The sequence below is a fragment of the Cryobacterium sp. TMB3-10 genome (assembly GCF_004402305.1).
In the GTDB taxonomy this organism is placed as follows: Bacteria; Actinomycetota; Actinomycetes; order Actinomycetales; family Microbacteriaceae; genus Cryobacterium; species Cryobacterium zongtaii.
Genome location: NZ_SOGH01000024.1, coordinates 55,275 through 111,501, shown reverse-complemented (window position 1 = coordinate 111,501; position 56,227 = coordinate 55,275). Strand labels below are relative to the sequence as shown.

Here is a 56,227-nt window from a genome sequence, read left to right as displayed (position 1 = left end):
ACCGTCGGCGACGTCGTCGAGACCGGCTACTACCTCGGGTCCTCGCTGTTGCGGGTGGCCAAGGTCGTCGTGCAGGTACCGAGCGATGGCTAGCCAGGACTGGTTCGACAAGGACTTCTACAAGGTTCTCGGGGTGTCGAAGGACGTCTCCGCGGCCGACCTGAAGAAGGCATATCGCAAGCTGGCCCGCAAGTACCACCCCGACTCCAACCCGGGTAACCCCGCGGCGGAGGCGAAGTTCAAGGAGATCAGCGAGGCCCACTCGGTCATCGGTGACCCCGAACAGCGCAAGGAGTACGACGCCGTGCGCGCGATGGGCGGTGGAGCTCGCTTCACCGCCCCCGGGCAGGGCGGCCAGCAGGGCGGCTTCGACGACGTCTTCGGCGGCATGTTCGGTGGAGGAGCCCGTCAACAGCAGGGCTACTCCTACGAGCAGGCCGGCTTCGACGACATCCTCGGCGGAATGTTCGGCCGTGGCGCCCAGGGTGGTGGTGGCCGGTTCGGCACCCCCACCGGAGGTTTCCGAGGTGCGGGCGGGCCGACCAGGGGGCGTGACGTGGTCGCGTCGACCACGGTGGACTTCATCACGGCCACCCACGGCGACCAGATCACCCTGCAGACGCAGGAGGGTCGGTCGATCAAGGTCAAGATTCCCGCCGGCGTGGCCGACGGGCAGAAGATCAAGCTGCGCGGGCAGGGGCAACCCAGCCCGGACGGCGGCGAGAACGGTGACATCGTGCTCACCGTCACCGTGCGCAAGCACCCGGTCTTCGAACGCGACGGACTCAACCTGCGTGTGAACGTGCCGGTGACCTTCGCTGAAGCCGCCCTCGGTGCCACCATCGAGGTGCCCACCCTGGGCGGGCCGCCGGTGAAGCTGCGCGTGGCGCCCGGCACCCCCAGTGGGCGGGTGCTGCGGGTCAAGGGTCGCGGTGTGGTCACCCCGAAGGGCACCGGCGACCTGCTCGCCGAGGTTCAGGTGGCCGTGCCGTCGCACCTGTCGAAGGACGCCGAGGAGAAGCTGCTCGCGTTCAACGAGGCGCTGCCCAAGGAGAACCCGCGCGACGAACTGCTCGCCAGGGCCAAGGGCTGACACCGGTCATGGATGAGAACACCCGGGTCTTCGTGATCAGCACTGCCGCAGAGTTGGCGGGTATGCACCCGCAGACCCTGCGGCAGTACGACCGGATGGGGCTCGTCAGCCCCGGCCGCACGCCGGGCCGCTCGCGCCGCTACTCAATGCGCGATGTGGCCCGGCTGCGGGAGATCGCGGATCTGGGTGCCGAGGGTGTGAGCCTGGAGGGGATCCGGCGCATCCTCGCGCTGGAAGACACCGTGCGGGCCCTGGAAAGCCGGGTGGGGGACCTGGAAGCGGCCCTGGCCGACGAATTGCTCAACCGTCCGGGCCGCCGCGTCTTCGCGGCCGGCTCGGCCGGTGACGTCATCTCGATGCGCGCCGGCACCCGCACCCGCCGCTCGAACCAAGTGGTGATCTGGCGCCCCCTCGACAAGTAGCGAGACGTCGAGGCTCTGGGTGCTGCCGCACTGAGTTGTAGGGTTGCTGAATGGAACTGCGTCAGCTTGAACACTTCGTGACGGTCGCCGACGAACGTCACTTCACCCGGGCAGCCGAGCTGCTGCACATCTCCCAGTCGGGGCTGTCCGCGTCGATCCGGGCCCTGGAGATCGAGCTGGGCACCTCGTTGTTCATCCGCAGCACCCGCCGGGTCGAGCTCACGGCCGCCGGTCAGGCTTTGCTGGCGGATGCGCTTCGCACCCTGGCCAGCGCCGCAGCGGCCCAGAACGCCGTTGCCGCGGTACGCGGCCTCATGCGCGGACGCCTTACCGTGGGCGCCGAACCGTGCCTGGGCTCTGTGGACCTGCCCGCCGAGCTCGCCCGTTTCCGCACCGCGAACCAGGGGGTGGAGGTGCGCCTGCGCCAGCTGGGTTCCGTGGAGCTGATCGAGGGGGTGGCCAGTGGCACCACCGATGTGGCGCTGGTCGTGGTGACCGGGGACACCCCGCCCGGAGTGCGGCTGCACCGGTTGAGCAGCCAGAAGATGGTGGTGCTCTGCCACCCGGACCACCCCGTCGCGGCTCTGGCCGAGGCCGACCTGGAGACCCTGCGCACCGAACCGCTGATCGGCTTCCAGGCCGGCTGGGGCGCGCACATGCTCGCCCGGCGGGCGTTCGCCGCCGCCGGCTTCGAGTACCGGGCGGCGATGGAGGTCAACGACGTGCATCCGCTGCTCGAACTGGTGGGCTACAACCTGGGCGTGGCCATCGTGCCCACCAGCTTCGCGCTGAAGCGGCCCGACGACCTCGTTGCGGTGCCGCTGCCGGCGACCGTGCCCGAGTGGGCGGTGGCCGTGGCGGTCGCCGACGAGCCCAGCCCGGCCGCGTCGGCGTTCCTTGAGCAGCTGCTCGAAGACGTCGCCGCCGCGGCCGCCGCCCTCGAGCCCGTCGACGCTGTCGGCTCGGCGGCCTGACCGGCCGGCTGACCGGCTAGAGGGCCAGCGGGATCCGGCCGGAGAAGACCGTCTTCACCGGCGGAGCAGCGAGAACCTCACCCAGACGACTGACACCCTCCGGCGTGGTGCGCCAGGCGGCGTAGGCGTCGTGGTCGGCGGCGGTGGCCCAGTGCTCGACGACGATCACGTGGGCGGGGTCGGCGTCGTCGACGATGACCTCGAGTCCCTCGTTTCCCGGCCAGGCGCGGGTCGCGGTGAGGACTTCGTTCAGCAGGGCCGGGACGGTCTCGAGCGCGGCCGGGTCGAGGCGCAGGTCGAGGTGCACGATGGCGGTCATGCCGTCACCGCGGCGTCGTTCAGAGCGGCCGACAGGGTGGCGAGTTCCTCGTCTGACAGGGTCAGGTCGGCTGCGCGGACCGAGTCACGGATGCTCTCGGGTCGGCTCGCACCGGGGATGGGAATCACCCGGGGCGACGCGGCCAGGTGCCAGGCCAGCGTGACGACCTGCGGGCTCACGCCGTGGGCATCCGCCACCCGCTGGAACGGCGCGAAGGCTGTGCCCAGGTCGGCGGCGGACTTGATGCCGCCCAGTGGGCTCCAGGACAGGAACGCGACGCCGAGCTCGGTGCAGAGGTCGAGCTCGGGCCGGCTGCTGAGGAACGCGGGCGAGTACTGGTTCTGCACGCTGGCGAGCCGGCCGCCGAGGATGTCGTGGGCCTCGCGGATCTGCGCCGGGTTGGCGTTGGAGATACCGGCCAGGCGGATGGTGCCGGCGTCGAGCAGGTCCCGGATGGCGCCGATCGAGTCGGCGTACGGCACCGCGGGGTCGGGCCGGTGGTGGTGGTACAGGTCGATCGCGTCGCCGCCGAGGCGCTTGAGCGAGGCTTCGGCGGCCTGCTTGAGGTACTCGGGTCGGCCGTCGACGTACCAGGTGCCGTCGCCGGGCCGCAGGTGCCCGCCCTTGGTGGCCACGATCACCCGCGACGAGTCGCCGCCCCACAAGGCGATGGCCTTTGCGATGAGCGACTCGTTGTGGCCCACCTCGTCGGCGTGCAGGTGGTACGCATCCGCGGTGTCGAACAGGGTCACGCCCTCCTCGAGGGCGGCGTGGATGGTGGCGATGGAGCGGGCTTCGTCGGGTCGGCCCTCGATCGACATGGGCATGCCGCCCAGGCCGATGGAGCTGACGGGACGGTCGCCGATGAGTCGGGTCTTCATAGGGTGTCCAATCGAGTGCTGCGGATGATCAGGAAAGAGTGGAGTGCGCGGTGACGAGCCCGTCGAGGGTGGCGTTCAGCGCCGCATCCACCACCTGCTGGTCGGGATGCGCGTCGTACCAGGCGATCGCCTCGCGGAAGCCGAGCGCGACCGGGGTGGTGCACACGAAATCGGGCACGAGTGCGGTGACCTTGCTGTTGTCGAAGATCACCGAGTGAGACCGGTCGCCCAGCAGCGGACCACTCCACTCGGGGTTGGCCGCCGCCATGGTGTCACTCGCCACGTGCACGATCTGCGGCGCCGGGGCGCCGGCGGCGCGGGCATACTCGGCGTAGATGGCGTCCCAGGGGAGGTACTCGTTCGAGGTGATGGTGAAGCTGTCGCCCACGGCCTGCGACCGGCCGAACAGGCCCACGAGCGCCTTGGCGAAGTCGGTGCTGTGGGTGAGGGTCCAGAGCGACGTGCCGTCGCCGTGCACCACCACCGGCTGACCGGTGCGCATCCGGTGGATGTCGGTCCACCCGCCGAGCAGCGCGATCTGGGTTCGGTCGTAGGTGTGCGACGGGCGGATGATGGTGACCGGGAAGCCCTGCTCCCGGTGCGCCGCCATGAGCACATCTTCGCAGGCGGCCTTGTCGCGGGAGTACGCCCAGAACGGGTTGTGCAGGGGAGTGGACTCCCGCACCGGCAGGGCGGCCGGCGGCTTCTGGTACGCCGAGGCCGAACTGATGAAGATGTACTGCCCGCAGCGGCCGGCGAACTGGGCGATGTCGGCGCGCACGTGCTCCGGGGTGAACGCCACGAAGTCCACCACCACGTCGAAACGACGCTCACCGAGCGCCGCCGCAACCGCGGCCGCGTCCCGCACGTCCACGGTGAGCACCTCAGCCGCGTCGGGAACGCTGCGCAGGGCGGACTGGCCGCGATTGAGCACGGTCAGCCGGTGGCCACGAGCCACGGCCAGCTCGGCCGCGGCCGTGCTGATCACCCCGGTGCCGCCGATGAAGAGAACACTGAGTCCGGCGCTCACCAGGCGTAGTCTTCCGGCGCGGTGCGGTAGCCGGGAAAGATCTCGTCTAGGCGATGGAGCGCGGCCTGGTCGAGCTTCAGGTCAACGGCGCGCAGGCCGGCCTCGAGCTGCTCCATGGTGCGCGGACCGATGATCGGTGCGGTCACCGCGCTCTGGTGCATCAGCCAGGCCAGGCCCAGGTCGCCGGGCTCGGTGCCGAGTTCGGCGGCGAAGTCCTCGTAGGCACCGATGGCCGCGCGGTTCTTCTCGAGCTTGTCGGCGTTGGCCCCGGAGACCCGGCGGCTGCCGTCGCGCTCCTTGCGCAGCACACCGCCGAGCAGGCCGCCGTCCAGCGGCGACCAGGGCAGGATTCCCATCCCGTTGGCCTGGGCGGCGGGGATGACCTCTCGTTCGATGTCGCGCTTGAGCAGGTTGTACAGCGACTGCTCGCTCACCAGCCCGCTGAAGTTGCGCTTGCGGGCCTCGGCCTGCGCGGTGGCGATGTGCCAACCGGCGAAGTTGCTGCTGCCGGCGTAGAGGACCTTGCCCTGCGCGACGGCGGTTTCCATGGCCTGCCAGATCTCATCCCACGGGGTGTCACGGTCCACGTGGTGAAACTGGAACAGGTCGATGTGGTCGGTCTGCAGGCGCTTCAGGCTCTCATCGAGTGAGCGGCGGATGTTGAGCGCCGACAGCTTGCCGTCATTGGGCCGGTCGGACATGGTGCCGTAGACCTTGGTGGCCAGCACGGTGTCCTCGCGCCGCTCGCCGCCCTGCGCGAACCAGCGGCCCAGGATGCTCTCGGTGGCGCCCCGGCCCTGCTTGGAGCCGTAGACGTTGGCGGTGTCGAAGAAGTTGATGCCCGCCGCCCTGGCAGCGTCCATGATGCCGAACGAGGTGGGCTCGTCGGTCTCGGGCCCGAAGTTCATGGTGCCGAGGCACAGGCGCGAAACGGACAGGCCGGAACGACCGAGGTGTGTGTATTCCATACCCTCAGGCTGCTCCGCTCGGAGCCCACTGTCCAACAGGAGAACCGGATGCGATCCAGCACTCCGCCTTCTCAATCCTGGTGAGACCGGTGCTCAGTCGGTGTCGAGGGCCCCGGGGCGGCCGGAATCACTCGGTTGCCGGCTGGCCGTGACGGCGAGCAGGTCGAGCGAGAGCCGCGGGTCCAGGCGCAGGGGCAGGTCGACGACGGCCCGGATTTCCCAGCGCACGTGCAGGTTACCGATGGACAACGACGGTGCCGGCAGGCCCGCGGGTGTTTCGACCGTGAACGGCAGATCGACCACCGTGCCGGGGGTGAGCATCCCGGCGGGGCCCACCACGACGGCGGCCGTCACGGCTTCGGCGTGCCGGTAGCCCTCGGACTCGCTGGCGTCGGGGTCGGCGACCTGGCCGGGTCCGCCCCAGACCTCCTCGCAGCGCACCAGCTGCACGCGCACGCCCCGGGTCGAGATCTCGTCGCGGGGACGCACCCGCAGGACGCCCGTGAGCGGGGTGCCGGGTTCCAGCACCCGGGAGGACAACGCGATGAACTCCAGGGCGACCTGTCCGAGGTGTTCGCCGACCGGCGGATGGCCGATGTCGGTGGCGCTGGTCTGGCCCCAAGACTGCACGTCGATCAGTCGTTCCCGCTTGATGATCTGACCACCGGCGGCATGCAGGACGCAACGCACAGACCAGCCCACGTCGATCAGGTCGCCCCGCACCGAGGCCGGGCCGTCGGTGGGAATGCTCAGGCTGCCCGACAACACCCGGGTCTGGCCGGCCGGGATTGCACCCGGCGCTTGCACCGTGACCGTGGTGAGCAGCTCGGTGGTGCGTTCGCGGGCGGGGAACACGCCGCCGTAGATGTTGCCGCGGCCGTAGGTGTAGTTGACCTTGCGGATCAGCGTCAGCTCGGCGTGCTCGATCAACGCCGGCCGGAGCGCGGTGATGCGTATGGTGACCCCCAGCGAATTACCCTCGATCACCACTCCATCCGTGGGAGTGAGTTCTACCGAGACTTGCACTGCCGTATCGGTTGTTGTGACCGCCATGTCGCACCAAACTTCCTGTTACCCGTTGCCAGAGACCCACTCAATGGGGACAACGTAGGCACAGTAAAGCCAGGGTCGCTGCAGCGTTCAAGGGGATTGACTTGCCCCACGCTGTCTGCATCGGTGCGGTGGAAGGGGCGGGTCAGCGCGCGAACAGCTCCGCCACCGTGGGCGGGTTGGCGCCCGCACGCGACACCGTGATCGCCGCGCTCGCCAGGGCGGTCTGGCCCAGGCGACCGAGGTCGGCGGCGCCGAGGGTGTTCTGCAGGATGGCCTCGGTGGCATCGTTCACGAGGATCGCGTAGAGCAGCCCCGACATGAACGAGTCACCGGCGCCGATGGTGTCGACCACGGTCACCGGATGCGCGGCCAGCTCGGCCGTGGCCCCGCCGGCCCGCAGCAGGGCGCCGTCGCCGCCTCGGGTGATGGCGAACAGGGCCACCCCGGCCGCCACGTATTCCCGGGCAATCTGGTCCAGGCTCCGCCCCGGATAGAGCCACGCGGCATCCTCGTCGCTCATTTTCACCACGTGCGCGGCCCGGGAGAGCTCTTCGACGGCTCGCACCACGTCGTCACGGCTGCCCATGATGCCGGGCCGCACATTGGGGTCGTAGCTGAGCAGGGTGCCGGCCGGGGCGCCGGTGAACGCGGTCAACACGGCCCGGCCGCCGGGCTGCAGGATCGCGGCGATCGAGCCCGTGTGGATCAAGGCGCACGGGGCGGGCAGCGCCACCGATGGCAGCTCCCAGCGCAGGTCGAAGTCATAGGTGGCGGCGCCGGCCGCATCCAGGATGGCGGTGGCGCTCGAGGTGGCGCCGGTCGTGACCGACCCCGGCAGCAGGTCGACGCCGGCCGCGCGCAGGTGCCCCGCGATGATCTCGCCGAACGGGTCTGCCCCGATCTGGGTGACCAGGGTGGTCGGCACACCGAGCCGGCCGAGTCCGTACGCCACGTTCATCGGGCTGCCGCCCGCGTGACTCACCGGCTCGGCGCCCGGGCGCCGCACGATGTCGATGAGGGCCTCGCCGATGACGAGGGCGCGGGTGGATGCGGCGATCGAACGGTCAGGAGCACGGTCAGGCGTCATCGTCTGGTCCAATCTGGTGGGGCCGGGGGTGCCGGCGCAGCCCCAGATTATCGTGTGCGGTCAGTGCCGTACGCGATAGCCCAGGTACACCACGCCGTTCCGGAACGCGTACTCGTCCGTCAGCTCGAGACCGAGGTGCAGGCCGTCGGGCACGGCCTTCAGGCCGCCGCCCACCACGATGGGGGAGATGAACAGCTGCACCTCGTCGACCAGCCCGGCCGCGAAGGCCTGTGCCGCCAGGTGCGGACCGCCGATCAACAGGTTGGCGGTGGCCGAAGCCTTGAGCGCCCGCACCGCCTCCGGGTCGAAGCTGCGCTCGATGCGGGTACGCCGGCTGAGTGGTTCGGCCAGGGTCCTGGAGTAGACGATCTTCTCTGCCGCCTGCCAGATCGCGGTGTAGTCGCGCATCACGGCCGGCTGGGCGTCGTCGTTCAGGTGCATGGTTTCCCAGGCCACCATCACCTCATACAACCGCCGGCCGTACAGGTAGGTGCCCACCGAACGCTCCAGGTCATTGACGAAGGTGTGCACCTCATCGCTCGGGGTACTCCAGTCGAAGTTGCCCTCGGTGTCGGCCACATAGCCGTCCAGGGAGGTGATGAAGGTGCAGATCAGCTTGGCCATGGTGTGCTCCTCGCGCGGTGAACGGTCCACGGCGAATGCTCACCGCGGTGTGGCGCATCCATTCTGCGCGCCGGACGCCGTCGGGGCCAGACCCGGCGGCGCTCTGCGCGATAACCTCAATCGCGGTGCACCACCACCGTCTCAGTGAAAGGGCGCCCCATGAACACCGTCGAGGTCACGACAACGGCGGGGATCGTCCGCGGCGTCCGGCGCCCCGGGTCGACAGCGTTCCTCGGCATTCCCTACGCCGCCCCGCCGGTCGGGGAGCTGCGCTTCGCGGCCCCGGTGCCGCACCCGGCCTGGTCCGGCGTGCGGGATGCCGGCAGCCCCGGCGCCACCCCGCAACGCATCGACGGTGGCGACAGCACTCTGGTGCCCGAGCCCAGCTTCCCGGGCGAGTCGACGCTGAACCTGAGCGTGTTCACCCCCGACCCCACCCCGGTGCCCGCCGGTGCCGGCCTGCCCGTGCTGGTCTACATCCACGGCGGCGGCTACACCTCCGGGTCGGCAGCGAGCCCGTGGTACGACGGCGCAAACTTCAACCGGCACGGTGTTGTCACCGTGAACGTGTCGTACCGGCTCGGCTTCGACGGCTTCGGGTGGATCGAGGATGCGCCGCTGAACCGCGGCGTGCTCGACTGGCTGCTGGCGCTCGCGTGGGTACGCGACAACATCCAGGTCTTCGGCGGCGACCCGGCCCGGGTAACGATCGCCGGGCAATCCGCGGGCGGCGGCGCCGTGCTCACCCTGTTGACGATGCCGCGGGCGCAACCGCTGTTCGCGCGGGCCATCGTCATCTCCGGGGTGGCCACCTATCTCGTGCCCGACCAAGCGGAGCGGACCGGTCGGCGCCTGGCCGCCCTGGCCGGCGTTGCGCCCACCCGGGCGGGACTCGGGGCGCTCACCGAAAACCAGATCCTCGCCGAGCAGCCGCGGGCGACGGCCTTCGCCGCCGGCACCCCCGCCGGCCCGCTGGGCGAGATCGCGAACGCCCTCGTCGCCGGTCTCCCGTTCGGACCGGTCGTCGACGGCGACCTGGTCCCGTTGGCCACGGTCGACGCCGTGCGGGCGGGCATCGGCACCGCCAAGCCGTTGATGCTGGGCAGCACCGACCACGAGTTCAACTTCGCCATAGCCGACCTCACCGACGAGTTGGCCGGCGAAGATGCCGCGGAAGTGCTCGGCCGTCTCGGCGTCGCCGCGCCGTCGGCGCGGGCGTACGCCGCGGCGCACGACAGGCTCGGTACCGCCGAACTGCTGGGCCAGTTCGCCTCCGACCGCGCCATCCGCGGCGTCATGCTGCGGGTCGCCGAAACGAGGGCAGAGGCCGCCACAACGGATGCGGCGCCCAGCTGGCTCTGGGCGTTCGCGTGGCGCTCGCCCACCTTCGGCGGGGCGCTGCACTGCCTCGATCTGCCGTTCTTCTTCGATGCGCTGGACGCCCCGCGGGTGGCGGCGCTGGCCGGTCCCGCCCCGTCCCAGCGGCTGGCCGACGAGGTGCACGGAGCCGCGGTGTCCTTCATCAACGACGGAGATCCCGGCTGGCCCGCCTGGACCCCGCGCGCCTGGACCACGGAGCCCGGCGACCTGGACGCACAACCGGTGCGCCGCTTCGACGACGCCCTCGTCGACATCAACGCCGACGCCCCTGGCACTGGCACCGGCACCTGCACCACGACGGTCGCCGCCACGTATGCCGACGCCCGCCTGGCGTTCGGTTCCTAGCCGCCCACCTCAACCACTATTGGATGGGGAACAGTCGGTGCTCGCTCACGGAGATCCGAGCCCGGGCTTTCAGGCCTCGCCAGGTGGGTTTAGTCTGGCTCGGTCACGTGCCAGGCACGTCAGGGTGGGCCGCGTGTCCGACCTTCTTGATGGGCCCGCCAGAGTTGGGAAGACACCATGGCCACCACTGCGCACACCCTGCAGGTCAAGTCGCACAGCACGCCTGACGAGCGTCGCGCGCCGGAGAAGACTCTGCTGGAACTGAACCACCTGGACGAGTTCTCGGTCGGCCGTATGACGATGCAGCCGGGCTGGACGTGGGCCGACAACATCAAGCCGACGGTGAACACCGATTCCTGTCGCCTCCTGCACGTGGGCTACTGCCTGTCGGGCACCCTGGAGGTCATGCTCGACGACGGGGCCACGGCCACCATCACCGTCGGCGATTCCTACCTCATTCCGTCCGGGCACAACGCCTGGGTGGTCGGCGACGAACCGTATGTGGCCATCGAGATGCACAGCGCGGCGTCCTACGGGGTGCCGAACTCCGAGAACGGTTAGGCGGCGGGCTTCAGCTCCGCCAGGCCGGACTCGATAGCCGCGATGACCTCGGGGGAGTCGGGCAGGGTGGTCGGGCGGAACCGCTGGACCGCACCGGAGGGCGATATCACGAACTTCTCGAAGTTCCACTTGACCTTGCCGGCCTTGCCCGCGCCATCCGGCGTTTGGGTGAGCTCGGCGTAGAGCGGATGCTGGGAGCCACCGTTCACCTTCGTCTTCTCCATCAGCGGGAAGGTGACGCCGTAGGTGGTGGAGCAGAATTCGGCGATCTTCTCGCTCGATCCGGTCTCGCCGAGGGCGAACTGGTTGCAGGGGAAGCCGAGCACTGTGAAGCCCTGGTCGGCGTACGTGCGCTGCAGCTGTTCGAGGGTCTCGTACTGCGGTGTCAGGCCGCAGCGGGAGGCGACGTTGACCACGAGCACAACCTTGTCGGCGTACTCGGCCAGCGAGGTGGTGGAGCCGTCGGCGGCGGTGAGGGGGATCTCGCGAATGTCCATGCCCACAGAGTACTTCGAAATTGAAGCAGATCGTCGGGCCCTCATCCAACTCTCAGCCTGACTGCGCTGTTCGGCTGTTAGTGCCGCAGGAACGCCGCCCGGGCCACCAGGTACAGTCCGAAAGCGATCAGGCCCGCAGCGACGACGTTGAGCAGGATCGGGCCCGATTGCAGGGTGAGCAGGTAGCGCAGCCCGGCGTCCAGGCCACCCACCCAGCGCACATCGGCGAACACGGCGGCGGCGAGCAGTAGCCCGCCGGTGACCAGGAACGCGATCCCCTTGGTGACGTGGCCGAACACTCCCAGGCCGAGCACGATGACCTTGGTGGGCCCCCAGAGGTAGCGCAGCTCCTCGCGGAAGTTGCGTCGCAGACCACGCCAGACGAGGCCGCCGCCGATGATGGCCACGGTGCTGCCCACCACCAGCAGCAGGAACAGGCCGACGGGGCTCTCCACGATGGCGTCGTCGGCGCGCCGCACCGTCTCGGCGCCGCCGGCCCTGGCGCCGAGCGCGACCGCGAACGTGACGGTGCCCAGCAGCGCGAAGCCGAGGGCCTTGCCGACGTTGAGGCAGCGGCGGAACACGAGGACCCGTCGATTGGGCGCCACGCTGAACGCGGCGTTGGTGCCCTGCCAGAGCGCCAGGCCCCACAACGACACCGTCGACAACCAGAGCACGGCAATGCCGCCGGGGCCGTTGGCGATGGCGCTCAGCGCGCCGAGCTGGTCGGCTTCGCCGGGCTGGCCGTTCGCGATGCGCAGGCCGATTCCTCCGATCAGGGCGTGCACCAGGCCGTTGGCGAGCAGCCCGAGCCGGGCGGAGGCCCGCACCGACCGGCTGCGGTGGGCGCGCCGAGCGGCCTGCTTGAGCCGCTCGCGGGCCTCGACGGCCTGGTCGACGGCGTGATCGACAGCCTGGTCGGCCGCCGGGCCGGCGGGAATATCGGTCACGTCCGGCGCTACTCGAGCAGTTCGCGGATGTCGGAGGCTGTGAGCCCCTGGCCGGTTCCCTGGGCGCCGCCATCGGTCATGACGCTGTCGAAGAGTTTGGCCTTGACGGCCTTGAGCGCCATCACCTTCTCCTCGATCGTGTCGGTGGCCACCAGACGGTAGACCATCACGTTCTTGGTCTGGCCGATGCGATGTGCCCGGTCAACGGCCTGCGCCTCGGCGGCGGGGTTCCACCAGGGGTCGAGCAGGATGCAGTAGTCGGCCTCGGTGAGGTTGAGGCCGAAGCCACCGGCCTTGAGGCTGATCAGGAACACCGAGGTGTCGCCGTTCTTGAACCCGTCGATCGCCGCGGCCCGGTTGCGGGTGCGCCCGTCCAGGTAGGAGTAAGTCACGCCGGCGGCGTCGAGGCGGGTGCGCACCTTGGCGAGATAGCCGGTGAACTGGCTGAAGATCAGAGTGCGGTGCCCCTCGGCGACGACGTCTTCGAGAAGCTCCATGAGCACATCCAGCTTGCTCGAGGGGATGTCGGCGTACTTGTCGTCGTACAGGCTCGCATCCAGGCTGAGCTGGCGCAGCATGGTGATCGACCGGAAGATCTCGAACCGGTTCTGGTTGAGGTCGCCGAGCAGTCCGAGCACCTTCTGACGTTCGCGCTGCAGGTGCATCTGATACACCCGGCGATGGCGCGGGTGCAGTTCGAGTTCGAGCACCTGCTCCTGCTTGGCGGGCAGGTCGCTGGCCACCTGGTCCTTGGTGCGGCGCAGCATGAACGGGCGGATGCGCCGGCGCAGCTGGCCGAGCCTGTCACCGTCGGCTTGCGTCTCGATGGGCCGCTGGTAGTAGTCGGAGAAGCGGGCGGCGCTGGGGAACAGGCCGGGGGCGGTGATCGAGAGCAGCGACCACAGTTCCATCAGGTTGTTCTCCAGCGGCGTGCCGGTGATGGCGAGCTTGAACGGGGCCTGCAGCCGCTTGGCGCATTGGTGCGCCCTGGACTTGTGGTTCTTCACGAACTGGGCCTCGTCGAGCAGCAGGCCCGCCCAGCTGACGGCGTCGTACTCGTCGAAATCGAGCCTGAACAGGGTGTACGAGGTGATCACGACATCCGCCGTGGTCACGGCCTCGGCCAGAGACGCACCGCGCTTGGCGGTGGTCTCGGTGATCGCGGCGACCGAGAGGCCGGGGGCGAACCTGGCGCACTCGGTGGCCCAGTTGTGCACCACGCTGGTGGGCGCGACGACCAGGAACGGGCGGCGTGCGCTCTGTCGTTCGCGGGCGTCGACGATGAGAGCGATGGCCTGCAGGGTCTTGCCCAGGCCCATGTCGTCGGCGAGGACGCCGCCGAGGCCGGTGTCGTAGAGGAAGCCGAGCCAGTCGAACCCGGTCTGCTGGTAGGGCCGGAGCGATGCCTGCACGGCGGCGGGCAGCTCCCGGTGCGCGATCGTGGCGCCGTCGGCGAGGCCGGCGAGGGTGTCACGCCAGGCGGCGGCCTCGGCTTCGGCACTGCCGAGGTCCTGCAGTTCCTCCCAGAGGTCGGACTGGGCCCGGTTGATGCGCAGCGAGTCGTTCGGGGAATCCTGCAGGCCGCGGGCCTCTTCGATGAGGTGGCGCAGCTGTTGCAGTTCGGGCCGGTCCAGGCTGAAGTAGGTGCCGTCCGGCAGGATCATCAGTTCCTGGCCGGTGGCCAGGGCCCTGAAGACCTCGTCGAAGGGCACATCCTCGCCGTCGACGGTGACCCGCACCGAGAGGTCGAACCAGTCCCGGCTCTCGGCCCGCGCCGAGGTGGCGAAGGTGAGGGTGGGCGGCTCGGCGGCCTCGCGGTACTCTGGGGCGTCGCCGACGAACTGCACGAGCAGGTCGTCCGTGGCCTCGAGCACCGGCAGCACGGCCTCGAGGAACTCGATCATGCGGGCGCCGTCGAGGGTGGCGTCGGCGCGCAGGATGCCCGCGGAATCGGCAGCCCCGGCTGAACCGGTCAGCTCCGCGGCGAACAAGGCCGGCTGGTGGGCGGGGAATCCCGCGAATATGCCGCTGACGGCATGCAGGATGCGGGCCTCGTCGGCCGTGTCCCGGTAGCCGGCCGGGGCGTCGTCGGTGGCCGGGCCGTGCAGGGGCGCGATGGCCGGGGCGCCCGAGGCGCCGGCACCGCCGGTGTACTGCCACTCCCAGTGCAAGCCGATGCGGGCATCCGCGTGGGCGATGATCGACAGGGCCAGCACCGGGCGGGCGGTGTCGGGCAGTTCGAACGACTCGTCGGTGCTGATCAGCGAGAGCTGGCCGCGCAGGAACGGGTAGAAGTCGGCGAGGAAGACGTTCTCCTCGTCGGGCGGAATCGTGATGGGGGTGTGCGCCGAGGCGAGAACCCGCAGGTCGCGGCCGAGCTGGCGCGCGAGTGGGGCGATGGTGAGGCGCACGTCGGTGCTGGTGGTCGTCCAGGTGAACAGGCCGTGCGCCGGGTCACCGATGTAACCGAGGGCGCTGCGGTCGAGCAACTGGCCGCCGAGGGAGACGGTGGGGGAGAGGGTGAGGCCGCCGTGGTCGCGGCGGATGTCGAGCGACAGTTCGGCGGGTTCGTCCGAGACCGTCACCGGCTCCTGTCCGGGTGTGGTGCCGATGAAGGGGATGCCGGCCTCGCGGGCCTCGCCGAGCAGACCCCAGAGGGCGCGGTTGGCGAACCCGTCCAGGTGCAGCCACGGGTCGGTGGTCACGTGGTAACGCTGGCCGGAGGAGTAGAGCTCGAAGATGGCGGAGAGCACCCGCAACTGGGCGCGGTTGAGCATGCCGCGGGAGTAGGAGAGGTTGTCCCAGGTGAGGTTGCCGCGGATCCACTTGCCCTTCTTGCCGCGCACCATCGGGCGCACGCCCAGGCGGGCGAGCGACACGCTCGGGGCGGGCAGCCGCGCGGCGCGCGGCGGCGGCAGTAACTCGAACTGCAGGGCGAGGGCGGTGCCCGTCGGTGGCTCGGCCTCCGGCGCCCTGGTGAGCGGTGCCAGGGCACTCTGCCAGGTGGCGGGGGCACTGGTGTGGGGACGCTGGGAATCTGCCGAGCGTGCACGGGCGAGGTCGGCGGCCGTGGACCGGCTGGCCAGCAGCAGTGCGACGACGTGCTTGCAGTTCAGGCCCATCGGGCAGCTGCAGGTGCCGGATGCGCGCACCACGGTGCCGTTGGAATCCTGCTGAAATGTCACGGTGACGTCGTAGGGTCGGGCCTGGGTGCCGCCGACGGTGCCGAGCAGGCGGCTGCCGCCCAGCTGCCAGACCTGGTCTTCAACCCGGCCCTCCTTGGCGTAACGCACCCCACGCGAATATGCCTGTGGCCCGACGAGGCGCGCGATCTGCAGATCGCTGAGGTTGTGGGCCATAAGGTGCGGTGTCCGTGACGGTTGGGTGAAGGGGTCTCTTATTGTCCCACGCCGCACCGGCCTCGCTGAGCCGTTCGAGTCCCTGGCGGCTATTCTGAGCGGATGCCTGACTTTCCTTTCGAGCGCCTGCGCCGCTGGCCCGATGTCGAGGCGACCAATCTTTTCGCCGTCGACGCGAGCGACCGGCTGATCCTGGACGAGGCCGCGGCGGGACTGGCCACGGCCGGTGTCGGCGAGGTCGTGGTGCTCGAGGACCACTACGGTGCCCTGACGCTCGCGGCGGTGGCGCAGCTGACCGCGCGGCTGGGAGCGCAGCCTGAGGTGCGCGTCTACCAGGACGCGCTCTCCGGCGAACACGCCCTCGATCACAACGCGGCCGATCTGGCGAGCAGCGTGCCCGATCTGGCCGGCCTCACCGGGGCGTACCGGCATGTGCAGCTGGGCGCCGAGCTGTTCACCGGGGCCCGCCTGGTGCTGCTGCAGCTGCCGCGCAGCCTGGCCGCCCTCGACGAGCTGGCCGGCACCATCGCCCGCTTCGCCGCCCCCGACGTGACCGTGGTCGCCGGTGGTCGCATCAAGCACATGACTGTGGCCATGAACGAGGTGCTGCGCCGGCACTTCGGCGAGCTGCACGTCACGCCGGCGCGGCAGAAGTCGCGTGTCCTGATCATTACGCAGCCGACGGTCTCGGACAGCACTGACCAGGCCGGCCCGGCGTGGCCGCGTACGGTCGAGCACCCCGACCTGGGTCTCACCGTCTGCGCCCACGGCGCCGCCTTCGCCGGCACCACCATCGACATCGGCACCCGCTATCTGCTCGAATTCCTCGACCGTATGAAGCCGGATGCCGTCACCGCCGTCGACCTGGGCTGCGGTACCGGGGTGCTCGCGGCCGCCCTCGCCCAGCGTCGCCCCGGCCTGCAGCTGGTGGCGAGCGACCAGTCCGCCGCGGCCGTCGCCTCCGCCTTGGCCACCATGTCGGCCAACGGCGTAATGGATCGGGTGCGGGTGCTGCGCGACGACGCGCTGAGCGCGCAACCCGACGCGTCCGCCGAGCTGATCCTGCTGAACCCGCCGTTCCACATCGGGTCGTCGGTGCACGCCGGCATCGCCCTGAAGCTCTTCGAGGATGCGGCCAGAGTCCTGCGCCCCGGCGGCGAATTGTGGACCGTGTGGAACACCCACCTCGGCTATCGCCCCGCCCTCACCCGCATCGTGGGACCGACCCATCAGGTCGGCCGCAACACCAAGTTCACCGTTACGGTGTCCACCCGTCGCTAGCCGGTCAGGCAGCCGCACCTGTTGCCCATGCGGACATGTGCGCCCGGTGTGCCGGGACCATTTGTCCGCAGCGGGAACAGTTAGCCGGCGAGGGCCACGGCGTCGGCCTCGAGCGGCTCGTTGTTGATGACGGATGCGGTCCAGCCGGCCTCGGGGCTGAACTGCACGACCGACATTGCCGCGTTCAGGATCGGCGGGATGTCCCGCTCGAGGGCGGCCATCAGGCTGAGGCGAATCAGGGTGCCGTGGCAGACGACGATGATGCGGGCGCCCGGGTAGTCCTCGGCGAGCTGGCGCAGCGCACCAAGGCCGCGGTTGGACACGCTGAGCGCCGCCTCGGCACCACGGAAGCTGCCGGAGTCGCCGTCGGCCCGCAGGGCGTCGAGCGTGGGTCCGGCGGAGAGCCCCTCCGCCGGTCCGTAGTTGCGCTCGACGAGGCCGGGCAGGTGGCGGGTCACCTCGAGGTCCAGGTCCGCGGCGATGATGTCGGCCGTCTCGGCCGCACGGGACAGCGGCGATGCCACGACGAAGTCCCATTCGTACTGCGAGAGCGGTGCGACCGCCTCCGTGGCCTGGCCCCGGCCCACGTCGTTGAGGGGCACATCGGTGGCCCCCTGGATGCGCCCGATGGCGTTCCAATCGGTCTGGCCGTGGCGGACGAGGGCGAAGGTCGTTGTAGCAGTCACCTCCCTATTCTGCCTCGTGTGGCCGGGTCGCCCCGCAAACTGGTGGCGTCAGCGGGTGGCCAGGCCACGCGCTCCGGCGCGCTGACGCCCGATACGGATGCCGGCGAGCTCGCGAAGGCCGTGCGCCACAGGGCCAGGACCGACCAGCCGAGCAGCACCACGAGCAGAGCGTTGCGCACGGTGAGCAGCAGGATCGCACCGGCATCCCCGTGCACCAGGGGCAGGTAGAAGATCGGGAAGATCAGGGTGGTCAACCCGCCGATCACGATCGTGAGATAGGCCGGCACCCGCCAGACAACCCAGTCGTGGGCCACGCCGACGGCCACGACCGGGGCGATCCACAGCATGTACTGCGGCGAACCCACCTTGTTGAGCACCACGAACGTGGTCACCAGGGCCAATGCGCCCAGAAGCACCAGCTGGGCGTTGTCGCGGCTGCGACGCAGGGCCAGCAGGAGCAGAACGAAGATGCCGGCGATGACCAGGAACATCAGCGGGGTCATGGCGGCCGCCACGAAGCCGGCGCCGGGGCCGCTCACTTCGCGGGTGGCGATGGCGTGGTTCTGGTAGATCGTGGTGCCGTGCTGGCCCATCGCGGCCAGCCACACCCACGGGGTCGTCACCGGCGCCTCGAGCTGCAGGGCCCGGTCGGATTGCATGGTGACGAAGCCGGTCAGAAACCGCAGGCCTCCGGCCGCCCAGACGGCGCCGGCGATACCGGCCGTGATCACTCCGCCGGTGACGACCACGCTCACCCGGCGCCGGCTCGCCGCCACGACGGCGAGCAGCACCGCGGCCGGCCAGACCTTGATCCAGGTCGCCGCGGTGAGCAGGGCGGCGGCCAGCACGGGGCGGCGGGCCACCAGCACCAGGCCCATGATCACCAGTGGGGCGCTGAGCCCCTCGAGGCGCAGCAGTCCGACGGGGCTGAGCAGCAGGCTGAAGGCCAGCCAGAACCAGGCCGCCCGGTAGCCGGCCCGATCGCGGCCCCAGTCGGTGAGGATGCCGATGGCCGCGGCGTTGAGGGCCCCGGTCATCACGAACCAGAGCAGTTGGTACAGCAGTGGGCCGGCCGCATCCGCCAGCACGATCGGCACGATCGCGCCGATGGGATACACCCACTCGACGTCGATGCCCTGCCACACGCCGTTGGCCAGCGCCTGCTCGGCCCAGACCCGATAGAGCGGCAGGTCGCCCAGCACCCGGCCGGTGAGGATGGTCGGCAGCAGCGCGAACAGGAAGAGCAGGTGCAGCCCGAGGAAGCCGAGCAGCAGGGTGCGGGGACTCCGAAGCCAATCCCGCCTGGCGGGGGTGAGCAGCCTGGCCAGGCGGTGATCGACCAGTTCCACAAAATACGACATCGCACACGTCACTTTCCACAGTCAGACCTTGTGAAGCCGATCACTGGGGAGTGTACGAATCGAAGGTGAAAGGGAAACAACCAGAAGCTGTCCGGGAGGGGCGGCCGCCTGAGAGTCTGTTCAGCGAGGTGAGCGGATGGTGCCGGTCGGGCGGCTCAACTGCGCCGCAGCGGACCTCGGCACCTACATCGGAGCATGCTCAGAGAATTCGATGGCCTGCTGCACCGAGTCGATCCCGAGCACCAAGCACAACCAGACAGATGACAGCGCCAGAACCAGGATGACTGTCGCGGTCGTGGTCCGCCGCGCCTCACGTGGTCCGGCACGCGCGGACAAGACCGATGCCGCGGCAGCCAGCGCCGGAATCACCAGCGACACAACCATGACCCCGACAAGGCCGGGAACCCGAGCGGCGTAATAGGAGCTCGGATAATCGTCGGGGTCAAAATTGAACCCGGCGACACCGGCAATGAATGTCGATGCCAGCGACAGGCAGAACAGCACGAGAGCCCAGCCCAGCCAGGTGTCACCGCTCCACTTCCCCATGGCAGACAGTCAACCACGGCCGGAACGGCGCCGATCCCGAGACAAGACTCACGCGTCGCGGGAGGTGCCCTTGGTCAGGGTCTTGCCCTGGAAGAAGGCCGGGTCGACCCTGCGCATGATGAGCATCAGGACGATGCCGGTGAGGAAGAGGACCATCGCGAGGATGAACACCAGGCCGACGCCGCCGATCTCCGAGCCGCTGCCGTAGTCGGGATTGGTGCTGTCGATCAGGGTCGTGGCGAAGATCACGGCCAGGATGATGCCGCCCAGCAGCGGGGCGAGCAGCTTGAGCAGGAACGCCCGGGTGCTGGAGAACACCTCGCGGCGGAAGAACCAGACGCAGGCGAACGCCGTGACGCCGTAGTAGAAGCAGATCATGATGCCCAGGGTGAGGATGGTGTCGGTGAGCACATCGGTGCTCAGCACCCGCATCACCGCGTAGAACCCCCAGGCCACCACACCGGCGATCACGGTCGCGAAGCCCGGCGACTTGAACCGCGGGCTGATCGAGGCGAACCGCTTGGGGAACGCTCGGTAGTGACCCATCGAGAGCATCGTGCGGGCCGGGCCCACGAAGGTGGACTGCAGCGAGGCCGCCGAACTGGACAGCACGGCCAGCGACATCAGGATCGCGAACGGGCCCATCACCGGGCCGGCCAGCGCCGCGAAGACGTTGCCCTGGATGTCTTCGTTGCCCAGACCCAGCTCGCCGGCGCCGACACCGGAGAACATCAGCGCCGACACCGCGACCAGGATGTACAGCACGAAGATGATGCCCACCGTGAGGGTCGCCGCCCGGCCAGGCGTCCGGGCCGGGTCCTTGGTCTCCTCGTTCATGGTGAGCGTGACGTCCCAGCCCCAGTAGATGAAGATCGACAGCGACACCCCGGCGGCGAATGCCGAGAACGACGGGGTGAGGAACGGGTTGAACCAGCTGGCGCTGAAGCCGAGGGCGTCGAACGCGGTGCCGTCGGAGAAGTGGATGAGCGCCGCGACGCTGAACCAGATCAACACGAGCAGCTGGAATGCGACGAGCACGTACTGCACCATCTTGGTGGCCTCCATGCCCCGATAGGAGACGTAACAGGCGCCGACCATGAAGACCAGACAGGTGAAGATGTTGATCCAGACGTTGCCGGCCAGGTCGGCCAGGCCGGGGTTGTCGAACAGCTGCGCGAGCATCAGGTAGAAGAAGTCCACGGCCACCCCGGCGAGGTTGGACAGCACCACCACCGTGGCCACGATCAGACCCCAGCCACCCATCCAGCCCAGCCACGGCCCGAACGCGCGGGTCGCCCAGGTGAACGAGGTGCCGGCATCCGGCATGGCGTTGTTGAGTTCGCGGTAGCCGAGCGCCACGAGCAGCATCGGGATGAAGCCGACCATGAAGATCCCCGGCATCTGGGTGCCCACGGCCGCGACGGTGGGGCCGAGCGAGGCGGTGAGAGTGTACGCGGGGGCGATGCAGGAGATGCCGATCACGGTGGCGCCGAGGAGGCCTACGCTGCCGGCACTCAGGCCCTTGGCGGACAGACCGCCGGCGCTGGATGAGGTGGAGGTGGTGGCCGGCGTGGCGCCGGAGGCGGATGACTGTGCCATGAACCTGTCCTTTGGTCGGATCAGCTACGGGTCGAAATCAGCGAACGGGTTGGATCAGGTGCGGGTGGCCGAGGTCGGGACGACGACGAGCGGCACCGGCAGGGCGTGCAGCATGCGGTGGGCGGTGATGCCGAGGAAGATCGTGCGCGGCGCGGCCAGCCGGCTTGACCCGACGAATGCGAGCTCATCGGGCCGCCAGTCGAGGGCCTCGACCGCGTCTTCGACGCTCTTGCCGGTGCCGACCTCGGTCGTGATGACGCCGTGGCTGGTCGAGTGCCGCTCGTAGTAGGCGAGCACGGCGTCGAGGTGGGCGGTGCTGCCCGCAGCGGCCGGTGACTGCTTCTCGCGGGCCGCGTCGACCTCCACCAGGGTCACGAAGCGCAGGTCCACTCTCAGCCCGTCGGAGAATGCCACCAGCGAGTCGAGCAGGGCTTCCCAGCCCGGCCGGGTGCCGATGGCGCAGGTGATCCGGGTGAGCTGGGCCGGCGCGCGGTACCCGTGTGGGGCGAGGGCAACGGGTACGGGGGAGGCATGCAAGAGGGCGTTGGCGACGCTGCCGATGGTGAACCTGTTGAACAGTCCGCCGCGGGCGGCGCCCACCACGATCCGGTCGGAATCGAGGTCTGCGCTGGCCTGGATCAGGCCCTCAGATGTGGAGTCGGCCCAGAGCAGATGGGTCGTGGCCGTGACATCGGCGGGCACCCAGCCGGCGGCCTGCTCGAGCCACTTCGTGGCCTGGTCGGCCAGGAGAACCTCGAAGTCGCTGCTCGCGGCGTGGATCTTCGCCGGGGCCGTGGTGACGCGCTGCAACACCAGGCAGATGCGCAGTTCGGCCGCGGTGATCCTGGCCATCGCGATGCCCAGCTCGAGGGCCTCGCGGCCTTGGGCGGTGGCCTCGTAGGCCACCACATAGTTCGGTACTCGCGTCACGCTGTTCTCCTTGGTTCCGTGGCCGGCGCATCCGTGCTGTGTTCATCCGTGCTGTGTTCGTCCATGCTGTGTTCGTCCGCGCTGTGTTCATGGCTGCTGTGCTCGTGTGGGTGGTCGGCCATCCCGCCGTGCTCCATGCCCGGGGCGCAGTGCGCGGCGCTCGGTTCCACGTCGAGCGACGGGTTGCGGTCGAAGAAGCCCACCGGCTTCAACCAGAACGAGACGATGTCGGCCGGCATCACCGGCCATTCCTCCGGCCGGGTGATGTGGTGGATGCCGAAGGTGTACCAGAGCACCACATCGGTATCGCGTACGGCGCGGCCGGCCTGGATCCACTCGGGCAGGCCGTGGTCGACGCCGCTCTGGTTCACGAACTCGCCGCAGGGCCAACGCTGAGCGTCGTCGTTGGGAGTGACCCACACCGTGTGGCCGATCACCTGAGCCCGGGTGAGGGCCGGGGCTTCGGGGTGGAAGAACGACGGGATGGCGCCGCCCGGCACGAGCTTGTACGACACCGGGGTGCCGAGCCCGTTCAGGGTCTGCTCGTTGACCACCTTCCAGGCCCTCTGGGTGTTCCAGTCGAAGTCATCGAAGCCCTCGGTCTCGATCGGGGTGTTCTGTTGGGTGAGTGCCAGCCCGAGGGGGTTGGCAGCGTCGATCGGTTCGATGCGGGTCTCGCTGCGGTACACGGTGTTGGCCGGGCCGTCGATGTCGAGGTCCATCCGGGCCACGATGAAGTGCTGGTGGAACGGCGCGTAGGTGCGCTCGTCGACGAGGGTGCCGTTGGGGTGCGGCTGGCCGGGCTCGAGGTGGGTGACCACCATGATGCCGGTGGCGCGCACCTCACACTCGATGTTGCCGTCCTGGTAGAACCGCCAGTAGACGAGGTACTCGTAGTTGGCCACGGTCACGTGGAAGGACACCACCAGCCGGCGCATCCGGCGCACCTCCGCGCCGCCGTCGTGGTCGACGTGCTTCCAGAGCACGGCGTTGTCTTCCTCGTGGATGCAGAAGGCATTGGGGATCGAGTACGGCTCGCCGGCGCTGTTGTGCAGCACGGCATCGAGGTAGCGGATCTCGCCCAGGCAGTCGCAGCCGAGCTCCAGCGACGTGGTCATGAACCCCAGGCCCCACTCGCCGATGTCGAACGCGGTGCGGCGGAAGTGGTCGACGCTCGGGTCGCGGTACGGCACCACCATCTCGGCGAACGAGAGCCGGTTGGCGATCGGGCGCTCGCGGCCGGCATCCGTGTAGGTCACCCTGTGCAGCGTCATGCCCTCGCGATAGTTGAATCCCACTCGAAGCGACCAGTTCTGCCACTGCACCAGGTTGCCGTCCACGCTGAAGCTCGGGCCCTCCGGCTGCACGATGTCCAGCGGCTTCAACGGCGGCCTCGTGCTCGCGGTGCGGATGCGCTCCGGCACCAGGTGCGGCACGTACTCGCCCATCACGCTCGGCGGGTCCACGGCAAAGGTGTCCTCGATTTCGAGCAGGTTCATGGTGTTCACGTCGATCACGAAGTGCAGCCCGCTGACCGGTCCCGCGTAGGGGTTGGCGCCGGCACCGCTGCGCACCCAGACGTCGGCCCAACCCAGGCGCAGGCCGCGGTAGACGTCGGGGATCACGGCGTCGCCGTAGGTCCAGGTGTCGATGAAGACGTTCTCGAGGTCTGTGATGCCGCGTTTGGCCAGTGCGGCCACGACCTCCGGATGCGCCCGCAGCGCCGCGTCGGCCTCTTCCCACTCATCGACGGTGAAGTTGGCCTGCACACCCACCACCTGACCCCACTCGAGCAGGGCGTCGGTGCGCAGCGACACCACCGCCACCCAGGTGTGGTTCTGGGCGCGATGCAGCACCACCAGGCGCGCCCGGCGCTCCGGGGCGACACCGGTGGCCTCGAATTCGGCGATGGCGGCCTTGGCCGGCTCGACAAGTTCGATCGAGGCGAACCGCCAGCCCGCACCCACCCCGTGCTCACGGGCGAGCACGGCCGCCGCCTGGGTGAACTCGGGGCCGGTCAGGGGGTCGAGAGGATGGAAGCTCATTCGAGTGCGCTCATCACGTGCTTGATGCGGGTGTAATCCTCGACGCCGTACATGGACAGGTCCTTGCCGTAGCCGGAGTACTTGAATCCGCCGTGCGGCATCTCGGCGGTCAGCAGGATGTGCGTGTTGATCCAGACAGCGCCGAAGTCGAGGTCGCGGGAGACCCGCAGGGCCCGGGCATGGTCGCGGGTCCAGACGCTCGAGGCCAGCGCGTAGCGCACGTCATTGGCCATGGCGATGGCCTCCTCCTCGGTGCCGAAGCTCTGCACCGTGATCACCGGGCCGAATGTCTCGTCCTGCACGATCGCATCCGTCTGGCGCACCTGGGTCACCACGGTGGGTTCGAAGAAGAAGCCCGCCTCACCCACCCGGTGGCCGCCGGTGCTGATCACCGCGTGCGCCGGCAGGCCCTCCACCTTCTCGACCACGTCGGTGAAGTGCCGCACGTTGTTGAGCGGCCCGAAGTAGTTGTCGGCGTCGTCGGCGGACCCGGTGATGCGCAGCTCGGCCTCGGCCGTGAACGCGCCCACGAATTCGTCGTGGATCGACTCGTGCACGAGCACCCGGGTGATGGCCGTGCAGTCCTGGCCGGCGTTATAGAAGGAGAAGTCGGCGATCGCCGAGGCGACCTTGGCCACGTCGACGTCACCGAACACCACGGCGGGCGCCTTGCCGCCGAGCTCCAGGTGAGCGCGCTTGAGGGTGTGCGCGGCGCCGGCAGCCACGGCCATACCCGCGCGCACGCTGCCGGTGATCGAGACCAGGCCGGGCACCGGATGCTCGACGATGAACGCACCGGTGCTCGCATCGCCGAGCACGATGTTCATCACGCCGTCCGGCAGGATGCCCTGGCTGATCCGGGCGAGTTCGAGGGTGGATTCAGGGGTGGTGTCGCTGGGCTTGAGCACCAGGGTGTTGCCCACGGCCAGGGCCGGACCGATCTTCCAGATGGCCATGAGGAACGGGAAGTTCCACGGGGTGACCTGGCCCACCACCCCGATCGGTTCGCGGCGCACCCAGGAGGTCATGCCATCGAGGTACTCGCCGGCCGACTTGCCCTCGAGCAGTCGGGCGGCGCCGGCGAAGAAACGCAGCTGATCGGCCCCGGCGGCCACCTCGTCGGCGGCGATGGTGGCGCGCGGCTGGCCGGTGTTGCGGTGCTGAGCCTCCACGATCGCGTCGCTGTTGGCCTCCACGGCGTCGGCCAGCCGCAGCAGCGCCAACTGCCGTTCGCCCGGGGTCTTCCGGCTCCAGCCGGGGAAGGCGGCCTTGGCGGCGCGCATGGCGTCGTCGACGTCGCCCGCTGTGGAGATCGGGGCCCGGGCCACGATCGACCCGGTCGTCGGATCGACGATGTCCAGCAGCGCGGAGCCCGTCGGTGTCACAAAGTGGCCATTGATGAAATTGGACAGTAGCGCGGTGCTCACGGGACTCCTCTTCGATGAGTGGTCATGCGGTGCGCGGCCGCCGGTGGCGTTGGCTCGGTCGGGGCGTTGCCGGGCCAGTATGGCACCTGGCCGGGAGAAAAGGCACCCCCATTCATTCGGAGCCGGCCGCCGCGCCGGCCCTCCCGACCGTCCGCGCGGGTGCAGGATCTTGCACTCATGCATCGTCCGCTGAGGGCGGCTCGAAGATACTGCGCCGCATCCCACTGTGACGTCGTGTTTCGTGCAGGGATGTGATCGGGCCGCGAAGAGGTGAGCATTGATCCATGCCCAGACAGATTCGCTTCAATGCCTTCGACATGAACTGCGTCGCCCACCAGTCCTCCGGCCTCTGGCGCCACCCCGACGACAGGTCGCAGAGCTACACCGACCTCGGGTACTGGACCGAGCTCGCCAAGCTGCTCGAGAAGGGACGCTTCGACGGCATCTTCCTCGCCGACGTCCTGGGCACCTACGACGTCTACGGCGGCACCAACGAGGCGGCGATCCGCAACGGAGCACAGATCCCCGTCGCCGACCCGCTCCTGGTCATTCCCGCAATGGCATATGTCACAGAGCACCTCGGATTCGGTGTCACCGCCGGCACCGCATACGAGCACCCGTACCCCTTTGCACGCCGCATGTCCACGCTCGACCACCTCACCAAGGGGCGGGTCGGCTGGAACGTCGTCACCGGCTACCTGCCCTCCGCCGCGCGCAACATGGGCAACGAAGACCAGCTCGAGCACGACGACCGCTACGACTACGCCGACGAGTACCTCGAGGTGTTGTACAAGCTGTGGGAGGGTTCCTGGGAGGACGACGCCGTGGTGCGCGACACCGAGACCGGCGTCTTCACCGACCCGAGCAAGGTGCACTCCATCAATCACTCCGGCAAGCATTTCCAGGTGCCGGGCATCCACCTCTCCGAGCCGTCGCCGCAGCGATCGCCCGTGATCTACCAGGCCGGCGCCTCCAGCCGCGGCATCGCGTTCGCTGCCGGCAACGCCGAAGCGATCTTCGTGGCCGCGTCGACCAAGGCCGTGCTCACGGGCACCGTCACCAAGATCCGCGATGCCCTCGAGGCGGCCGGCCGCGACCGGTACTCGGCCAAGATCTACACGCTGCTCACCATCATCACCGACGAGACCAGTGAGAAGGCTCAAGCCAAGTACCTCGACTACCTCAGCTACGCCAGCGAGGAGGGCGCCCTGGTGTTCATGTCCGGGTGGATGGGGGTCGACCTGTCCGAGTTCGCGCTCGACGAGCCGATCGGCAACGTCAAGAGCAACGCCATCCAGTCGGCCGTGGCCAATTTTCAGGCCGCGAACGGCGACGGCTCCGAGTGGACCGTCGGCGACATCGCCCGGGCCGGCGCCATCGGCGGCCTCGGCCCGTTCATTGTGGGCTCCGGTGTGGAGATCGCCGACCAGCTCGAGGAGTGGGCGGCCGAGACCGACGTGGACGGGTTCAACCTGGCCTACGCCATCACGCCGGGCACCTTCGAAGACGTGGTCACCTGGGTGGTGCCCGAGCTGCAGAAACGGGGCGTCTACCCCACCGAGTACACCGAGGGCACCCTGCGGCAGAAGCTGCACGGCCGCGGCGACCGCCTGCCCGACGAGCACCACGGCGCGAATTTCCGCGTCGGCGTGCCCGTCGCCTGAGCAAGCGCAGCTCGCGAATGCGGCCGTGTGGTCACCTCATCCAAACGAGGCAACCACACGGCCGCTTTCGTGCGTATTAGGATCAGCGCACCGCGCCCCTCCGCTCCACCGAACGAGGAGAATCCCATGCCGATCCGCATCCACGTCACCAGCATCTTCGTCGACGACCAGGCGAAGGCCCTGGCCTTCTACACCGACAAGCTCGGCTTCCTGCCGAAGACGGATGTGCCGGTGGGCGAACACCGCTGGCTCACCGTGGTCGGCCCGGGCGAGCCCGACGGCGTCGAGCTGCTGTTGGAGCCGGACGTGCACCCGGCGGCGCAGGCGTACCAGCGGGCGCTGGTCGGGGACGGCATCCCGGCCACCTCGTTCGCCGTTGACGATGTGGCCGCCACCGTTCGTGAGCTGGAAGCGAAGGGTGTGAGAATCACCCAGCCGGCCACGCCGATGGGCCCAGTGGTCGTGGCCATGCTGGACGACACCTGTGGCAATCTCATCCAGCTGACCAGTCCGGTCTGATCGCCGAGGAACGTGCTGTATGGTTGTAGCTACAAGCATTTCGTAGCGAGACCGGGAGCCAATCATGAGCGACACAGCACGCGAGCAGATCCTCGACGCCGCCACGTCAATGGGCGCGGTAACCCTGCGGGTCGGTGACCTCGAGACCATGTCTGACTACTACTCCCGGGCCTTCGCGATGGAACCCCTCGAGGAGCGCAGTCGCAATCGTGAGGTGCACCGTGTGCTCGGCCGGGGAACGACGCCGCTGGTGCGGCTCATCCACACCCCGGACCTGCCCGGCGTCGACCCGCGCCAGGCCGGCCTGTTCCACACCGCGTTCCTCTTCGAGACCCCCGGCAGCCTCGCGGCGACGGTCTACCGCGCTGCGCAGGACCCGCGCAGCATCTTCATCGGCTCCAGCGACCACCTCGTGAGCGAGGCGTTCTACTTCACCGACCCGGAGGGCAACGGCGTCGAGCTCTACACCGACCGGGACCGCAGCACCTGGATCCACGACGGCGAACAGATCCGGATGGCCACCGAGTACCTCGACCCCAACGCCTACCTGCAGGGTCACCTCGATCAGGCAATCGTCGATGCCGGCTCCGCCCTGCCCGGCGCGGTCGGGCACGTGCACCTGCAGGTCGGCGACATCCAGACGGCGCGGGCGTTCTACGTCGACGCGCTCGGCTTCGAGGCCACCCAGGGCAGCTACCCGGGCGCGCTCTTCGCCTCCGCGGGTGGCTACCACCACCACATCGCCATGAACACCTGGAACAGCCGTGGCTCGGGCCCCCGCGCGGCGAGCCTCGGCCTCGGCGACGTGGCCGTGACGGTACCCGCCGTCGCTGACCTGCACTCCCTCTCCGCCCGCCTCACCGCCCGGTCGATTCCGTTCGCCGGAGACGGCCGCTCCGTGACGGTCGCCGACCCGTGGGGCACCCAGGTCACCGTGGCGCTGCCCGACCTCACCACCGACGAGCTGATCGCCCGATGACCCCGCAGCTGCGGGAAGTGCGCTCGTCCGCCTGGCCGGCCGACGGCACCACCGAACCCGCGGTCGCGCTGCTCCTGCACGGCTATGGTTCGAACGAACACGACCTGGCCGGCCTGATCCCGGCGTTCGGGCTCGCCCAGCCGTGGGCGTCGCTGCGCGCGCCGCTCGAACTCGGCACCGGCGGCGCGGCCTGGTTCCCGATCACCACGCCCGGAAACCCCGACGCCCGGCCTGTCGCCGAGGCCACCGAGACGATCTGGGCCTGGGTCGATGCGAACCTGGCTCCCGGCACCCGGGTGATCCCGATCGGCTTCTCGCAGGGCGGCCTGATGGCCAGCCAGCTGCTGCGCACCCGGCCCGAGCGGGTGCTCGCCCCCGTCGTGCTCGGCGGTTTCGTTCTGGCTGCAGAGCAGCCCGGCGACGCGACCCTCGCCGAGACGCGCCCGGCCGTCTTCTGGGGTCGCGGCGCCGAGGACCGGGTCATCGCTGAGGCCGCGATCACGCGCACCAGCGCCTACCTGCCGCGGCACTCCACCCTGGTCGAACGCATTTACCCGGGCCTCGCCCACGGAATCGACGCCGCCGAGGCCGGCGACGTGCGCGACTTCCTCGCGCTCCACGCGGCCCGAAAGCCGGCCACCGCGAAGTAGGTGCCCTGGTAGCGTATCCGCCACCTCCAGTCTAAACTTGAGCCGAGTCCACTCAAGTATTCGCGGAGGATGATTTTTGATGGCCAACATGCAGGGCGCCCCTGGCACCGACGAGAAGCAGAAGACCGCGCTGGAACAGTACGGCGTGAACCTCACCGACATTGCCCGGAGCGGCAAGCTCGACCCCGTGATCGGCCGTGACGCCGAGATTCGCCGGGTGAGCCAGGTGCTCACCAGGCGCACCAAGAACAATCCAGTGCTGATCGGCGAACCCGGCGTGGGCAAGACCGCCGTGGTGGAGGGTCTGGCCCAGCGCATCGTCGCAGGTGACGTGGCCGACTCGCTCAAGGACAAGCAGCTGGTGTCGCTCGACCTGGCCGCGCTGGTGGCCGGCGCCAAGTACCGCGGCGAGTTCGAGGAACGCCTGAAGGCCGTGCTCAAGGAGATCAACGACGCCGACGGCCAGATCATCACCTTCGTCGACGAGCTGCACACCCTGATGGGCGCCGGCGGTGGCGAGGGCTCGGTGGCGGCATCGAACATGCTCAAGCCCATGCTCGCCCGCGGTGAACTGCGCCTGATCGGCGCCACCACCCTGAACGAATACCGCGAATTCATCGAAAAGGATGCCGCGCTCGAGCGTCGGTTCCAGCCGGTGATGGTGGACGAACCGAGCGTCGAGGACACCGTCGCCATCCTCCGCGGTCTCAAGGAGCGTTACGAGGCGCACCACAAAGTTTCGATCGCGGATGCCGCGCTCGTCGCCGCGGCATCCCTCTCGAACCGGTACATCACCGCGAGGCAGCTGCCCGATAAGGCCATCGACCTGATCGACGAGGCCGCCAGCCGGCTGCGGATGGAGATCGACTCCTCACCGGTGGAGATCGACGAGCTGCGCCGCAGCGTGGACCGGCTCAAGCTCGAGGAAATGGCGCTCAAGAAGGAGAAGGACGACGCCTCCAAGGCGCGCCTGGAGAAGCTACGCGGCGATCTGGCCGAGCGCCAGGTCAAGCTCGGCGAATTGCAGGAACGTTGGCAGAAGGAACGTGCATCACTCAACCGGGTCGGCGATCTGAGGAAGCGCCTGGTGAGCGCCCGCAGCCAGGCCGAGCTGGCCGAACGTCGCGGCGACCTGGAAAAGGCCTCCCGGCTGCTCTACGGCGATATCCCCGTGATAGAGCGTGAGCTCGCCGAGGCCGAGCAGACCGAGCAGGAGGGCGCCCGGATGGTCGGCGATCAGGTCACGGCGGAGGACATTGCCGCGGTGGTCGCCGCCTGGACCGGTATCCCGGTGGGCCGGTTGCTGCAGGGGGAGACCGACAAGCTGCTCAACCTCGAGGGGGAACTCGGCCACCGGCTGATCGGCCAGAAGCGGGCCGTGCGGGCCGTGGCCGATGCGGTGCGCCGGTCACGCGCCGGCATCTCCGACCCCGACCGGCCTACCGGCTCGTTCCTGTTCCTCGGGCCCACCGGAGTGGGCAAGACCGAGCTGGCCAAGGCGCTCGCCGAGTTCCTCTTCGATGACGAGAAGGCCATGGTGCGCATCGACATGAGCGAGTACGGCGAGAAGTTCTCCGTCTCCCGACTGGTCGGCGCCCCTCCCGGGTACATCGGGTACGAACAGGGCGGCCAGCTCACCGAAGCCGTGCGGCGCCGGCCCTATTCGGTGATTCTCTTCGACGAGGTGGAGAAGGCGCACCCCGAAGTGTTCGACGTGCTGCTGCAGGTGCTCGACGACGGCCGGCTCACGGACGGCCAGGGCCGTACGGTCGACTTCCGCAACACCATCCTGGTGCTCACCTCCAACCTCGGCTCGCAGTACCTCGTCGACCCCAGCCTCAGCACCGAGGAGAAGGAAGAGGCCGTGCAGCAGATGGTGCGGCAGGCCTTCAAGCCCGAGTTCGTGAACCGGCTCGACGACATCGTGGTGTTCTCGTCGCTCTCCACCGATGACCTCGCCCAGATCGTGGAGCTCTACGTCGACAGGCTGCAGCGCCGCCTGGGCGAACGTCGGCTCGAGCTGGCCGTGACCCCGGATGCCCGCTCCTGGCTGGCCGAACGCGGCTACGACCCGATCTACGGGGCCCGGCCGTTGCGGCGGCTGATGCAGACCGAGATCGACGACAGGCTGGCCACGGCGCTGCTGAATGGCAGCATCCGTGACGGTGAGACGGTTCTGGTTGACCTCGCCGAGGACGGCGACTCGCTCACCGTGGCCGTGGCCCCGATCGGGCACGCCTGAAACCCGGGCGGAATTGGTCCCCGAACACGGCTAATTCAGCCTGTCGACCTGCTTGAATTCAGGGGAGGGCCGGCAACTGAGCCTAAGACGCCTCGCGAACGTGAGGATCGTCGAGTGACGCAGGTAAGGGGTGGTCTCGTGCCGATGGTTCGGCCGCCGAGTATCCGCGAGTTTCCCTTGGCCCAGGCGCCGTTTCTGGCCGGTGTGGCGGTGCTCCTGGGCTTCGTGCTGGCCGGTCGGCCGGAGGCCCTTCTCGAAACGGGTTTCCAGGTGGGTCTGGGCCTGGCCGTCGTCGCCACCCTGCTGGGCCTGTTGGTGCCCTGGCCGCGGTTCGGGCACGAGTGGCTGGTCATGGTCCCGTTGCTCGACGTCGTGGTGGTCGCGTTCCTCCGTGACGGGGTGCGCGACACCTTCCCCGCCGTGGGGATGCTCATAGTGTTGCCCGTGCTCTGGCTGGCTTACGGCTTCGCCTGGTGGGCGCTGGGCCTGGCCCTGGCCGGGGCGGTGTTCGTGAGCGGCCTTCCGTTGGTGCAGGCCGGTGGATTTCCCACCGACGCTGTCGGCTGGGGAGCGGTGCTGCTCCTGCCCATCATCACCGCGTTCATCGCCGTCGCCGCCCGCATCGCCGCCAACGCTCTGCGGGCTCAGCAACGCGAGCTGGTGGCGGTGTCCGGCGAGCTGCGCACAGCCCTGCTCGAGGCAACCGACCGGCAGGCCACCTTCGAAGCGGTGATGGAGACCGTGGATGCCGGCATCGAGCTCTACAACCCGCAGGGCGAGGTGATCCTGAGCAACGCCGCCGCCCGCGCCCTCGCCCTGCGCACCGACTCGGCCACCGGCTCCTACGGCCGGGATGCGTCGCTCGTCTTCGACGTGGACCGCACCACCCTGGTCGCCCTCGACGATCAGATCGCCGCCAGGGCCATGCGCGGGGACCTCGTCGCCGGCCGGGTGTACTGGGTCGGCGGTGACGACGACCAGAGCGCCATCATCGCGTCCTCCGGTGTGGTCGAACGTGAGTCAGGGTATCCGCTCGGCACCGTCGTGGTGGCCACCGACGTGACCCCGCTGGTGGAGGCGATCGCCGTGCGGGACGGCTTTCTCGCCACGGTGTCGCACGAGCTGCGCACCCCGCTGACCTCGATCATCGGCTACCTGGGCCTGATCGACGCCGAGAAGCTCGGCATCACCATGGAGGTGAGCGTGATCGAGCGCAACGCCGAGCGGCTGCTCTCGGTGATCGCGCAACTGCTCAGCGCCACCGAAGGCCAGCCGCCGATTCACCGGGTCGACTGCGACCTCGGCGGGATCCTGCGCTCCAGCCTGGGCACCGCCCGGCAGCGCGCGCAGAGCGCCGGCATCACCATCAGCGCCCACGACAACGCCGCGGTGACCGCCAGGGTGGACCCGCTGGCGATCGAGCAGGCCATCGACAACCTGCTCGCCAACGCCATCAAGTTCTCGCGGCCAGGGGGCTCGGTCTCGCTCAGCGTCGACCACGACGATACGCATGCGGTGGTGCGGGTCGCCGACGACGGCATCGGCCTCAGCGCCGAGGATCAGCGACAGGTCTTCGACAGGTTCTTCCGGGCCCGCAACTCCACCGAACTGGCCATCCCCGGTATGGGCCTGGGCCTGGCGATCGTGCGGGCCGTTGTGCACGCCCACCAGGGCACCGTGCAGGTCTCCAGTGTGCTCGGTGAGGGCAGCACTTTCACGGTGCGCCTGCCGCTGGTCAGCTGAGCGCGCGGTCCAAGTCGGCGATGAGGTCGGCCACGGCTTCGATACCCACCGAGAGGCGGATCAGGCCGGGGCCGATGCCCAAACGCTCGCGCAACTCCTGACTGAACGAGGCGTGCGTCGACGTGGCGGGGTGCAACGCCATCGACCTGGTGTCGCCGATGTTGGTCATGTGGCTGATCACCCGCAGCCGGTCGAGGAACCGGCCCGCCCCTGCTTCGCCGCCCCGCACGGTGAACGAGAACACCGAGCCGCTCCGGCCGCCGTAGAGCCGCTGGGCGAGGTCGAAAGCCGGATTACCGGGCAGGCCGGCGTAGTCGACGCTCTGCACACCCGGATGCTCGGCCAGCCAGGCCGCGATGGCCAGCGAATTCGACAGGTGCCGTTCCATCCGCAGCGACAGCGTCTCGATGCCCTGGTGCAGCAGGAACGAGTTGAACGGGCTCAGCGCCGGGCCGATGTCGTTGACGACGGCTTCGCGGGTTGCTCGCGCATAGGCCGTGCGCCCGAACTTCTCGGCGATGGACGGCAGGCCCGCCGCGGACTGCGTGATCAGTGGGTACTCCCGGTCGGCGGCGGCCCAGTCGAAGCTGCCGCCGTCGACGATGGTGCCGGAGATCGCCGCGCCGTGTCCGCTGAGGAACTTGGTCGACGAATGCACCACGACGTCTGCGCCGTGCTCGAACGGCCGGATCAGGAACGGCGACGCTATCGTGTTGTCGACCACGAACGGGATACCGTGCCGTTGTGCGACCGCGGCGACCCGGCCGATGTCGACGATGTCGTTCTTCGGGTTGGGAATGGTCTCGCTGAAGATGGCCTTGGTGTTAGGCCGGATGACACGGTCCCACTCGTCGTCGTCGAATTCGTCCCAGACGTAGTCGACCGTGACCCCGAACCGGGCGAAGCTGCGCCCGAAGAGGATGCGGGTGCCGCTGTAGATGCTCGCCGTGGAGACTATGTGATCACCGGACTGCGCGATCGACAGCAGCGCCGCGGTGATCGCGGCCTGGCCGGAGGCCACCACGATGGCCTCGGTGCCGCCCTCGAGCGAGGCGATCCTTCGCTCCGCGACCCCGCCGGAGGGGTTGCGCTGCCGGGAGTAGATGAGACCGTCGGCCTCGCCGGCGAAGCGGGCCTTGGCATCCGTGAAGGAGTCGAACCTGAACCCCGCGGTCATGTTGATGGGCGAGATGCGGGCGCCGCTGGTGAGGTCGTCGTACTCGCCGGCGTGCACCTGGCGGGTGTCGAAGGCGTAGCCCTCCCAGTCATACTCGGGCTGGGACGGACAGTCTGTGGTGGCGTCGAGGGTCACAGGGTCACTTTCAGTCGGTGCACGGCGGCGGCCATCTGCCGCACCGCCTGCTCGAGAATGGGGCGGGGCATGGCGAAGATCAGGCGGGCATGGTTGGCGTACCCGGTGCCGCACAGGGCCCCGTCGGTGAGCGTGACCCCGGCCTCGGTGCGGAAGAAGTCGGCGATGGACCCCTCGAGACCCAACGCCGAACAGTCCAGCCAGGCTATGTAGGTGGCGTCCGGCAGCGAGTACCGCACCTCGGGCAGGTGCTCGTCGAGCAGGTCCCGCAGGGCCGTGCGGTTGCCGTCGAGATAGGTGATCACCTCGGCCAACCAGTCTCTGCCGTCGGCGTATGCGGCGGTGGCCGCGATGACCCCCGGCGTCGACGCACCGTGCACCACGCTGAAGCCGTAGACCTGGTAGACCTCTTCGTCGGCCGGGTTCGAGGTGATGAACTGCGCGGTCTTGAGGCCGGGCAGGTTCCAGGCTTTGGAGGCCGAGGTGGCCGTTATGGTGTGCCGGGCCGTCTCGCGGGAGATCGACGCGTACGGGATGTGCGGGGTATTGCCGTAGCGGAGCGGCGCGTGAATCTCGTCGGCGAAGACCCGGCCGTTGTGCCGCTCGACGACGTCGGCGATGGCTTCGAGCTCGGCCAGGGTCAGGGCCACGCCGGTGGGATTGTGCGGGTTGCAGAGCACGAGGGTGCGGGCGCCGGCACGGAACGCCGCGTCGATGCCGGCCAGGTCGTGACTCCAGCGACCGTCGACGGTGTGGCCGGGAACCTCGAAGATCTTCCGGCCCAGGGTGGGCGTGAAGCTGAGGAACGGCATGTACGACGGGGTGGGGACGATGACGCCGCTGCCATCCGGCGAGAACCGGCGCACTGTCACGTCGAAGGCCGACATCACGTCGGACACCGGGTGGATGTTCTCCGGGGGCACGACCCAGCCGGAATCCTGCCGGAGCCAGTCCGCGGTGGCCTCGGCCATCAGCCGCGTCGTGGCGGGGGCTAGATAGCCCAGCTCGCCGGCGTTGACGGCTCGGTGCAGGGCGGCGGACACCGCGGGCGCCGTGCCGAAGTCCATCTCGGCCACCCAGGCGCCGATGGTGCCCGGGTGCAGGCTCCACTTGCGGCTGCTGGCACGGCTGAGCTCGTCACGAGTGATCTCGTCGAAACGTGAGTGAGTCATCGGGTACTTTCGCATCGAGCGTACATGGGCCGTTTTCTGACCCTAGTAACCGGGCGGGGAGGGTGGAGTGACCTTTACGCCATGTGTCAGCGTGCGGGGAATGTCGTGACGTGGAAGGCTCGTCTCATGAGCCTTCTTCCCGACACCCCCGTCGTCCACGTGCTGCACGAGAACCCGGACTGGTTCGGACCGTTCCAGGCCGCGTTCGAGGCGGCCGGGGTGCCGTACCGGGAATGGCTGCTCGTCGACGGTGTGCTCGACCTCGACGAGGCGCCGCCGGCCGGCATCTTCTGGTCGCGGATCAGCGCGTCGGCGCACACCCGCGGGCACGGCCTGTCGAAGGACTACACCCGCAGCGTGTTGAACTGGCTGGAGGCGTACGGCGCCCGCACCGTGAACGGCCGCCGCACCATCGAACTCGAGGTGAGCAAGGTCGATCAGCTCACCCGGCTGCGCGCGCAGGGCTTCGACGTGCCGCGCACCCGCGTGGTCGTCGGCACGCACCTCCTGGTGGAGGCGGCGCGGGACTTTCCGACCCCGTTCATCACCAAGCACAACCAGGGCGGCAAGGGCCTGGGCGTGCAGAAGTTCGACAGCGCCGCCGAATTGGCGGCGGCGATTGCGGCCGGCGAGTACGCGGAACCCGAGGACGGCATCTCGCTGCTGCAGGAGTTCGTGGTGTCAGCGCACGCCGAGGTCACCCGGGTCGAGATCGTGGGCGACGAGTTCATCTACGCGATCACCGCCGACACCGCCCGCGGCGGCTACCAGCTCTGCCCCGCGGATGCCTGCGCCATCGACCCGACCACCGGTGCACTGCTTCTGCCGCCCGGGGCAACCATCATGCCGGAGGCCGGGCAGCAGATCTTCGCCCTGCGGGAGGGGTTCGAGCACCCGATCATCGACCGGTACCGGGACTTCCTGCGCACAGAGGGCATCGAGATCGCCGGGATCGAGTTCATCGAAACCGTCGACGGCCGGGTGGTGACCTACGACGTGAACACCAACACCAACTACAACGCAGAGATCGAGGCTGTAGCGCCGAACAGCGGCCCCGGCGCGATCGTGGCCTACCTGGCCGGGGTGCTCGCCGCGTCCTACCCGCAGGTCGGCGGCAAGCCCTAACCTGCCCCCGTCGTCGGTCGAGCCTGTCGAGACGCAGTGACATGCGTGTGTGTCGTGTCTGAATCGTGCCGCGGGCTGGCTCGCGGGTCAGTAGTCGACTCGGCGGCCGAAGCTGCGCTTGGCCCGGGGGCGTGGTGAGCAGAAGGCCTCGCTGCCCAGGCGCACGAGCTCGTGCGGCTGGAGTGCCGCTGTGGCGGCGAAGGCCTCGAGGGAGGGGAACGGTTGTACAGTCGCGCTGAACGGATCCGTTCTGACCGAGCGAGAGGAAGCGATCGCCATGACGCCCCCCGGCCGCGGCAGCGAGACCGGCGAGCGGACCCCGTGGCTGCCGCCGCGCTGGTTCGTCGTGCTGGCCTGGAAGGTTCACAGGGCACTGTTCCGGGTGACCGGTGGTCGTCGTGGTCTGTGGCGTGCGCGGCCCCAGCGGTGGGGTGCGCTGCGATTGACCACGACCGGGCGCCGCAGCGGCCAGGAACGGTCCGTGATCGTGGGCTATCTGGAGGACGGCCCGAACCTGGTGACCCTGGCGATGAACGGCTGGGGCGAAGCCGAACCCGCGTGGTGGCTGAACCTGCAGGCGCGGCCGCGCTGCGAGGTCCAGCTCGCCGATGAGACCCGCCACGTCGTCGCGCACGCCGCGACCGGAGGGGAACGCTCCCGGCTGTGGGACCGCTGGCGGACGGTGGACAAGGACCTCGACGGTCTGGCCCGCCGCCGCCCGACCGAAACTGCCGTTGTGGTCCTCGAACCTGTTCCCGCCTCCCTCGAACCGTGAGTCAAGCACCGGAATCTGGCGGTTCCTGGGGCAAATCTCACGGTTCGCGGGCTGAGGGTTAGGCTTTTCGGATGCGTGCAACAGTTATTTACGGCGAGCGGGATGTCCGACTCGATGAAGTTCCCAACCCAGTCCTGTCCACCGGCGGTGACGCCATCGTGCGGGTGGTGGCGGCCTGCGTCTGCGGGTCAGACCTCTGGCCGTACCGCGGCGTGACCCCCACCGACGAGCCGCACCGGATCGGCCACGAGTTCGTCGGCATCGTCGACGAGATCGGTCCTGACGTCACCACCATCACGGTCGGTGACTTCGTCATCGCCCCGTTCTACGACTGCGACAACACCTGCGTCAATTGCCGGAACGGCGTCAGCACCTCCTGCCTCAACGGCGGCTGGTGGGGCTCGGACGACCAGCTCGGCGGCTTCGCCGACGGCGCCCAGGGCGAACGGGTGCGGGTTCCGCACGCCGACGGTTCGCTCGTCGCCACCCCCGTGCAGCCCACGGATGACCAGGTCCCTGGCCTGCTCACCCTCGCCGATGTGATGGGCACCGGCCACCACGCTGCCGTCTCGGCCGGCGTCACCGTCGGCAGCACCGTCGTCGTGGTCGGCGATGGGGCCGTGGGCCTCTGCGCGATCATCGCCGCCAAGCGCCTGGGCGCGTCCCGCATCGTGGCCATGTCCCGGCACGCCGACCGGCAGGCCGTCGCCCGCGAATTCGGTGCCACCGACATCGTCGAGGAGCGGGGCGACGCGGGTGTCGAGAGCATCCTGGAGATGTTCGACGGTGTCGGCGCCGACTGCGTGCTCGAGTGCGTTGGCACCGAGGAGTCGATGGACCAGGCGATCCGCTCGACCCGGCCCGGCGGCATGGTCGGCTACGTCGGCGTGCCCAACGGCGGCGCCGAGCTGCCGATCAAGGCCCTCTTCGGCCGCAACGTGGGCGTGAACGGCGGCGTCGCATCCGTGCGCGGATACGTTGAGGAACTGTTGCCCGAGGTGCTCAGCGGAGCGATCAACCCGGGGCGGGTCTTCGACCTGCAGCTGCCGTTGTCCGAAGTGGCGCTGGCCTACGCCGCCATGGACGAGCGCCGCGCCATCAAGGTGCTGCTGCGCCCGTAGTCCGCACCCCTCACATGACGAACGCCCCCCTCGCTTATGCGAGGGGGGCGTTCGTGTATTGCCCGACTTGCCACTTGCGGCCTCTTGGCGGCCCGGTTGAGGGCCTCAACTGGCAGGTCGATGCGGCGCAGTCGGGTGAGATGGCAGTTGGCGCCCCTTCGGAGGCCCTGAGGGGGCTCCAAGTGGCAACTCACATCCCCCGTTGTGCGGCGTCGAGGCCCGCGAGTTGCGGCAGACCCCTTCGGCGGACTCGAGGGGAACTCTGCGGCAATTCGGCGGATGGTGCGCCGCCCGAAACGGCGGCTGTTAGTCGTTGACCAGCAGGATCTCGGTCAGCGGCTTGCGGGTGCGCGGCGCGATCTCTCGTTCGAGCAGTTCGGGGCTGAGCGCCTCGGCGTCGCCGAGCACACCCAGCACGGTCACGGTGACGGCGTCCTGGTTCTCCTTGAGACGGAACGCACTGGCCAGCGCCTTGCGGTCGATACCGCCCAGCTGGTGGCTGAACAGTCCCTCGTGCTGGGCCTGGATGGTGAGGTGAGCGACGGCCTGGCCGAGGTCGTACTGCGCCCAGGGGTTGTCACCCTCGGCGATGTTGAGGATCAGCACCGACGCCTTGTCGGCCCAGGCCTGGTTGAAGCCCATCAGGTTCGCGTGGATCTTGGCGAAGCTCTCGGAACCGCGGCGGGCGACGATGAACCGGGCCGGCTGGTTGTTGTTGCCGGATGGCGCCCAGCGGGCGGCCTCGAGCACCGTGGTGAGGGTGTCCTCGTCGATGACGGCGGTCGGGTCGAATCCCCGCGGGCTCCAGCGCTCGGCCATCGCGGGGAGGATCGGTGCCGTCGTATCGGCGGCGCGGCTGTGGGTGTCGGTGATGAGGGTCATGATGCCCGGCTTTCTCTGGTGCGTGTCTGTCGATTGGTGCGGGGCATCATCGTCCCAATCTGGTCAACGCGGTGCGGGCGCGGTTATTCCATGCGCCCGCATATTTGACCGGATGCCGTCGGTCAGGCGGTGTGCTCCGCCGCTTCGAGGTTGTCGCGCACCTTGCGGCGCAGCACCTTGCCGATCAGCGACCGGGGTAGGTCGTCGACCTCGACGATACGGCGGGGCACCTTGTAGGCAGAGATGCGGGTGCGGCAGTACTCCCGCAAACCGGCCACGTCGAGGGTGGCGCCGGCGATCAGCACCACGGCGGCCACGATATCCTCGCCGCCGTGCTCGCTCTTGAGGCCGACCACAGCGGCGTCGGCGATGTCGGGGTGCGAGAGCAGGGCGGCCTCCACCTCGGAGGGCGAAACGTTGAAGCCGCCGGTGATGATCAGTTCCTTGATGCGGTCCACGATGGTGACGAAGCCGTCCGGCGACACCGTGACGATGTCACCGGTGCGCAACCAGCCATCCGCCAGCAGGGTCTGGGCGGTTTCGGTGGGGCGGTCCCAGTAACCGGAGAACACCTGCGGGCCACGGATGAGCAGCTCGCCTTCTTCGTCGAAGCCGCGGTCGACCGCGGGGTTCGCGGGGTCGACGACCCGGATCTCGGTGCTCGGGAACGGGACGCCCACGGTGCCATTGCGCCGGCTCTCGCCCATCGGGTTGCCCACCGCGATCGGCGAACACTCGGTCATGCCGTACCCCTCGACGAGTACGCCGCCGGTGGCCTCCTCCCACAGCTGGACAGTGGACTGGGGCAGGCTCATCGCCCCGGAAATGGCGTACTTGGTGCCGCGAAGGCTGACCTTCTGCGCGTTGGCGGCCGTCACGAGCTTCTCGTAGATCGGGGGCACCGCGGGCAGGAAGGTGGGTGGGGTGCGTTTGACCGCGTTGAGCACCAGGCCCACGTCGAACTTGGGGAACAGCACCAGCCGGGCGCCGATCGACATCGCGACGGTGAGGCAGAGGGTGAGGCCGTAGGCGTGGAACATCGGCAGGACGCCGTAGAAGACCTCGTTGCCGCGCTCGAGCCCGGGCACCCAGGCTTCGCTCTGCTGGGCGTTGGCCTGCAGGTTGAAATGGGTGAGGATGGCGCCCTTGGGCGAGCCGGTGGTGCCGCTGGTGTACTGCAGCACGGCGGTGTCGCCGAGCAGCGGGCGCGGATGCGCGGTGCGCAGCCGGCGGGAACCCACCAGGGCGCTCCACTCGATGGCGTCCTTGAGCGGGTGGGCCACGGTGAGGGCGGCGCGGGCGGTGCGGGACTTGGGGATCGGCAGGCGCAGGGCCAGCCGGGTGGTCAGCGGCATCGACTTGGTGACGTCGACGGCCACGACGGTGTGCAGACCCATGTCGCGGGGGAAGCCGCGCACCGTGGTGTAAACCTTGTCCCAGACGATGGCGACGCTGGCGCCGTGGTCCTCGAACTGGTGGCGCAGCTCACGTTCGGTGTAGAGCGGGTTGTGCTCCACCACGATCGCGCCGAGCCGCAGCACGGCGTAGAACGCGACGATATGCTGCGGGCAGTTCGGCAGCACCAGGGCCACCCTGTCGCCGGGCTTGACGCCGAGCCGGCGCAGGCCGTTGGCCACGCGAGAGATCTCATCGCCCAGCTGCCCGTAGGTCATGGTGCCGCCGAAGAAGTCCAGCGCCACCTTGTCGGCGAACCGGCGGGTGGAGCCCTCGATCATGTCGATGAGGGTCTCGGTGGGATCAGTGATCGTGTTGGGCACGCCCGCGGCGTATGAGCTCAACCAGGGCTTGTTCGTGAAGACGTTCATGCGCTGATCAGTTCCTTCTTCAGGGCGGCGACAAAATCGTCGACGTCGTCGGGGGTGGTGTCGAAGCCGCACATCCAGCGCACCTCGCCGGTGGCCGGGTTCCAGTCGTAGAACCTGTAGAACTCGCGCACCTTGTCGGCCACGCCGGCGGGCAGCACGGCGAAGATCGCGTTGGCCTGGGTGGGCTGGCTGAACGAGAGTCCGGTCACCGAGCCATTCGCCAGGCCCTCTTCGAGCGCGCCGCGCAGGCGTGCGGCCATGGCGTTGGCGTGGTCGGCGTTCCGCAGCCACAGGTCGCCGTCGAGCAGGGCGATCAGCTGGGCCGAGATGAAGCGCATCTTCGAGGACAGCTGCATGTTGAGCTTCCGCAGGTACTTGAGCCCGGTGGATGAGGTGGGGTTGAGCACCACAATGCACTCGCCGAGCATCATGCCGTTCTTGGTGCCGCCGAAGCTGAGCACGTCGACACCGGCGTCGCTGGTGAACTCCCGGAACGGCACCCCGAGGGCGGCCGCGGCGTTGGAGATGCGGGCGCCGTCCATGTGCAGCAGCATGCCATTGGCGTGCGCGTGGTCGGCGATGGCGCGCACCTCTGCGGGCGTGTACAGGGTGCCGAGCTCGGTGGTCTGGGTGATCGACACCACGAGCGGCTGGGCGCGGTGCTCGTCGCCCCAGCCCCAGGCCTCCTGGTCGATCAGGGCGGGAGTGAGCTTGCCGTCCGGCGTCTCGATCGGCAGCAGCTTGAGGCCGCCGACCCGCTCGGGAGCACCGCCCTCGTCGGTGTTGATGTGCGCGGTGCTCGCGCAGATCACCGCTCCCCAGCGCGGCAGCATCGACTGCAGCCCGGTGACGTTGGCGCCGGTGCCGTTGAACACCGGGAACGCCTCGACGCCGTCACCGAAGTGCCGCGCGAAAACGCGCTGCAGTTCGGCCGTGTAGACGTCGTCGCCGTAAGCGATCTGATGGGCGCCGTTGGCCCGCACGATGGCGTCGAGAATCTCCGGGTGGATGCCCGAATAGTTGTCGGACGCGAAACCGCGGGAGAGCAGGTCATGGAGGGAGGTCACCCCTCCATCTTGGCGTAAACCTGGGTGGCGAATCTGTGCGTCTGCTCCGGGGTGTCGCACGGATTGTGTGCCTGCACAACGTGTCAACACCCCGGGTCAGGCCCGGATTCGCGCTTTCGCGCCGATCAGCCGCGCAGGGCCTGCTTGATGGTGACGCGGCCGCCCATCCGCAGCAGCGAATTGCGGTAGATGCGCGAGCCCAGGATGATCACTCCGGCCGTGGTCACGGCGAGGATGATCAGCGCCAGCACCGGCTCCCACCACTCGGCCGAGCCCAGGAAAATGCGCACGGGCATCCCGACCGGTGCGGAGAACGGGACGTAGGACATGATGGCCATCACGAGCGGGTTGTCGTTGAAGAAGATCACCAGGAAATAGGGGATCATCACGAGGTACGTCACCGGTGCGGTGGTCGAGCCCACGTCTTCCTGGCGGGACACCATCGACGCCGTCGCCGCGAACAGGGCGGCGATCATCACGAAGCCGAAGGCGAAGAACACCGCGAACCAGCCGATGGCCGGACCCAGGTCGGCCAGCAGCACCCGTTGGCCGGTGACCGCCATGCCGATGCCCACGAGCAGGGCGATGGCCACGATCTGACCCAGCGCCATGATCGAGTTGCCCACCACCTTGCCCGCCAGCAGGGCGCGCACGGGGATAGCGGACATCAGGATCTCGACGACCCGGGTCTGCTTCTCTTCGACCACGCTCTGCGCGATGGTGGAGCCGAAGGTCAGCGCCGACATGAAGAACACCAGGCCGAAGCCGAGCGCCACGATGTAGACGAGGAAGCCGCCCTGCTCGGCCGGGTCGAGCAGTTCGACGGCGGGGGCGACGCTGAGCGCATTCATGACCGCGCTCGGCGGTGAATCCAGGGCGATCACGCTGACGCCGAGCAGGGAGTCGTCAGGCACCACGGCGGCTTCGACGGTGCCGTCGCGCACCAGGGCCTCCGCCTCTGCGACGCCGTCGGCGGAGACCATGGTGAGACCGGCGGCCTCGCTGACCACGGATCCGGCCGAGCCGACCACGGCCACCGAGGTCGTGGACGGGTTGGCGCTCATGATGCCGCCGGCGACGACGGAGCCGACCGCGATCAGCAGCAGGATGCCGGTGGAGATGAGGAAGGCCTTGCTGCGCAGGCGCGAGACGATCTCGCGGGTGGCGACCAGCCAGACGCTGGCCCAGAAATTGGGCGCGGGGGGTGTGGTGCGGGCTGCGGCGCTCTGGCGGGGTTCTGTTCCGGTGCCAGTGCCAGTGCCAGTGCCAGTGGCCGGTTCGGTGTCGGTGCTCATCGCACGACCTCCTTGAAGATGGTGGAGAGGGAGGGCCGGAGGTGGCCGAAGGAGTGCACGGCGCCGCGGGTGAGGGCCTCGCGGAGGACCTGCTGGCTGGCGGCGTCGGAGTCGGCTTCGAAGACGGCTTCGCCGCCGTCGAAGTCGATCACGGTGATGCCGGCGACCCCGCGGATCCAGCCGGCGTCGGCATCTGTGTGGATTTCGAACCTGGGGGTGCTGAACTGCTCGCGCAGGCGTTCGCGGGACCCGTTGGCGCGGATTTCGCCGGCGGCGATGATCACGAGGTCGTCGCAGAGCCGTTCGACGAGGTCGAGCTGGTGCGAGGAGAACAGCACGGGGGCGCCGGCGGCGGCACGCTCCTTGAGTACCGTGAGAACCACCTCGACGGCGATGGGGTCGAGGCCGGAGAACGGTTCGTCGAGGACCAGGAACTCGGGGTCGTGCACGAGCGCTGCGGCGATCTGGGCGCGCTGCTGGTTGCCCAGCGACAGGGCCTCGACGAGATCGTTGGCGCGCTCGCCGAGGCCGAGCCGCTCGAGCAGGTCGTTGGCGTTGCGCTTGGCGGCGCTGGTGCTCATGCCGTGCAGCCGCGCCAGGTAGACCAGTTGTTCGGCGACCTTCATCTTGGGGTAGAGGCCGCGTTCCTCCGGCATGTAGCCGAACCGGCGCCGGTCACCGGCGGTGAGCGCGACGCCGTCGAGCAGCACGCTGCCGGAGTCCGGCGAGAGCACCCCCAGAATGATGCGCATCGACGTGGTCTTGCCGGCACCGTTGGCGCCGACGAAGCCGGTCATGCGGCCAGCGCCCACACTGAAGCTCACATCGGTGAGCACCTGGTGGGTGCCGTAATGCTTGTTGATGTCCCTGATCTCGAGCATGTCTGCCCTTTCGTTGCGTACCGTCAACGCTAGGGATGCGGGGCCGTGGCCGCATCCGCCTGCGGGGTGAGTGCCTGCCTCCGCCCACAGGGTGAGGCGCTCGGCCCTACTCTTCGTCCCAGGGTAGTTCGGTGCCGAAGGGAATCGGGTTGAGCGGGATGATGATGACCGGACGTTGCTGGCCGTGGGCGAGGCGCACGGCCACCGATCCGGTGAAGAAGGACCGGAGCGTGTGCCGCACGGTGGGTTCGCGGGACCCGACGACGATCATCATGGCCCGCACGGTGCCGGCGAGATGGCCGAGCGCCCTAGCGGGCTCGCCGGCGAGGGCCCGGGTCGACCAGCCGACCCCGCGGCCGGCCAGCACCCGTTCGATCTGGGCGCGCAGGCCGGGGTCGAACTCGGCGGCCGCCTGCTCAAACGAGTCCGGGTCGAAGGAGGCGCTCGTCATGCTGCCGTCTGGCAGCTCCTCGAGCATGAAGCGACTCGGGTCCACCGAGGCGCAGATCAGCTCGGCACCGAATTGGGCGGCGAATTCCGATGCGGCCAGGAGCACGGCATCTGGCTGGCCCGCCGTGACACCGACGACAACGGGCGGGTGTGTGCGCACCATGGCTGCTCCTTCGCGACGCAGGACTCCGGCGCCGTTCCCCCGGTGCCGGGCTCTGCCTCGACCCTAGCGGGGATACCCGGCTCAGAACGGCGGCGGGTCCTCGGACGCGGGCTGGGTTCGAACCGGCGCCGGCGCCGGCTGCGGATCAAGCGGAACCGTCCCGGACGCCGAGCGCCTGATACGGGATTGGCGCTGGTGCCGAGGCCGTTGGCGTGGCCGCCGAGTTGCTGGGGCCGGGCGGGCGGCTGTCGTAGCTGGTGGTGTCGAAGCTGGTGGGGTCGGTGTGGGTGGGGTCGGTGTTGGCGGAGGCTGAGGTGTAGGTCTTGGCAGGTTTGGTCGCGGGCGTCGAGGTAGCGGCGCATGTCGGCGGGCGCGGGGTGGGACGGCCGCATCGGTGCCGGCCGCGTCGGCCCCGGGCGCCGCGGTGTCGGTGTCGGAAGTGGTGGCGAGGTGGCTGAGCCGGTCGCAGATCGCCTGAGCGTCTTCGGCTTTGAGGTAGGTGTTCAGCCACGCCATCCCGTCGGCGTCGGGGCTCGGCACCACCCGGCGCTTGGCGAAGCCGGCGTCGGCGGGGTCGATCAGCGGGTCGATGACCGCTCTGATCGTCGCCGCGATGGGATCCACCGCGGCATCCACCGCGGGGTCCGAGGTGTGATCGGGGTTATCTCCGGGTGTGGCAGCTGAGGTGGCCAGAGGAACAGTGAACCACCCACCACCGACACTCCCAGGCGGCGCAAAGCGGCTGTGGAAGGGCCGTCACAAGCCCGCCTGTGGAGGAGGGGCACCGGCAGGACATGACACAGGGGCGCGGCCGACTGGCCGCGCCCCTTCGCTGGTTGTGCTGGTTAGGCGGTCACGCGACGGCGACGCACGACCAGTACGGCACCGAGCATGAGGAGCACCGCCGCGGCTGTCAGCGGACCGGTCACTGAGGCGCCGGTCTCGGCAAGAGCGGTGCCGGTGCGCACGGCAGCAACTGCAGACGGGGCAACGTTCAGCGCCACGGCCTGGGTCAGACCTGAGGTCTGTCCGGTGATCACCAGGGTGTGTGTACCGGCAGGGAGGGAGCGCAGCAGCGCGGCGCTCAGCGGGATCTGCACGGCACCGTCGACAACCGCAAAGCTGCCCACCAGCGTCGGCTGTGAGTACACGTAGACGTCGACGTAAGAGTCGCTCATTTCCATCCACGTGATGTTCGCCGTGTAGGCGTTTGTCGGGTTGAGCGCGCCTGCCGGCAGTCCAGCCGACGTCTGCGGCTCAACTGTCACATTCGCAGCTGTCAGGTACTGGCTCAGCACGGCAGAATCGGGCGCCACCGCGGCCGGCTTCTGGGGTTGGGTCACCGTTGCCTCCATGAATTCGCGCACAGTCGTTGAGGTGAAGCCGTCGAGCGACCCAGTGACAGCCAGACCCATCGAGCCGTTGGCCTCGGCCGAAGTCAGGGTGTAGCTGATCGACGTGGCGCCTTCGACCTCACCGCCGTAGTAACCGAAACCGACGGTCCACTGGTACGTGAAGGTGGTTCCTGCCGGCCAGCCGGTCGTGGTGCCCGTGAGGGTGTTTCCCACGATCGGTTCGCCGGAGACCGTGACGGTGCCGGCCGCAAGAGCGGGGAGCTCAGGAGCTGCGGGCGCTGGAGTGGGAGAGGACGTCGGAACGTCGGAGGGCGACGGGGAGGGCGTGGCCTCGTCGGACGGTGCGGGCGTCGGCTCGACGTCGGGGGCGACGGCCTCTTCAGAGGGGACGGGTGAGGCCGTTGCGGCAGCCGGCTGAATCTCTTCTGCCTGGGCGGGGCTGGCGACCAGGGTCATTCCCCCGATGAGGGCCAGGCCGAGGCCGAACGCTGCCGTGCGGTTCGTCCAACTCTGTGTGGTTCGTGTGGTCACGGTTCGGGCCTCATTCAGTTCAGGATTGGAAAGCGGATCGCGCGGCAGGAGCTGCAAAGCTCGACCGCCTTCATACGCTACGGGCGCGCAACGAATCCGGGCCCCGACGCCGAGGATTTGCCCCCGGACTGGGGGTGAGTCAGGCGCGTCAGTGCGGGTTGGTGCTCTGCCGCTGCGCCGCCCCCGGCACGACGATGCCGTGTTCGTAGGCGTAAACCACGGCCTGGATACGGTCGCGTAAATCCAGTTTCTGCAGCACCTTCGAGACGTGGGTCTTCACCGTGGCCTCGCCCAGGTACAGCCGGGCGGCGATCTCGGCGTTGGCCAGGCCCAGCGCGATCAGCTCGAAAACCTCCCGCTCCCGGTCGGTGAGCATGCCCACCGCCTTCGGCTCCGGCCGGTGCGCGCCCTGCGCGAGCGCGACATCCGGTGCGGCGGCAAGCGAGGAGTTGGAGAAGGCGCCGGCGAAGCGGGCGATCACCCGACGGGTGATTTCGGGGGAGAGCAGGGCGTCGCCGCGGGCGAGCACCTGCACCGCCTCGACGAGGGACTCCGGCGAGGCATTCTTGAGCAGGAACCCGCTGGCGCCGTGCTGCAGGGCGGCGAACAGGTAGTCCTCCCTGTCGAAGGTGGTGAGCACGAGTACCGCGGCGCGGCTGGTCGGGTCTGCCACGATCGCGCGGGTGGCGGTGAGCCCGTCCATGCCCGGCATCTGCACGTCCATGCAGACCACGTCGGGCCGCAAGGCGCCGGCCTGGCGAATCGCGGCGGCGCCGTCCACGGCCTCGCCGACCACCACGATGCCCGGCTCGGACTCGAGGATGATGCGGAATCCGGCCCGCACCAGGGCCTGGTCGTCAACGAGGAGCACCCGGATCGGCACGCTCATTCGACGGTCTCCACGGTCTGGGGCGCCCGCATTTCGGCGGGCGGCACGGAGAGGGGCGGCTCGGTGGCCACAGCCGGACCGGTGAGCGGAACGCGGGCGCGCACCAGATAGCCGCCGCGCGGCCGGTTCGCCAGCTCGAGGGTGCCGCCGACGGCCGCGACGCGCTCGCGCATGCCCTGCTGGCCGAGACCGCCGGGGGCGCTCCGCTCGGCGGCGGGGTTGGCCGGGGCGCGCACGCCGCGACCGGTGTCGGTCGCCTCCAGCTCCACGGCATCCGTCTCGTACCGCAGGCGCAGGTCGGCCGTCGCACCGGAACCGGCGTGCTTGCGGGTGTTGGTCAGGGCCTCCTGGGCGATTCGGTAGAGGCTGAGACCGATGGTGCCGGGTACCGGGCGGGGCTCGCCGATCACCTGGAGCCGCACGGGCAACCCGGCGTCGGTGTTCTCCTGGGCGAGTTCGGCGAGCTGGTCGACACCGCGGGTGCTGGTGCTCTGGTGGGCGGGCTGCGCACCGTCGGCGTCATCGGCACGCAGAGCGCCGAGCATGGTGTTCAGTTCGTCCACAGCGGTGCGGGCGCTCTCCTCGATAACCGTGATCGCGCGCACGGCCGCGGCTGGGTCGCGGTCCAGGATGCGCCGGGCCGCGCCGGCCTGCACGCCCATCAACGACACGTGGTGGGCGACCACGTCGTGGAGCTCCCGGGCGATGCGCACCCGTTCGAGACTGACGGCCTGGGCCGCGGTGCGCTCCCGTTCGGTGGCGAGCTCACGGGTGAGACCCTCGAGCGCCGCCGAGCGCCGGGCCGCGTGCCAGGCGGCGCCGCCGAAGTAGTATGCCGCCCAGAAGTAGACCAGGTTGAGCAGCACCTGCAGCAGTCCGTAGGCGGCATAGGGGGAGAAGAACCCGTCCCTGGACAGTTCGGGGATGACGGTGGCCTGGTTGGCGGTCTCCAAGAGGCTCCAGAACAGCCAGATGAACATGCCCGCGATGATGCCCAGCCGCGTCCACCGGGCGATCGTGCGGTGGTGGCTCCACGCGCCCACCGAGTAGATGGCCACATAGAGGCAGATGTTGGAGAAGAGGCCGTCGGTGATGCCCATGCTGGCGGACACGGCGAAGACCAGGGAGACGAGCAGTGCCACGGCCTCCGGCCAGCGGCGGCGGGCCGCCAGCGGCAGAGCGATGAGGGCCACCCAGATCACTACCTGCCACCACGGCGCATCGCCCATGAGCCCGGTGCCGAGGCTCAGCGAGATGCTCAGGGCGGTGCCGCCGGCCAGCGCCAGCGCCACCCAGGCATCCACCCGGTACGCGGAGCGGGGGCCGCGCGGCCGCCGCCATCCGTCGGCCAGCGGGTCGGCCAGCAGGTCGGTGACCGGTTCGGTGCGGGCTTCGGCAGTCATGCCCCCACGCTAGCGCCGACGCGTCGCGGGCGAATCAGCCCCCAGGGGGAGGTTCGATGGTTGCGCCGGCCGGGGCTGCCGGTCCGGGGGTGAGGATGCGGCGGGTGTTGTTCAGGGACGCGGCGGGCCAGTCCCAGAGGGCCACGACCTCGGCGGCCAGCCGGGGCTCGAGTCCGTCGAGGGCGCGCACGGCGAAGACCACGGCCGCGGCGGTGTCGCCGGCCTTGGCGAAACCGTGGCCCACAGCCCGGGTCCAGGTCTCGGCGGCGGCCTTGGCGCTGGCGTAGTTGGCGCCGCCGGGGGTGGGCGCATCCACCGACACCGACGACACGATCGCCAGCCGGCCGGTGAACGAGGCCAGCAGATCGGCGTTGAACGCGCGAGTGGTGTTGCGCAGCGTCTGCACGACGCGTTGGTGCAAAAAGTCCCAGTCCTCGTCGGTCTGACCGTCGAGCCCGCCGCCGCCACGCCAGCCGCCCACCAGGTGCACGAGCCCGTCGACGGGTCCGTGTTCGGTGTGCACGGTGGCGGCGAGGGCGGTCACCGCCGCAAAATCGGTCAGGTCAGCGACGTAGACGGAGGCTTGAGGCGCCACCTCGAGCACCCGCGCCAGCCGTTCCTCGTTGGAGCCCACGGCCAGCACCCGGGCCCCGGCACCCGCCAGGGCGGCCGCGACGGCCACCCCGGCGGTGCTGGTGGCCCCGGCGATCAGCACGGTGTGCCCGGCAGCCCCCGGCTGGCCGGGATCGCCGGACGGGTCGACCAGCGTGAGCCTACGCATCCGCCGTGATGCCCCTGGTCGACTCGATGACGGGTTTCATCTTCTTGTCGAGCGCCTCGAAGAACATCGAGAGCGGGAACTCGTCGTCAAGGACGAGGTCGGTGTACCCCTTCGGCGCGCCGGCGAGCACCTCGAGCGGCAGCCCACGAGCCCACGCCGACGCCGGGTTGGGCGTGAGCGTCTTCGTCAGCATCTCGTAGGCGGCCAGCCAGTGCGCCTTCTTCGGCCGGTCGATCGACGCCCAGTAGAGCTCGTCGATCTGGGCGCCGAGCGCGATGACCACATCGGGCACCGCCTCCCAGTCGAAGGAGAGCGCGGTGTCGGTCCAGTGCAGCACGTGGTGCTGGTGCAGCCAGGCGAACAGCAGCTGGCCGCCGAGGCCGTCATAGTTGCGCACCCGGCTGCCGGTGATCGAGAACCTGAAGATACGGTCGAAAATGACCGCGTACTGCACCAGCTTCGCGTGCCGGCGGGCCTCGGGGCTGGCGGCCTCGTCTCGTTCGATCTTCACCGACTCGCGGAACGCCGTGAGATCGCAGCGCAGTTCCTCGAGTGAATAGAGGAAGAACGGCATCCGCTGCTTGATCATGAACGGGTCGAAGGGCAGGTCGCCGCGCATGTGGGTGCGGTCGTGGATGAGGTCCCACATCACGAAGGTCTCTTCGGTGAGGTGCTGGTCGTCGAGCAGCGCCTCGGCCTCGGCGGGCAGCTCCAGCCTGGTGATCTCGGCCGCGGCGCGCACCACCCTGCGGAACCTCGCGGCCTCCCGGTCGGCGAAGATGGCCCCCCAGGTGAACGTGGGGATCTGCCGCATCGCCACGGTCTCGGGGAAGAGCACCGCCGAGTTGGTGTCGTACCCGGCCGTGAAGTCGAGAAAGCGGATGGGCACGAACAGCTTGTTGGTGTACTCGGTCTCGAGCTCGGCCACGAACTCCGGCCAGAGCACCTCGATGAGCACCGCCTCGACGAGCCGGTTGGGGCTGCCGTTCTGGGTGTACATCGGAAACACCACCAGGTGCCGAATGCCGTCCTCCCGGTGCTGCTGCGGCTGGAAGGCCAGCAGCGAGTCGTAGAAGTCGGGCACGCCGAAGCCGCCGGCCGCCCAGCGGTCGAAGTCGACCACAACGGTGGCCAGGTAGGCGGCATCGTGCGGGAACTGCGGCGCCAACTCGGTGACCGCGCCGGTGATCTCGGCGACGGACGCCTGCGAATCCGCATGGGCGCCGGCCTCGGGGATCGAACCGTCCTGAGCCTGCACGGTCTGCAGGGCGGCGGCGGCGTTCTTGAGCCGCAGCCAGGCGGGCGAGCCGGTCAGGTCGGCGACCAGGGTGTCCTCGAGAACCTCGGGCTCACCGACCAGTGCATCTGCAATGTAATTCGACATGGGAACCTCCCGTCCTCGTGAGTGCCGCGGGCGCGACGTGCGTGCGGCGCACTGAACTGGAATGCTCCGGTGTGCGCCGCCCCCAGCGTAACCGGGGGTTGACGGCATTTTCATGCGAGCCTCCGCAGCGAATCGCCGTCTTGGCCCGGTTTGGCGCGTGATTGCACCGACCGAACGGTTAGCTCGACGTCGCCGATGTCGACCGGGCACGCAGGTGGATGCGTTCGCCCTGCTTGCCGAACATGGAGAGGATCTCCACCGAATCGGTGCCGGTGGAGCCGAACCAGTGGGGATTGCGGGTGTCGAACTCCGCCGCCTCACCCGTGCCCAGGACCACATCGTGCTCGCCGAGGATCAGCCGCAGGCGACCGGACAGCACGTAGATCCACTCGTACCCGGTGTGGGTGCGGGGTGCGGGCTCCCGATCGGTGGCGGGGATGACGATCTTGAAGGCCTGGGGCTCACCCTGGTGCTGTGAGAGGGGCGTGAGGGTGCGGCCATCCGCCCGCGTGGGCCGCTGCGGTACTCGCGGGTCCTGCACCCTGGGCGGGCTGACGATCTCCTCGAACGGCACCGCCAGAGCGGCCACGATGGGCAACAGGAGCTCGAGATTGGGCTTTCTCTGCCCGGACTCGAGCCTGGACAGCGTGCTCTTGGAGATCCCGGTTGCGGTGGCGAGTTCGGCCAGCGTGACGTTCTTCTTTTCGCGGGCGCGGCGCAGGCGCGGTGCGATCTGACTCAGCTCGTCGTTGATCCGGGGAGTGCTGCTCATGCGGACAGCTAAGCAGCGTGTCCCACTTTTGGCAACGATAGTTTCAGGAATTTCGCGACGGCCGCACTGTAGGGGGACGAGGTCGTGATCATCGGCCGCTCATCTCTCGAAAGGAAGACCCAGTGTCACTACCCCCAGCTCCCCGCGGAAGTGCCGCACCCCCGTCTGTGCACGTGCGGGCCGTGATCACCTGGATCGCCATCTTCCCGTTGGTGACGCTCGGATTCTTCGCGATTGCCCCGTTCGCCACCGACTGGAATCCGGTTCTGCGCGCCTTTGTGCTCTCGGTGGTCGTGGTGCCGGTCGCCGTGTACCTTGTGGTGCCCCAGCTGATGCGCGCCTACGGCGCGATCCGCACCACGCGGCGCTGATCGGCCGCCCGGGCGCTAGCCTGCTGCCATGACGGATGCCGGGCGCGTTTCGGGCAGTGCCACCGCGGCCGAGGTGCGGGCGGCGCTCGCCGCGATCGCCGATCCGGAGCGCGCCACCGGGGCCGCCCGGTACTTCCAGACCGGGCAAGGGCAGTACGCCGAGGGTGATGTGTTCATCGGCGTCACCGTGCCGCAGACCCGAGCGGTGGTCACACGGTTCGCCACCCTGCCGCCGCACGAGATCGACCTGCTCCTGGCCGGCCCGGTGCACGAGCACCGACTCGCCGCCCTGCTGATCCTGGAGGCGCAATTCGCCCGGGCAAGCGCCCCGCGCACCCGTGACGACCCCCGGCGCCGGGTTCTCGCCGAGTTCTATCTCGCGCAGCTGCGAGCCGGCCGGGTGAACAATTGGGACCTGGTGGACTCCTCCGCGCCGGGGCTGCTCGGCGAGTACCTGTTCGACCGGCCGCGCGGGCTGCTGGCTGAGCTCGCCGCCAGCGAGGTGCTCTGGCAACGGCGGGTGGCGGTGATCGCCACCTCGGCGTTCATCCGGCGCGGCGACGCCACCACCACCCTCGACTTGGCCGCGCGGCTGCTGGGTGATCCCGAGCCGCTGATGCACAAGGCCGTGGGCTGGATGCTGCGCGAGGTCGGCGCCCGCGTCGACCGGGACCTGCTGCTCCGCTTCCTCGACCTGCACGCGGGCGGCATGCCCCGTACCATGCTCAGCTACGCCATCGAGCACCTCGGCCCCGAGCTTCGCGCGCACTATCGTGGCCTCCCCCGCTGAGCGCGGCGGGCATCCAGGCGGCGGATAGCATCGCCGCGTTACGACTTGGTAACCAACCCAACCAATAGTTTGTTCTCCCTTGCGCGCATTTCGTTCGTAAGGTTTACTAACAAACATGACAGCAACCGGCGCCCCGCGGACGATCCAGGACCGAGCCCTCCGCCCCACCGCGAAGGTCTTGCCCGAGCATATCCGCCTGAACAACCGCACCCTGGTGCTGCAAACGCTGTACCGCGCCGGCCTGCAAAGCCGCGCTGACTTGGCCCGGGAAACCGGCCTGACCCGGGTGACGGTCTCCGACCTGATCAGCGAGCTGATGGGGGAGAACCTCGTCATCGAACTGGGCCAGCGCCAGGAACCGCGTCCAGGCAAGCCCGCCACCCTGCTCGACATCAACCGGTCCGCGTTTCAGATCGTTTCACTCGACCTCTCCGGTCACACCCGGTTGCGCGGCGCGGTGCTCAGTCTTGACGGTGCGGTGCTGTCCAGCTCGGGACTCGACCTGGCCGGCGCCCGCGGCGAGGCCGCCTACGACACTGTCGCCGAGCTGCTCGCCCAGGTCATCGCCGCGGCCACCGCCCCGATCCTCGGTGTCGGAATCGGGTCTCCGGGCATCGTGGACCGGGCGGGAGTCGTGCGCAACGCGCCCAACCTCGGCTGGCGTGACCAGCCGCTCCAGGCCCGGCTCCAGGAGCTGACCGGTCTGCCCGTTCGGGTGGTCAACGACGCCAACGCCGCCGTGCTCGCCGAACACAGCTTCGGCGGCGCCGACCACGATCTGCTCCTGGTCAAAGTGGGCCACGGTGTCGGCGCCGGGCTGCTGATCGGCGGTCGCGCAATCTTCGGCGAGCGCTTCGCCGCCGGTGAGATCGGCCACGTCGTGGTCGGCACCGACGACGGCCCGCTGTGCGCCTGCGGCAAGTCCGGCTGCCTCGAGGCCTGGCTCTCCGTACCGCGGCTGACCGCGGCGATCCATGACGCCACCGCCGCGGCGGCTACCCCGGCGGATGCCGAGCGCGCCACCTCCGACATCCTCACCGAGGCGGGCCGCCGGCTCGGCATCATCCTCGCCCCCGTCGTCGGTGCCCTCAACCTGCTCGAGATCGTGTTGAGCGGGCCCCCCGAACTTCTCGACGGCGCCCTCTCCGCGGCCACCGTCGAGACCCTCCGGTCGAGGACCATGGCCACCGAAACCGGCGATCTCACCCTGCGGATGACCGCGCAGGGGGAGGACATCGTTCTGCGCGGCGCGGCCGTCATGGTTCTCTCCGCACAACTCGGCGTTTCCTAGCCGACGGATTTCCCCTGCACCAACGATGTGGCGCCCGCCAACGTCGGCAATCCACGAAAGGAATATCTCATGAAGAGAAAGCTCGCATCTCTCGCCGCGCTGGCCACTGCGTCCGCGCTCGTGCTGGCGGGATGTTCGTCCGCCACCGATGAAGGCACCGACGCCTCCACCGACAACGGCGACAAGACCATCACCCTCTGGCTCGCCGGCGGCGACACCCCCGATGAACTGCGCGACTACCTGAAGTCCGAATTCACCGCACAGACCGGCGCCACCCTGAACATCCAGCAGCAGGACTGGGGTGACCTGGTCACCAAGCTGACGACCTCACTGCCGGACGCCAACAACACCCCGGATGTCACCGAGCTGGGCAACACCCAGTCGTCGACCTTCACCAACGTGGGTGCGTTCCTCGACATCTCCGACATGTACGAGGAGCTCGGCGGCGCCAACCTGCTGCAGTCCTTCGTCGACGCCGGCATGGTGGGCGACAAGAACTACGCCCTGCCCTACTACTTCGGCTCCCGCGCCGTATTCACCCGCGCCGACGTCTGGGCGGCAGCCGGAGTCGAGCAGCCCACCACCCTCGAGGAGTTCAACGCCGGCGTCGCCGCGATCAACGCCGCCAACCCGCTGAACATCCCCGACTTCTCCGGCTTCTACCTCGGCGGTCAGGACTGGCGCAACGGCATCTCCTGGATCTTCGCCAACGACGGCGAACTCGCCACCGTCAAGGACGGCACCTGGACCTCGACGCTGGCCTCGGAGAACACCCTGACCGGCCTCGCCCAGCTGCAGGAGCTGTACAAGTCAGCCTCCAACGCGCCCAACGACGCCAAGGACTCCAACCAGTACATCTACCTGAACGACAGCGACGAGATCAAGGATGCCGAGGGCGCCGTCACGTCGAACACCTCACTGTCCGCCGCCACGATCATGGCCCCCACCTGGGCGCACTGGTCGATCGGAACTCTCGGCACCGACGCCGACGGCAAGGCCACCCGCACCTGGGATGACACCAAGAACGCGGTCTTCGCCCTGCCAGGCAACGACGGCAAGCCCGCCCCGGTCTTCGCCGGCGGATCCAACATCGGCATCTCTGCGACGAGCAAGAACCCCGAGCTGGCCAAGAGCCTCCTCAGGATCATCTACTCGGAGGAGTACCAGATGATGCTCGGCCAGAACGGCCTCGGCCCGGCGAACAGCGACTACGTGGACTCGCTCGGCGACGACCAGTTCGCCCAGGCGCTGATCGCCTCGGCCTCGAACTCGAAGCTCACCCCGGCAGCGCCCGGCTGGGCCACGGTCGAAGGCTCCCTCGTGATGGAAGAGTTCTTCAGCAAGATCGAGGGCTCCACCGACCTGAAGGCACTCGC

At 69.2% G+C, this 56,227-nt stretch carries 53 protein-coding genes (2 of these 53 only partly in view); 21 read left to right on the top strand and 32 right to left on the bottom strand.

Annotation, left to right across the window (positions count from 1 at the left end; genetic code table 11):
- The 4 genes in view from E3T22_RS13290 to E3T22_RS13275 are tightly spaced (at most 50 nt apart) and all read left to right on the top strand, a layout consistent with a single transcriptional unit that may run on beyond the window.
- Positions 1-93, top strand: partial view of a nucleotide exchange factor GrpE gene (locus E3T22_RS13290; RefSeq protein ID WP_134479565.1) — the end only. 540 nt of this gene lie to the left of the window's left edge; the window shows 93 of its 633 coding nt (coding positions 541-633); the start codon falls outside the window, past its left edge; the stop codon is at positions 91-93.
- A complete protein-coding gene (locus E3T22_RS13285; RefSeq protein ID WP_088457595.1) occupies positions 86-1,093 on the top strand; it encodes a DnaJ C-terminal domain-containing protein in 1,008 nt (335 codons plus the stop codon). Before E3T22_RS13290 ends, E3T22_RS13285 begins: the two co-directional genes overlap by 8 nt.
- An 8-nt stretch (positions 1,094-1,101) precedes the next feature.
- Positions 1,102-1,515 carry a heat shock protein transcriptional repressor HspR gene (locus E3T22_RS13280; protein WP_088457594.1) on the top strand — a complete coding sequence of 138 codons (414 nt, stop codon included), beginning with the start codon at positions 1,102-1,104 and terminating at the stop codon, positions 1,513-1,515.
- Between the two features lie 50 nt (positions 1,516-1,565).
- The gene (locus tag E3T22_RS13275; RefSeq protein WP_088457593.1) at positions 1,566-2,489 is read left to right on the top strand and encodes a LysR family transcriptional regulator; all 924 of its coding nucleotides are present in this window, start codon (positions 1,566-1,568) and stop codon (positions 2,487-2,489) included.
- 16 nt (positions 2,490-2,505) lie between these two features.
- Here E3T22_RS13275 and E3T22_RS13270 read toward each other — a convergent pair whose 3' ends face one another.
- From E3T22_RS13270 to E3T22_RS13240, 7 genes are all read right to left on the bottom strand, one after another.
- Entirely contained in the window at positions 2,506-2,808 is a 303-nt protein-coding gene (locus E3T22_RS13270; RefSeq protein WP_103479922.1) for a putative quinol monooxygenase, read from the bottom strand.
- Positions 2,805-3,689 (bottom strand): aldo/keto reductase, encoded by an 885-nt coding sequence (locus tag E3T22_RS13265; RefSeq protein WP_103479921.1) that lies wholly within the window; start codon positions 3,687-3,689, stop codon positions 2,805-2,807. The genes E3T22_RS13270 and E3T22_RS13265 overlap by 4 nt, the downstream gene beginning before the upstream one ends.
- 28 nt (positions 3,690-3,717) lie before the next feature.
- Entirely contained in the window at positions 3,718-4,719 is a 1,002-nt protein-coding gene (locus E3T22_RS13260) for an NAD-dependent epimerase/dehydratase family protein (protein WP_241983686.1), read from the bottom strand.
- Positions 4,716-5,687 (bottom strand): aldo/keto reductase, encoded by a 972-nt coding sequence (locus E3T22_RS13255; protein WP_134407932.1) that lies wholly within the window; start codon positions 5,685-5,687, stop codon positions 4,716-4,718. Before E3T22_RS13255 ends, E3T22_RS13260 begins: the two co-directional genes overlap by 4 nt.
- A gap of 93 nt (positions 5,688-5,780) precedes the next feature.
- Complete coding sequence (locus tag E3T22_RS13250; protein WP_134407933.1) at positions 5,781-6,740, bottom strand: hypothetical protein; 960 nt, start codon at positions 6,738-6,740, stop codon at positions 5,781-5,783.
- A 142-nt stretch (positions 6,741-6,882) separates the two neighbouring features.
- Entirely contained in the window at positions 6,883-7,827 is a 945-nt protein-coding gene (locus E3T22_RS13245; protein ID WP_134479564.1) for a carbohydrate kinase, read from the bottom strand.
- Positions 7,828-7,887: 60 nt separating this feature from the next.
- Positions 7,888-8,451 (bottom strand): dihydrofolate reductase family protein, encoded by a 564-nt coding sequence (locus tag E3T22_RS13240; protein ID WP_134479563.1) that lies wholly within the window; start codon positions 8,449-8,451, stop codon positions 7,888-7,890.
- 159 nt (positions 8,452-8,610) lie between these two features.
- Here E3T22_RS13240 and E3T22_RS13235 point away from each other — a divergent pair, with 159 nt between their 5' ends.
- A complete protein-coding gene (locus E3T22_RS13235) occupies positions 8,611-10,176 on the top strand; it encodes a carboxylesterase/lipase family protein (RefSeq protein WP_134479562.1) in 1,566 nt (521 codons plus the stop codon).
- A 177-nt stretch (positions 10,177-10,353) separates the two neighbouring features.
- Positions 10,354-10,737, top strand: coding sequence for a cupin domain-containing protein (locus E3T22_RS13230; RefSeq protein ID WP_103479915.1), 384 nt, complete (start codon positions 10,354-10,356; stop codon positions 10,735-10,737).
- On the opposite strand, the gene E3T22_RS13225 is transcribed toward E3T22_RS13230, so the two are convergent.
- From E3T22_RS13225 to E3T22_RS13215, 3 genes are all read right to left on the bottom strand, one after another.
- Entirely contained in the window at positions 10,734-11,234 is a 501-nt protein-coding gene (locus tag E3T22_RS13225; RefSeq protein WP_088457584.1) for a glutathione peroxidase, read from the bottom strand. The two genes, E3T22_RS13230 and E3T22_RS13225, sit on opposite strands and share 4 nt — an antisense overlap.
- Positions 11,235-11,311: 77 nt before the next feature.
- On the bottom strand, positions 11,312-12,184 hold the full coding sequence (locus E3T22_RS13220) for a DUF1206 domain-containing protein (RefSeq protein ID WP_088457583.1): 873 nt from the start codon (positions 12,182-12,184) through the stop codon (positions 11,312-11,314).
- An 8-nt stretch (positions 12,185-12,192) separates the two neighbouring features.
- Positions 12,193-15,543, bottom strand: a complete 3,351-nt coding sequence (locus tag E3T22_RS13215) for a DEAD/DEAH box helicase (protein WP_134479561.1) — start codon at positions 15,541-15,543, stop codon at positions 12,193-12,195.
- Between the two features lie 102 nt (positions 15,544-15,645).
- Here E3T22_RS13215 and E3T22_RS13210 point away from each other — a divergent pair, with 102 nt between their 5' ends.
- Positions 15,646-16,824 carry a methyltransferase gene (locus E3T22_RS13210; RefSeq protein ID WP_103479913.1) on the top strand — a complete coding sequence of 393 codons (1,179 nt, stop codon included), beginning with the start codon at positions 15,646-15,648 and terminating at the stop codon, positions 16,822-16,824.
- A gap of 80 nt (positions 16,825-16,904) precedes the next feature.
- Here E3T22_RS13210 and E3T22_RS13205 read toward each other — a convergent pair whose 3' ends face one another.
- The 7 genes from E3T22_RS13205 to E3T22_RS13175 all read right to left on the bottom strand — a co-directional run bounded on the left by E3T22_RS13205 (position 16,905) and on the right by E3T22_RS13175 (position 25,418).
- A complete protein-coding gene (locus tag E3T22_RS13205; protein ID WP_088457580.1) occupies positions 16,905-17,510 on the bottom strand; it encodes a histidine phosphatase family protein in 606 nt (201 codons plus the stop codon).
- Positions 17,507-18,871 carry a glycosyltransferase 87 family protein gene (locus tag E3T22_RS13200; protein WP_088457579.1) on the bottom strand — a complete coding sequence of 455 codons (1,365 nt, stop codon included), beginning with the start codon at positions 18,869-18,871 and terminating at the stop codon, positions 17,507-17,509. The genes E3T22_RS13205 and E3T22_RS13200 overlap by 4 nt, the downstream gene beginning before the upstream one ends.
- A gap of 183 nt (positions 18,872-19,054) precedes the next feature.
- Positions 19,055-19,417: a hypothetical protein gene (locus E3T22_RS13195; RefSeq protein WP_134479560.1), complete on the bottom strand. Its 363-nt coding sequence runs from the start codon at positions 19,415-19,417 to the stop codon at positions 19,055-19,057.
- A 48-nt stretch (positions 19,418-19,465) separates the two neighbouring features.
- Positions 19,466-21,016, bottom strand: a complete 1,551-nt coding sequence (locus E3T22_RS13190) for an APC family permease (RefSeq protein ID WP_134479559.1) — start codon at positions 21,014-21,016, stop codon at positions 19,466-19,468.
- 54 nt (positions 21,017-21,070) lie between these two features.
- Positions 21,071-21,946 (bottom strand): universal stress protein, encoded by an 876-nt coding sequence (locus tag E3T22_RS13185; protein ID WP_241983685.1) that lies wholly within the window; start codon positions 21,944-21,946, stop codon positions 21,071-21,073.
- Positions 21,943-23,991, bottom strand: a complete 2,049-nt coding sequence (locus E3T22_RS13180) for a primary-amine oxidase (RefSeq protein WP_134479558.1) — start codon at positions 23,989-23,991, stop codon at positions 21,943-21,945. The genes E3T22_RS13185 and E3T22_RS13180 overlap by 4 nt, the downstream gene beginning before the upstream one ends.
- Positions 23,988-25,418 carry an aminobutyraldehyde dehydrogenase gene (locus E3T22_RS13175; RefSeq protein WP_241983684.1) on the bottom strand — a complete coding sequence of 477 codons (1,431 nt, stop codon included), beginning with the start codon at positions 25,416-25,418 and terminating at the stop codon, positions 23,988-23,990. The genes E3T22_RS13180 and E3T22_RS13175 overlap by 4 nt, the downstream gene beginning before the upstream one ends.
- 284 nt (positions 25,419-25,702) lie before the next feature.
- Between E3T22_RS13175 and E3T22_RS13170 the strand changes: the two genes are divergently transcribed.
- The 6 genes from E3T22_RS13170 to E3T22_RS13145 all read left to right on the top strand — a co-directional run bounded on the left by E3T22_RS13170 (position 25,703) and on the right by E3T22_RS13145 (position 33,215).
- Positions 25,703-27,082 (top strand): LLM class flavin-dependent oxidoreductase, encoded by a 1,380-nt coding sequence (locus E3T22_RS13170; RefSeq protein WP_134479556.1) that lies wholly within the window; start codon positions 25,703-25,705, stop codon positions 27,080-27,082.
- Positions 27,083-27,208: 126 nt separating this feature from the next.
- Complete coding sequence (locus E3T22_RS13165; protein ID WP_088457573.1) at positions 27,209-27,601, top strand: VOC family protein; 393 nt, start codon at positions 27,209-27,211, stop codon at positions 27,599-27,601.
- Positions 27,602-27,665: 64 nt separating this feature from the next.
- On the top strand, positions 27,666-28,580 hold the full coding sequence (locus E3T22_RS13160) for a VOC family protein (RefSeq protein WP_134479555.1): 915 nt from the start codon (positions 27,666-27,668) through the stop codon (positions 28,578-28,580).
- Positions 28,577-29,230: an alpha/beta hydrolase gene (locus tag E3T22_RS13155; RefSeq protein ID WP_134479554.1), complete on the top strand. Its 654-nt coding sequence runs from the start codon at positions 28,577-28,579 to the stop codon at positions 29,228-29,230. Before E3T22_RS13160 ends, E3T22_RS13155 begins: the two co-directional genes overlap by 4 nt.
- A gap of 79 nt (positions 29,231-29,309) precedes the next feature.
- Positions 29,310-31,472, top strand: a complete 2,163-nt coding sequence (locus E3T22_RS13150) for an ATP-dependent Clp protease ATP-binding subunit (protein ID WP_088457570.1) — start codon at positions 29,310-29,312, stop codon at positions 31,470-31,472.
- 114 nt (positions 31,473-31,586) lie between these two features.
- Positions 31,587-33,215, top strand: coding sequence for a HAMP domain-containing sensor histidine kinase (locus E3T22_RS13145; protein ID WP_134408496.1), 1,629 nt, complete (start codon positions 31,587-31,589; stop codon positions 33,213-33,215).
- Here the strand turns inward: E3T22_RS13145 and E3T22_RS13140 are convergent.
- Positions 33,208-34,527: an O-acetylhomoserine aminocarboxypropyltransferase/cysteine synthase family protein gene (locus E3T22_RS13140; protein WP_088457568.1), complete on the bottom strand. Its 1,320-nt coding sequence runs from the start codon at positions 34,525-34,527 to the stop codon at positions 33,208-33,210. The two genes, E3T22_RS13145 and E3T22_RS13140, sit on opposite strands and share 8 nt — an antisense overlap.
- Positions 34,524-35,699, bottom strand: coding sequence for a MalY/PatB family protein (locus E3T22_RS13135; protein WP_088457567.1), 1,176 nt, complete (start codon positions 35,697-35,699; stop codon positions 34,524-34,526). Before E3T22_RS13135 ends, E3T22_RS13140 begins: the two co-directional genes overlap by 4 nt.
- A gap of 126 nt (positions 35,700-35,825) precedes the next feature.
- Between E3T22_RS13135 and E3T22_RS13130 the strand changes: the two genes are divergently transcribed.
- Positions 35,826-36,824 carry a RimK family alpha-L-glutamate ligase gene (locus E3T22_RS13130; RefSeq protein WP_134408498.1) on the top strand — a complete coding sequence of 333 codons (999 nt, stop codon included), beginning with the start codon at positions 35,826-35,828 and terminating at the stop codon, positions 36,822-36,824.
- 87 nt (positions 36,825-36,911) lie between these two features.
- On the opposite strand, the gene E3T22_RS13125 is transcribed toward E3T22_RS13130, so the two are convergent.
- Positions 36,912-37,103 carry a hypothetical protein gene (locus E3T22_RS13125; protein WP_134479553.1) on the bottom strand — a complete coding sequence of 64 codons (192 nt, stop codon included), beginning with the start codon at positions 37,101-37,103 and terminating at the stop codon, positions 36,912-36,914.
- Between E3T22_RS13125 and E3T22_RS13120 the strand changes: the two genes are divergently transcribed.
- Both E3T22_RS13120 and E3T22_RS13115 read left to right on the top strand, forming a co-directional pair.
- Complete coding sequence (locus E3T22_RS13120; protein ID WP_088457565.1) at positions 37,102-37,599, top strand: nitroreductase/quinone reductase family protein; 498 nt, start codon at positions 37,102-37,104, stop codon at positions 37,597-37,599. The two genes, E3T22_RS13125 and E3T22_RS13120, sit on opposite strands and share 2 nt — an antisense overlap.
- Positions 37,600-37,670: 71 nt before the next feature.
- Entirely contained in the window at positions 37,671-38,720 is a 1,050-nt protein-coding gene (locus tag E3T22_RS13115) for a zinc-dependent alcohol dehydrogenase family protein (protein ID WP_088457564.1), read from the top strand.
- Between the two features lie 306 nt (positions 38,721-39,026).
- Here the strand turns inward: E3T22_RS13115 and E3T22_RS13110 are convergent, their stop codons facing one another.
- From E3T22_RS13110 to E3T22_RS13085, 6 genes are all read right to left on the bottom strand, one after another.
- On the bottom strand, positions 39,027-39,602 hold the full coding sequence (locus E3T22_RS13110) for a nitroreductase family protein (protein ID WP_088457563.1): 576 nt from the start codon (positions 39,600-39,602) through the stop codon (positions 39,027-39,029).
- Positions 39,603-39,724: 122 nt separating this feature from the next.
- Positions 39,725-41,428 carry a long-chain-fatty-acid--CoA ligase gene (locus E3T22_RS13105; protein ID WP_134479552.1) on the bottom strand — a complete coding sequence of 568 codons (1,704 nt, stop codon included), beginning with the start codon at positions 41,426-41,428 and terminating at the stop codon, positions 39,725-39,727.
- The gene (locus tag E3T22_RS13100; protein ID WP_088457561.1) at positions 41,425-42,495 is read right to left on the bottom strand and encodes a low specificity L-threonine aldolase; all 1,071 of its coding nucleotides are present in this window, start codon (positions 42,493-42,495) and stop codon (positions 41,425-41,427) included. Before E3T22_RS13100 ends, E3T22_RS13105 begins: the two co-directional genes overlap by 4 nt.
- 125 nt (positions 42,496-42,620) lie before the next feature.
- Positions 42,621-43,790 (bottom strand): ABC transporter permease, encoded by a 1,170-nt coding sequence (locus tag E3T22_RS13095; RefSeq protein WP_088457560.1) that lies wholly within the window; start codon positions 43,788-43,790, stop codon positions 42,621-42,623.
- Complete coding sequence (locus E3T22_RS13090) at positions 43,787-44,671, bottom strand: ABC transporter ATP-binding protein (protein ID WP_088457559.1); 885 nt, start codon at positions 44,669-44,671, stop codon at positions 43,787-43,789. Before E3T22_RS13090 ends, E3T22_RS13095 begins: the two co-directional genes overlap by 4 nt.
- 106 nt (positions 44,672-44,777) lie before the next feature.
- Positions 44,778-45,284: a universal stress protein gene (locus E3T22_RS13085; RefSeq protein ID WP_088457558.1), complete on the bottom strand. Its 507-nt coding sequence runs from the start codon at positions 45,282-45,284 to the stop codon at positions 44,778-44,780.
- Positions 45,285-45,783: 499 nt separating this feature from the next.
- Here E3T22_RS13085 and E3T22_RS19065 point away from each other — a divergent pair, with 499 nt between their 5' ends.
- Complete coding sequence (locus tag E3T22_RS19065) at positions 45,784-45,939, top strand: hypothetical protein (RefSeq protein ID WP_166789301.1); 156 nt, start codon at positions 45,784-45,786, stop codon at positions 45,937-45,939.
- Between the two features lie 190 nt (positions 45,940-46,129).
- Here the strand turns inward: E3T22_RS19065 and E3T22_RS13075 are convergent, their stop codons facing one another.
- The 6 genes from E3T22_RS13075 to E3T22_RS13050 form a co-directional block, all read right to left on the bottom strand.
- Positions 46,130-47,170 carry an LPXTG cell wall anchor domain-containing protein gene (locus tag E3T22_RS13075; RefSeq protein ID WP_134479550.1) on the bottom strand — a complete coding sequence of 347 codons (1,041 nt, stop codon included), beginning with the start codon at positions 47,168-47,170 and terminating at the stop codon, positions 46,130-46,132.
- A 148-nt stretch (positions 47,171-47,318) separates the two neighbouring features.
- The gene (locus tag E3T22_RS13070) at positions 47,319-48,059 is read right to left on the bottom strand and encodes a response regulator transcription factor (protein WP_088457556.1); all 741 of its coding nucleotides are present in this window, start codon (positions 48,057-48,059) and stop codon (positions 47,319-47,321) included.
- Entirely contained in the window at positions 48,056-49,462 is a 1,407-nt protein-coding gene (locus E3T22_RS13065) for a sensor histidine kinase (RefSeq protein ID WP_088457555.1), read from the bottom strand. Before E3T22_RS13065 ends, E3T22_RS13070 begins: the two co-directional genes overlap by 4 nt.
- 34 nt (positions 49,463-49,496) lie before the next feature.
- On the bottom strand, positions 49,497-50,243 hold the full coding sequence (locus E3T22_RS13060; protein ID WP_134408504.1) for an SDR family NAD(P)-dependent oxidoreductase: 747 nt from the start codon (positions 50,241-50,243) through the stop codon (positions 49,497-49,499).
- Complete coding sequence (locus E3T22_RS13055; RefSeq protein WP_134479549.1) at positions 50,236-51,627, bottom strand: DUF6421 family protein; 1,392 nt, start codon at positions 51,625-51,627, stop codon at positions 50,236-50,238. The genes E3T22_RS13060 and E3T22_RS13055 overlap by 8 nt, the downstream gene beginning before the upstream one ends.
- Before the next feature lie 178 nt (positions 51,628-51,805).
- Entirely contained in the window at positions 51,806-52,399 is a 594-nt protein-coding gene (locus tag E3T22_RS13050) for a helix-turn-helix domain-containing protein (protein ID WP_088457552.1), read from the bottom strand.
- A gap of 122 nt (positions 52,400-52,521) precedes the next feature.
- On the opposite strand from E3T22_RS13050, the gene E3T22_RS13045 reads away from it, so the two are divergent.
- The 4 genes from E3T22_RS13045 to E3T22_RS13030 all read left to right on the top strand — a co-directional run.
- Positions 52,522-52,770 carry a hypothetical protein gene (locus E3T22_RS13045; protein ID WP_133160304.1) on the top strand — a complete coding sequence of 83 codons (249 nt, stop codon included), beginning with the start codon at positions 52,522-52,524 and terminating at the stop codon, positions 52,768-52,770.
- Between the two features lie 28 nt (positions 52,771-52,798).
- Complete coding sequence (locus tag E3T22_RS13040) at positions 52,799-53,560, top strand: DNA alkylation repair protein (RefSeq protein ID WP_134479548.1); 762 nt, start codon at positions 52,799-52,801, stop codon at positions 53,558-53,560.
- A 115-nt stretch (positions 53,561-53,675) separates the two neighbouring features.
- Positions 53,676-54,851 (top strand): ROK family transcriptional regulator, encoded by a 1,176-nt coding sequence (locus E3T22_RS13035; RefSeq protein ID WP_088457549.1) that lies wholly within the window; start codon positions 53,676-53,678, stop codon positions 54,849-54,851.
- Positions 54,852-54,920: 69 nt separating this feature from the next.
- On the top strand, positions 54,921-56,227 hold the 5' portion of the coding sequence (locus E3T22_RS13030; RefSeq protein ID WP_134479547.1) for an extracellular solute-binding protein. The gene runs 46 nt beyond the window's last position; 1,307 of the gene's 1,353 nt are visible here — the first part of the coding sequence; the start codon lies at positions 54,921-54,923; its stop codon lies off the right edge, out of view.

What these genes read in the sequence shown, in the direction of transcription:
- E3T22_RS13285 (WP_088457595.1), top strand. Translation starts at nt 86, where the DNA reads ATGGCTAGCCAGGACTGGTTCGACAAGGACTTCTACAAGGTTCTCGGG.
- E3T22_RS13280 (WP_088457594.1), top strand. Translation starts at nt 1,102, where the DNA reads ATGGATGAGAACACCCGGGTCTTCGTGATCAGCACTGCCGCAGAGTTG.
- E3T22_RS13275 (WP_088457593.1), top strand. Translation starts at nt 1,566, where the DNA reads ATGGAACTGCGTCAGCTTGAACACTTCGTGACGGTCGCCGACGAACGT.
- E3T22_RS13270 (WP_103479922.1), bottom strand. Translation starts at nt 2,808, where the DNA reads ATGACCGCCATCGTGCACCTCGACCTGCGCCTCGACCCGGCCGCGCTC.
- E3T22_RS13265 (WP_103479921.1), bottom strand. Translation starts at nt 3,689, where the DNA reads ATGAAGACCCGACTCATCGGCGACCGTCCCGTCAGCTCCATCGGCCTG.
- E3T22_RS13255 (WP_134407932.1), bottom strand. Translation starts at nt 5,687, where the DNA reads ATGGAATACACACACCTCGGTCGTTCCGGCCTGTCCGTTTCGCGCCTG.
- E3T22_RS13250 (WP_134407933.1), bottom strand. Translation starts at nt 6,740, where the DNA reads ATGGCGGTCACAACAACCGATACGGCAGTGCAAGTCTCGGTAGAACTC.
- E3T22_RS13245 (WP_134479564.1), bottom strand. Translation starts at nt 7,827, where the DNA reads ATGACGCCTGACCGTGCTCCTGACCGTTCGATCGCCGCATCCACCCGC.
- E3T22_RS13240 (WP_134479563.1), bottom strand. Translation starts at nt 8,451, where the DNA reads ATGGCCAAGCTGATCTGCACCTTCATCACCTCCCTGGACGGCTATGTG.
- E3T22_RS13235 (WP_134479562.1), top strand. Translation starts at nt 8,611, where the DNA reads ATGAACACCGTCGAGGTCACGACAACGGCGGGGATCGTCCGCGGCGTC.
- E3T22_RS13230 (WP_103479915.1), top strand. Translation starts at nt 10,354, where the DNA reads ATGGCCACCACTGCGCACACCCTGCAGGTCAAGTCGCACAGCACGCCT.
- E3T22_RS13225 (WP_088457584.1), bottom strand. Translation starts at nt 11,234, where the DNA reads ATGGACATTCGCGAGATCCCCCTCACCGCCGCCGACGGCTCCACCACC.
- E3T22_RS13215 (WP_134479561.1), bottom strand. Translation starts at nt 15,543, where the DNA reads ATGGCCCACAACCTCAGCGATCTGCAGATCGCGCGCCTCGTCGGGCCA.
- E3T22_RS13210 (WP_103479913.1), top strand. Translation starts at nt 15,646, where the DNA reads ATGCCTGACTTTCCTTTCGAGCGCCTGCGCCGCTGGCCCGATGTCGAG.
- E3T22_RS13200 (WP_088457579.1), bottom strand. Translation starts at nt 18,871, where the DNA reads ATGTCGTATTTTGTGGAACTGGTCGATCACCGCCTGGCCAGGCTGCTC.
- E3T22_RS13195 (WP_134479560.1), bottom strand. Translation starts at nt 19,417, where the DNA reads ATGGGGAAGTGGAGCGGTGACACCTGGCTGGGCTGGGCTCTCGTGCTG.
- E3T22_RS13190 (WP_134479559.1), bottom strand. Translation starts at nt 21,016, where the DNA reads ATGGCACAGTCATCCGCCTCCGGCGCCACGCCGGCCACCACCTCCACC.
- E3T22_RS13180 (WP_134479558.1), bottom strand. Translation starts at nt 23,991, where the DNA reads ATGAGCTTCCATCCTCTCGACCCCCTGACCGGCCCCGAGTTCACCCAG.
- E3T22_RS13170 (WP_134479556.1), top strand. Translation starts at nt 25,703, where the DNA reads ATGCCCAGACAGATTCGCTTCAATGCCTTCGACATGAACTGCGTCGCC.
- E3T22_RS13165 (WP_088457573.1), top strand. Translation starts at nt 27,209, where the DNA reads ATGCCGATCCGCATCCACGTCACCAGCATCTTCGTCGACGACCAGGCG.
- E3T22_RS13160 (WP_134479555.1), top strand. Translation starts at nt 27,666, where the DNA reads ATGAGCGACACAGCACGCGAGCAGATCCTCGACGCCGCCACGTCAATG.
- E3T22_RS13155 (WP_134479554.1), top strand. Translation starts at nt 28,577, where the DNA reads ATGACCCCGCAGCTGCGGGAAGTGCGCTCGTCCGCCTGGCCGGCCGAC.
- E3T22_RS13150 (WP_088457570.1), top strand. Translation starts at nt 29,310, where the DNA reads ATGGCCAACATGCAGGGCGCCCCTGGCACCGACGAGAAGCAGAAGACC.
- E3T22_RS13135 (WP_088457567.1), bottom strand. Translation starts at nt 35,699, where the DNA reads ATGACTCACTCACGTTTCGACGAGATCACTCGTGACGAGCTCAGCCGT.
- E3T22_RS13130 (WP_134408498.1), top strand. Translation starts at nt 35,826, where the DNA reads ATGAGCCTTCTTCCCGACACCCCCGTCGTCCACGTGCTGCACGAGAAC.
- E3T22_RS13120 (WP_088457565.1), top strand. Translation starts at nt 37,102, where the DNA reads ATGACGCCCCCCGGCCGCGGCAGCGAGACCGGCGAGCGGACCCCGTGG.
- E3T22_RS13125 (WP_134479553.1), bottom strand. Translation starts at nt 37,103, where the DNA reads ATGGCGATCGCTTCCTCTCGCTCGGTCAGAACGGATCCGTTCAGCGCG.
- E3T22_RS13115 (WP_088457564.1), top strand. Translation starts at nt 37,671, where the DNA reads ATGCGTGCAACAGTTATTTACGGCGAGCGGGATGTCCGACTCGATGAA.
- E3T22_RS13110 (WP_088457563.1), bottom strand. Translation starts at nt 39,602, where the DNA reads ATGACCCTCATCACCGACACCCACAGCCGCGCCGCCGATACGACGGCA.
- E3T22_RS13105 (WP_134479552.1), bottom strand. Translation starts at nt 41,428, where the DNA reads ATGAACGTCTTCACGAACAAGCCCTGGTTGAGCTCATACGCCGCGGGC.
- E3T22_RS13095 (WP_088457560.1), bottom strand. Translation starts at nt 43,790, where the DNA reads ATGAGCACCGACACCGAACCGGCCACTGGCACTGGCACTGGCACTGGC.
- E3T22_RS13090 (WP_088457559.1), bottom strand. Translation starts at nt 44,671, where the DNA reads ATGCTCGAGATCAGGGACATCAACAAGCATTACGGCACCCACCAGGTG.
- E3T22_RS13085 (WP_088457558.1), bottom strand. Translation starts at nt 45,284, where the DNA reads ATGGTGCGCACACACCCGCCCGTTGTCGTCGGTGTCACGGCGGGCCAG.
- E3T22_RS13070 (WP_088457556.1), bottom strand. Translation starts at nt 48,059, where the DNA reads ATGAGCGTGCCGATCCGGGTGCTCCTCGTTGACGACCAGGCCCTGGTG.
- E3T22_RS13065 (WP_088457555.1), bottom strand. Translation starts at nt 49,462, where the DNA reads ATGACTGCCGAAGCCCGCACCGAACCGGTCACCGACCTGCTGGCCGAC.
- E3T22_RS13060 (WP_134408504.1), bottom strand. Translation starts at nt 50,243, where the DNA reads ATGCGTAGGCTCACGCTGGTCGACCCGTCCGGCGATCCCGGCCAGCCG.
- E3T22_RS13055 (WP_134479549.1), bottom strand. Translation starts at nt 51,627, where the DNA reads ATGTCGAATTACATTGCAGATGCACTGGTCGGTGAGCCCGAGGTTCTC.
- E3T22_RS13050 (WP_088457552.1), bottom strand. Translation starts at nt 52,399, where the DNA reads ATGAGCAGCACTCCCCGGATCAACGACGAGCTGAGTCAGATCGCACCG.
- E3T22_RS13040 (WP_134479548.1), top strand. Translation starts at nt 52,799, where the DNA reads ATGACGGATGCCGGGCGCGTTTCGGGCAGTGCCACCGCGGCCGAGGTG.
- E3T22_RS13035 (WP_088457549.1), top strand. Translation starts at nt 53,676, where the DNA reads ATGACAGCAACCGGCGCCCCGCGGACGATCCAGGACCGAGCCCTCCGC.